The organism is Bacteroidales bacterium (assembly GCA_035647615.1).
Lineage (GTDB): Bacteria > Bacteroidota > Bacteroidia > Bacteroidales > 4484-276 > SABY01.
Genome location: DASRND010000013.1, coordinates 57672 through 108860 on the forward strand (window position 1 = coordinate 57672; position 51189 = coordinate 108860).

Here is a 51189-nt window from a genome sequence, read left to right on the forward strand (position 1 = left end):
AATTGAGAAACTTCGTTGATGTTGGCGAGTGCTTTTTCCTTCAAAGTGGGAAAATCACCTACAAGCTTTGAAATTTCAGAACCAAAAAATATGGATAACCCCGTCATGACCGCAATCATTAAAATGATGGTGATAAAGATGGAAAGCCCTTTGGGCACGCCCAGCTTACAAACCCAGTGGCAGATCGGAAAAATCAATGAGCTGATCAACAGCCCGAAAACCAGCGTCACCAGGAAGTCTTTGGCAATGATGACAATGAATGCAAAGGCGATGATAAAAACGAGGAGATAGGTACTCCTGACGATGAAAGAAGATCTGCCTGACATATTTTTATTTTTTTAATTGATAACTAAAACAAGAGCTTGAAAGGAACGGCTGTAAACTTATAACTATAACAGGCAATGCGTAGATTTGCCAACAAATTTTAACGAATGACACTCCAACAAGCACAGCAAACCGTGGATGCGTGGATCACCACCACGGGCGTTCGCTATTTCAGCGAACTGACCAACATGGCCATCCTCACCGAAGAGGTGGGCGAGGTGGCGCGCATCATGGCGCGTCGCTATGGCGACCAATCCGAAAAACCAACCGACACGCAGCACGACCTTGCCGATGAGCTGGCCGACGTGCTTTGGGTGGTAATTTGTCTGGCCAACCAAACCGGCATCGACCTCACCGAAGCTTTCGCAAAAAACCTTGAGAAGAAAAACCTCCGCGATGCGGATAGGCACCGGAATAATCCAAAGCTGAAAGGATAGGAAGGCGGCAGGCTTGAGGCAGCAGATATTGAAATTTGGAACCTGACGGAAGAAGCTAAAAAAGGTTTTAAAGATCAGCACTATTTTATTCATTCTCCCAGCTTCGCAACAGGAAGTTTTGTTTTTTTGCATTACAGAACTTTGTCATTTTTTAAAAAAAATACTTTGGCTTTCCGACGTAAAATATTGCTTTTTGCTTTTTGCCTGTTCGTGATGGCTTTTGGCTACAGCCAATCCCACACCATCAGCGGGCGGGTGTTCGATAGCCAGAGTGGCCAAACGCTGGCATTTGTAAATATTGTGGCCAACAACAGCCGTGCGGGCACCTCCACCGACATCGACGGGCGCTTCACGCTCACCGCCAGCCAAGAGATTGAGTTTTTGCGACTTTCGTATGTTGGCTATGCACCGGCAACTTTTTATCCGCAAGGCAAGGCAAAGGTGGAAATAATGATGGAGCCGCTGCCCGTGACGCTTGACATCGTGGAGATCGTGGCTGGCGAAAATCCGGCAAACCGTATCATCCGAAACGTAATTGCTAACCGCGACGCCAACGATCCTGAAAAGCTCGCTTCGTTTTCATATACTTCCTACGACAAGATGGTGTTTACGGTTGACACGCTCGAAATGCCGGCGCCTGACAGCATAGCAAAAGATTCGTCTGCTTTCCGTTTGCGGCATTTCCTGAAAGACAAAGATTTTTTTATGATGGAAACGGTGTCGGAGCGCAAGTTTATGGCACCCGACAAAAGTTACGAAAAGGTGATCGCCTCACGTATCTCCGGCATGCGCGATCCGGTGCTGCTGTTTCTTAGCTCGCAGTTGCAGTCGTCAACTTTTTATCAGGATTTTATTAGAATTGGCGACAAGAATTACATCAACCCTATTTCTTTGGGCAGCTTGCGCAAATATTATTTCCAGCTCATGGACACCACCTACACCGCCGCCGGCGACACGGTATTTATGATTTATTACCGTCCGCGGAAAGATACCAACTTCGACGGCCTGAGCGGCGTGCTCTCCATCAACACGCACGGCTGGGCCATACAAAGTGTGCAGGCCGAGCCAGCGCGAAACGAAAGCGGAATGACCATCCGCATCCAGCATCTCTACACCCTCATCGACGGCAAACATTGGTTTCCATCCCAACTGAATACCGATATTATTTTTAAAAATGTAATAGTTAATAATGTGGCGCCTATTGGACGTGGCAAAAGCTACATCCGCGATGTGGTGCTGGAACCGGAACTGGTGCGGCGACAGTTTAATCATATCGCCATCGATTACGACCCGCGCGCCGGAAGCCGCAGCGAAGAGTTCTGGCAGCAATTTCGTACCGACAGCCTCTCGCAACGCGAGCAACGCACCTACATTTTTATGGATAGCGTGGGAAAAGAGATAGATCTCGACGCCAAAGCTGCCACTCTGAAAGCGTTGTTTAACAACCGTCTGCCAATTGGAGTTGTGGATATTGACCTGAGCAAGATTATCAAATACAACGATTACCAGGGATTGTACCTGGGACTGGGGCTGATCACCAACGCAAAACTGTCGCAGACTTTCGATGCCGAAGCTTTCTGGGGCTATGGCTTTGGCAACAAGCGTTCTCAATATGGCGGACGCCTCGGCGTAGTCATCGACAAATACCGCGACTTACGGTTTGATGCAATGTATTACGACTTTGTAACCGAAACCGGCGCCACCGAGCCCAACGACGACGACCGACAGAACCTGCTCAACCCGGCCAACTTCCGCTACTTTCTGATACGCCGCATGAATCCTACCCAACGCATCAGAGCAGCAGTGGGCTTCAGGGCGCTGCGCTATGCGTCCGTTAATCTTGCGATAAACAGAGATGTAAAACAGACCACGGGAGAGTACAGCTTTTTGCCGGAAGGCAATGCCGGCGATGCACAGCGTGAGTTTACCTTTACGGAATTACAAGCTTCGGTGCGGTATGCCTACAAAGAAAAGTTTATGCAGATGCCCGATAGTAAGATTTCGCTGGGCACACGCTATCCAATCATAAATCTAACCTACGCCCGCGGGCTGAACGATGTGCTGGAAGGCGATTATTTTTATAATAAAGTGGATTTAAAAATTGCGAAGAAGTTTTATTTCCGATATGTGGGCGAGTCGTCGCTTACGCTAATGGCCGGAGCCATCGACCGCCCGCTGCCCGAAAGCAACCTCTACAACGGACGCGGTTCCTTTCGCACATTCACACTCTATGCGCCGCAATCTTTTGCCACACAGCACATGAATGAATTTCTGAACGACCGCTATCTTTTCCTGTTTTATACGCACAACTTTGGCAAACTACTTTGGCGCACCAACAAGTTCAATCCCGAATTTGCCATAGCTACAAATGCGGGTGTGGGAAGCTTGCAACATCCCGAATATCATCAGGGAATAGTAGCACAACCGATGGATAATCTCTATCTGGAATCGGGTTTGCTGATTAACAACATGCTCAATGTGGTGGGCATTTACTCGCTTGGCATTGGCGTTTTTTATCGCTACGGCTATTATGAACTACCCGATACCTTTGATAACCTCGCTTTTAAATTATCGATGGTATTTTCATTTTGATCTTTTTTTTTATTTAACTTCGCTGCGTAATGATTTTCACACCACTTTTGTAGCGAAATATTTTTTATAAAAAAGGCTCCATGAACAGAGTTTTACGCATTCTCGGTGGTATTTTGATTGGCGTTTTAGCGCTTTACCTGATTTGGCGCTTTGCCAACATCATCACTTATCTGGCCATTGCCATCTTATTATCGTTGATTGGCAGGCCATTGGTGAAGCGTTTCAATGCCATGCGTATCGGACGATTTCATATTCCAAATGCCCTTAGCGCGTTGCTGGCTTTGTTGGTTATTATCCTGGTCGTACTTTCGTTTGTAGGGATTTTTGTGCCGCTGATTGCTTCACAGGCACGCCTGGTGAACGACATCGACTTTGATCTGATAGGAAGCTCCATGCAAAAACCCATCGCCGACGTGGAGATTTTTCTGCGGCAATACAACATCCTCACACGCGAGGAGACCATCCGCCAGCTTTTTGCGCAGCAGATTGACTCTATTCTTAATTTCGCTTCTTTTTCTAAAACACTCGCTTCCGTTGTCGGCGTCACCGGATCAATGTTTCTCGCTGTATTTGCAATTCTTTTTCTCACTTATTTCTTTATGAAAGATTCCTACCTAATTGACGAATTGGTAGATACTCTCACGCCTATCAATTATCAAAACGAAGTGCAGAGCGTGCTCACACAGTCGAAGCGATTGTTGAGCCGTTATTTTATTGGTTTGATGATAGAACTCACCACCATGATCACTTTGCTAAGCCTTGGACTCACCTTGTTTGGAATAGAAAACGCCTTGCTGATAGGGTTTTTTGGCGGGCTGATGAATGTGATTCCCTATCTGGGACCTATCATCGGAGCTGCGCTAGGCATAATACTTACAATATTTACAGCCCTAAGCACGGGGATGATAAGCGATCTTTTCTCGTCGATATTGATCGTTCTTGGGGTATTTGCTGTGAGCAATCTCCTCGACAATGTGGTGCTTCAGCCGCTCATTTATTCCAACAGTGTAAAGGCTCATCCGGTCGAAATTTTTCTGGTCATCCTCATTGCAGGAAGCATGGCCGGCATTCCCGGAATGATACTGGCCGTTCCTACCTACACGGTTTTGCGCGTGATTGCTAAAGAATTTTTAAGCCAGGTAAAAGTGGTGCAACAGCTCACCAAAAACATTTAACACCTTTTATAGTAGTGGATGTAAACGGATTAGTGTATATTTGTAAGCTTACATTTAAAAACTTAACAAAATGAAAAATTCAACAGGTAGTTTTATTTTTGGATTATTAAGCGGTGCAGCCCTGGGCGCAGCGCTCGGCATCTTGTATGCCCCCGACAAAGGCGACGTCACCAGAGACAAACTCACTAAAAAAGCCAACGATTTGAAAGAAGATTTCGACGACAAATTCGACGATTTGAAGGATTACGTCAACGAAGCTTTGGGCGATATGAAAGAGAGACTGGCCGACGTGAAGGAAAAAGTTTCGGACGTAAAAGAAAAAGTTCAGAAAAAAGAAGTCTAATCTATTAGCCCTCCAGCGTCCTGAAAAATTAACGGAATTGTCCGATAAATCCATCAGCGATTTGAGGACAATTCCTTTTTCATTTTTAACCCACCGGATATGAATAAGCAAACCTTCGATGCACACCTCAGGAAAATCACCCGAAGCATCAAACAATACCTTCAGCTCAAAACCGAACTTTACAGCCTGATCGTAGTGGAGCGTCTTGCCCGAATTTATTCCCATTTCATTGCGGCGCTCATATTTACATTTTTCATCTTTTTCTTCACCTTGTTTCTCTCGCTGGGTTTCGTTAGTTGGTTTACAGCAATGACAGGCAGAACATTTTTGGGATATCTCATCGTAGCTGCATTTTATTTGTTGATGGCGCTAATTGTACACGTTTTCAGACGCCGTATCTTTTTCGATCCGATGGTGAAAACGCTTACCAAAACGATCTTTGAAAAAGAGGATGAGCTTGGCAAAGAACAAATAATGGAGGATCCTTATGAAGAAGATTAAATGTCACTCCGATCTGCGTTATCGCAAGCTCTGGCTGCGCAGCGAGATAAGAATAAAAGAACACCAGATTGTCAGTCAAGTGAGTAATCTGCGCAACGACATCAGCACTGTCAATGTCCGACAGGATGTAGTTAATAATATTGTCAACAACCCGGCAACCCTTATCAATACGGCCAAAATCACCTTCGGGTTCATCACCGCTTTGCGCAAGCTTCGCCAGCGCAAGAAAGAAAAGAAACTGAAATCCAAATAAATTTAAACCAATTTCCCGAAAGACTTATGACTCCCATTACCAAAGAAATTTATATCGAAGAGCTGGTGAGTGATTACCCATTTTCAGTTCGTTTCCTCTCGGAGCGAGGCGTAAAATGCATTGCCTGTGGCGAGCCTATCTGGGGCACACTCGAAGAAGCAGCCCGCGAAAAAGGCTTCGACGACGCAGCCATCGACGAATTGGTTAATGATCTTCGTGCAATGGACGAAGCAGGAAAACAGGAAGATATGAGTGGTGAAAAAAAGTAGGTAGAAAGTAGCAGAAAAAAAAGCAGAGGCGACTGCCTGCAAAAGACTGAAGACTGCGAACTGAAAACTGAAGACTTTTTTCATTGAATGGGTTTGGACGAGGCTGCTCCTCGTCCTGTTTATTTTTACAGGCTCAGCCTGCAAAAATAGATTCAGGAACTGCTGTGAGAAAAACCTGAGAACTCCCTACCACCCGACATATCCTGTAAAATCCCCCTCCAGATGCCGCATTTGTCCATATTCGCGGTAGACTTTGCAACTAAAATTCGCGGTAAATTTCAACAGATTTTCTTCGATGTTCCCTGTATTAATCTCAATCATTTCGGTGATGATGAGGCTGCTTCCCTCCTGGCCGCGGGCCGTGTCGGAGGTGGTCCATGGAATGAAATAATAGTCAGGGTCGTGGATGATGATCTCGAAACCATCGGCGGCAAAGGGCGAAAAATGTTTTATGCCGGTGGCAAATATTTCGGGAATTTGTGCCGGTGCGGTGAGATGTCCGGCGCGTATCTCGATGACGGAGCTGATGCGGGTAGCAAACTCAGCCGCTGCTATCCAGCCCGTATCGGTGGCAATAGTTTGCGATTGTGGAAAGTAAAAGTTATAATCCTGTTTGTAATGCCAGGTTTTGTCTTCCAATGTAAAATGCAGCTTTGAAAGACCGTAAACGTCGGTACGGGAAGAATCGCTTACGCAAATAAAAGTTATGATTTCTGTCGGTTGTGCGCCGTAAACTATTTGCATAGAACCTTCGAGCATAGCAGTGTCGGCAAAGGTTCCTGAGACTTTGCTTTCGTCGGGCAGACTGAATGAAAAGTGCCGGTCGATGATTTCGCCGAGGCCATCAGCGTTGTGCAGGTCGCGGAGCTTCTCATTACCGTCGATCATGTAGCTGAGGCGGCAGCGTGTGATGTAGGCATGTTCCTCTATGTTTTGCACTTCAAACTCCGACAGCTTCATCTGCGAAGTGTTGCCGATCCAAACTCCTTCAAAACGCAAATCGGATGGATTGCCTGGCAGGCGTGGTATTTCTTCCGGCTCACAGGCAGTTAGCAGCAATGCCAATGATATGGCTATTGCGCAAAGCAGCAAAAAGAGTGAGTTACGGAATTGCATTTTTGACAGAAACTTTTATAATTTTATGGGATTTGATAATTATTCATCTTTTATCATCAGGCCACAATCACACCGCTGCCAAGGCAGATAGTAGCATCGGGGGTATAAATCACACCAAATTGGCCGGGGGCAACGCCCTGCAAGCGCTGTAGCGATTGGATAACATAGCGATCTCCTTCGCGTTGCAGTGTTCCTTCGTTAAATTCGGGCTGGTGACGGATTTTAAATTTCACCTCTTGCGCAATGTCGTAGGTGCGGTCGGCGTAGCCATTAATAAATTCGAAATGAGCCAGGCTTACAACTTTTTTATATTGCCCGTCGGGGTCGTAGCCATTGGAAACCAGCACACGATTTCCCTCTATATCTTTATCGACGACAAACCAGGGGCCGCCGCTCATGCCCAGCCCGCGACGCTGGCCGATGGTGTGAAACCACAGCCCTTCGTGCCGGCCCAGCACCTTGCCGGTTTCGGCTTCTACGATATTGCCGGGATTGGTGCCGACATATCTTTTTATAAAGTCGTTGTAGTTGATTTTTCCCAGGAAGCAAATTCCCTGGCTATCTTTGCGCTGCGCCGAGGGAAGCCGGGCTTCTTCAGCTATCCTGCGCACATCGCCTTTTACCAGATCGCCCAGTGGGAAAACCATTTTGGCAAGTTGCTGCCGATTAATTTGGCCTAAAAAATAAGTCTGATCTTTGAAATGATCGCGGGCTGTGGCCAGATATTTTTCGCCATCTATATTTAGCGTGGAGGCATAATGCCCGGTGGAGATGAGATCGAAGTCGTTGCCATATTTCTCATCAAAAGCACCAAACTTGATCATCTTGTTGCACATCATGTCGGGATTTGGCGTAAGCCCCTTCTTCACCGATTCGATGGTATAGCTGATCACCCGGTCCCAATATTCTTCCTGCAGCGAAATCACTTCCAAACGGCAGCCATATTTCCTAGCGAGCCAGGTTACAATTTCGATGTCTTCTTCGGCAGGACAATCCACCCATGCAGGGTCGTCCTGCAATCCTATTTTTATATAAAAAATATGTGGGTCGTACCCCTGTTCTTTCAACAGATGAACCGTTACAGAGCTATCGACACCACCAGATACCAATGAAGCTATTTTCATCTTTATAAATTATTACCAAACAATTACAACGAATAACGGCACCGGGAATTACATGAGCTTTTGGTAGGCTTTCCACCAGCGGTCGGGAATTTCGTTGGCGGCAGCCAGCTGATAATCGGCGTAAGTGCAGGGCACCATGATGTGACGACAGTGATCTTTTTCCTTTTTCTCACTCACGGGCAACTGCATCCACCAGCGGGAAGTTTGTTTGCTTTTGTAAAAAATCATATCGCTGCCGGCCCTGCTGGAATCCACAATGTATTTTACGAAATCATCATGCTTGTCATCAGGATATTCGTCAATACGCACTGCCAAGCCATCCAAAAAGTACCAGATCATTTGTGCCACCAGCAGGGCTGTCTGTCCGTGCTGGTCGAGCAGTGGATTGGCTTCGTAAAAACCGATGCACGAAAGTTTGGATGAAATACCGGCATACCGCACCAACTGGCAGGCTTCGTCACCCATAAATCCATTGGGCGAAGCGTTGCCGTTACCGGGTGCGTCGCTAAAGCGCACGGCAGAAATATCAAAGCTCAGATAATCGGCGTTGCGAATCACCGGCTCGGCTTCTTCTATGTTTTGACGCACCACGCCCAACCGCCAGGTATCAAAAAACAGCTTGTTCATCACCTCCAGCGTAGCAGTTTCGGTGAAATAGCTTTGGTAGCCCAGATTGGCAAAGTTGAAAAGACAATTAGGCTTTTTAAAAATGATGGAGGAAAGGAAGTTGGCAGCGTTGGGAGATTGTATCTCAGTGCCGGCGTAGTTGAGGCGCGCATCCACGCTCACCAGATTGATGATGCGGCCGGCCTGCTCGTATCCCGAATAAACGGCATACGACAAATCTTCGCTGCCGCCAATAACGATGGGCACTACGCCCGAACGCAGCAGCCGGAAGATGGTATCGCGCAAAGCGAAATAGGTATCGCTGATATTTTCGCCGGAGCGGATATTTCCAAGGTCGCCAATTTTGAGTTTCCACCCGCCCATGCTCAGGCTGTAGAGCGCCTGGCGGATGGCACTGGGAGCCTGGCTGCAGCCTTCATTGTTTACAGCGCCACGTTCTTCGTTAACACCTACAATGATGGCATCGAACTGCACAAGATCTTCTTCGTCAAAAGTATCGTCCAGCGCTACTATCTGATCACCAAGCCAGGCGCTGCTGCCTGGTGTCTCAGCTCGAAGAGTGTCGGTATCTACCGGATCGAAATAAAGGGAGATCTCCATCTGAAGTGTTTTGTGACGCTATTTCTTTGCTTTTGAGCTCGGTTTTTTTGTTACCGTTTTAGCTTTCGGTTTAGCAGCACTCTTGCGCGAAGCTTTTTTGGGAGCTGCGCTCTTGCTGCTTGCCGCAATTATTTTTTTAGCATCGTCAAAAGTCAACGATGCCGGGTCGGTATCTTTTGGAATACGATAGTTGGTTTTGCCTTCGGCGATGTAGGGTCCCCAGCGGCCATTGAGCACTTTAATGTTTTCGTCCTGATCAAAAATTTTAATGGTTTTTTCGCGCTCTTTTTTAATTTTTTCTTCAATGAGTTCGATGGCCCGCTCAAGGTTTACGTCTGCCGGATCGTCTTGTTTTGGCAACGAAACAAACAACGACTTGTGTTTGACATAAGGTCCAAAACGCCCGATGCCGATGGTTACTTCAGCATCCTGCCAGCTGCCGATGGAGCGTGGAAATTTAAACATTTCCAGCGCCTCTTCCAGGGTGACACTATCGAGTGATTGCCCTTTTTTGATGGAGGCAAAGCGCGGCTTTTCTTCGCTCTCGGCGTCACCAATCTGAATCATGGGGCCAAAGCGACCAATTTTGGCATATACATTTTTGCCTGTACCCGGCTCCTGACCCAGCAGTATTTCGCCGCTAAACTTTTCGCTGTGCTCTAAAGTATCTTCAATGCGCTTGTGGAAAGGCCCGTAGAAATCAGCAATCATTTCGTTCCAAACCTTTTGCCCCATCGCTATCTCGTCAAACTCCTTTTCCACTTTTGCAGTAAAATTGTAATCCATGATATTCATAAAATGCTGCATCAGGAATTTATTCACCACATTACCGATGTCGGTGGGTAGCAATCTACCTTTGGTCTGGCCGGTTTTTTCCGATTTTTTTTCTGTTTTAATGTGAGCGTTTTTTAACGAAATAATCTCATAAGAGCGCGCAGTTCCATTGCTGTCGCCCCTTACCACATATTCGCGTTTTTGTATGGTAGAGATAATGGGCGCATAGGTAGAAGGGCGCCCGATGCCAAGCTCTTCGAGTTTCTTTACCAAACTGGCTTCGGTATAGCGTGTAGGTGGTTGGGTATAGCGCTGTGTGGCATCCATTTGAAGCAGCGGCAGTTTCTCACCTTTTTTTACAGGGGGCAACATGCCGGCAGCTTCGTCGGTAGCATCGTCGTCGCTCGATTCGAAATAGACTTTAAGAAAACCTTCGAAAAGGATTACTTCGCCGCGCGCAACAAATTTCTCAGTAGCAGTAGAAATATCGATGTTTATGGTGGTACGTTCCAGCTGAGCATCGCTCATTTGCGAGGCGATGGTTCTTTTCCAGATGAGACTGTAAAGCTTTTTCTGATCGTTGGTACCATCAATATTTTCCTGATTTAGATAGGTAGGCCGGATGGCTTCATGCGCTTCCTGAGCTCCTTTTGTTTTGGTAGCAAAACGGCGAAATTTATAAAAGTCGTCACCGAATGAACTGATGATTTGTTCCTTGGCCAATCCCAACGCCAGATCAGAAAGATTCACAGAGTCGGTACGCATGTAGGTGATCTTTCCCGATTCGTAAAGTTGTTGTGCTACCTGCATGGTTTTGCCGACGCTAAAGCTGAGCTTGCGACTTGCTTCCTGCTGAAGTGTAGATGTGGTAAAGGGGGGCGCGGGCGAACGTTTGGCTGGTTTTTTTTCGACGGAAGCTACGGTAAAATCGGCACCGATGCATTTCTCAAGAAAAGCAAGCGCTTGCTCACGCGTAGCAAAGCGTGTGGGCACCTCAGCGCGAAGCAGGGTTTCGTTTCCATCTTTCTGAAAAAGTGCAGTTACACGATAATAGGAAACAATTTCAAAATTTTTGATTTCATCTTCGCGCTCCACAACCAAACGCACAGCCACCGACTGCACACGGCCTGCCGAGAGGGAAGGCTTCACTTTGCGCCACAGCACGGGCGAAAGCTCAAATCCTACAAGGCGATCCAGAACGCGCCGTGCCTGCTGGGCGTCGACCAGATTAAGATCGATGCTGCGTGGCTGCTCTATCGCGCGTGTTATGGCCGTTTTTGTAATCTCATGAAAAGCAATGCGCCGCGTACGCTCCTTATCGAGTTTCAGGGTTTCAAAAAGATGCCACGAAATGGCCTCCCCCTCACGATCCTCGTCCGTTGCAAGCCAGACGATTTCGGCGGTTTTGGCCAGCTTTTTCAATTCATTAATAACGCTCTTTTTGTCGTCAGATTCTACGTAATCAGGTTTAAAATCATTTTCGATATCCACGCCCAACTGTTTTTTCGACAGATCACGAACGTGGCCGAAGCTGGATTTGACAGTAAAATCCTTTCCAAGAAACTTTTCGATGGTTTTGGCTTTGGCGGGTGACTCAACTATGACCAGATTTTTAGACATATTTTAAAAAAAATTTGGCGGCAAAGGTAGTACATTTAATTTTTCAGCCTCTCCAACAACGCTCTTCTGCTTATGATGTTGGTGATAATTTTCAACTGATTTGGTTTTTTTATTTGATATTCAACAGTCTGCTGTTCAGATTATAAAATATAACAACAAGGATTCGCTCCACCCAAAGGCGAATAGGTTAACTATTTATTTACCAGGATAATTTCCCGACAAAAAAAAGCGCTCCCTTTCGGAAGCGCTTTTTCGTTTAAGAAAAAAATTATGGTTGGATTATTTAACAAAGATTTTCTGTACGGATGATTGATCAGCAGATTTGGCCTGAAGTAGATAAATTCCAGCCGACAGATGGCTAATATCGATCTGCACGTTGTCACCGTTTGTGGCATTGCTGGTAAGCACCACCTGACCTTGCGTGTTGGTAAGTGTGATTTGTGTTTCGGCAGCAAAACCCGTTACGTTAACCATGTTGGCGGCAGGATTGGGATAAACCTGAATCTGTGTAGCCTGTACGTCGCCAATGTCAGTAGCAGTGGCTTTGAAAGCATTTATTCCTGAAGCTCCAAACTCGACGTAGTTGCCACTATTGGGCATCTGCATGTTGTAGGTAGCTGCAAGTTCGGCGATGGTTCCCTGTGACTGATCAAAAACTTTAAAACTGATGCTTTCACCTTCCGTCAGGCCATCGATGGCTTCGGTGGTGATATCGTCGCCATAAGCAGCCAGCAACAGGTTTTCGTTGGCACCTGTGTATTGTGCCATGCCTACGCACAACTGTTCGCTATTGAAAGCAGCGATGATATCGCCGGCTTCAAAATTTTGCAAAGCTGCGGCAGCAATGGAAATAAGATGCGCTGATCCGGTGTTGGCAACAGTCCAGGGTGCTCCGCTGATAGCAGGAATTGGCTGGTTGTTGTTGCTTGCTGTGGCCTCAGGAAAGTCATAATAAACTACTGCTGCTGAGGATAAGTTAACAAGGTAGCCTTCGCCGGGAACAAGCGTTTGAAGTGTAAAAATGCCACCTGCCGGCCAGAAAACGGGTCCGTTATAAATATCAAAAGCATACACCAGATTGCCGTCTAATTGTGCAAAGAAACTGGCAGCATCTACATTTTCATCTACCAGCACGGGCAGATAATCAATTCCTGACGCCAGAGTTACCGATAAGTCGGCAAGTGGTACTTCGCTGAAAAGAGCACAGCCTGGTTCGTTCATTTTTACTTTGTAAGCGTTGTTGGTATTCCATACGCCCAAAAGGTTTACGTTTTGCCCCGGCCAGTAGAAACCACCACGGTTGAGCAAAAGCTCGAGTTTTCCATCGTCAGACAACTGTCCGAATATTGCATCCAAATCAGCACCGAAAGGCGCGTAGGGTGATGAAATGATGCTCCATCCTTTGGGAATGCATACCGGATATCCTGACAACTGACCTGTCCATTGGAAGTTGAGAACATTAGAACACTGTACTTCAGCAAGACTGTTTTCGAAGCAAGCCTGGATCTGATCTACACCAGGCTCGCTGCCAACATACGAATACATGGCCTGGCCATCGGAGTCGGTAAGTGCAGTGAATATGTTGCCAGCATTGGGACCAGCTATCACTTCAAAGTCAACGGATACGCCTTCCAGCGGATTGTGATCTTCATCTTGCACAGTGGCCGTAACGGTATGGGTTTCTCCTATTGGCTGGTTATTAACAGCTTGCGATAGCACAATAGATTCTCCTTCTGACAGGATCCAGTTTACACTAAGTGCATTGGAACATTGAGTAATACTCTGGCTGTTCTCGAAACAAGCCGTTACGATATCCACACCTGGCTCAGAGCTGCTGTACACAAAAAAGGCTTCACCATCTTCGTTGGTAGCTGTTGAGAACGACAAACCGCTGTTAGGACCTGAGGTTACTTCAAAATCTACTATTTTGTCAGCTACTGGGTTCCCTTCGCTATTCTGAATCAGTGCTTTGATGGTATGGTCGGTGCCTACATCAGGGTTATTGGTGGTCTGGCTCAGCAAGATGCCTTCGCCGATGATGGCAGCACCTGTTATTTCAAAATAAGCCAAGAAGATGTTGTCGTCGTTGGACGGATTGGAGGTGAACGCAGTGATGGTTGTGGTTGTTATGTCGATAAATGGCAGCAAACTATAAAGTTCGTCATCACTATATTGGTTCACAGGTGTAGCAAATGGAAACTCCGGATTGTCGTTAGAATCGCCCAGACCGCCTACCGTTATTAGTGCACCATTCTGTTGGTAACCGTCGTCTTCGCCACCTGCTGAAGTAGTAAGGCGCTCTCCATTGATATCGATAATGCAATATTGCTGTATGCCACCTTCTTGAGCCGAAAAAGAAATGCCCAAGCCCATGTTGAGAATGGAATTTGGATCATTAGGATCAATTGATTCAGCCAATGCAAGAGAGAAGGTGTCGCCGGCAAAAGCCTGAGCTCCAAAGAGAATAACAATGGTCTCTTCGTAAGCTGATGGATCCGCAAATATTACCAATAGTGCTACCCCATCAATATTGTTAGTATTGCATTCTGTAACGGGAAGGCTTGTGATACCAGGAGCGGCAGGGTTCAATGCTGAAGCTACGAGTGATGTGACATCGGCATAATAATTTTTGCTGTATAGCGCATTTGCGATTGATCCATCCCAGTTGATGGGTGTGCCGTTAAGGGAGATACAGCCATCGGAAATGACAGATCCACCATAAACAACAGCCGACATCAGATATGCCTTGTGCACAGTAGCCAAAACACTGGGTTTGTTAACATCCACAGTATAATCATTGTTGGATCCTGCACCATCGGCCGAAAGATAATACTGCCCGGTAACGCTGTACAGCGGCGTGAGACCATTGGCCTCGGGAGCATCCATAGTTTGCACATCAGCATTTTGCTGAATAGTGCCGGGAATTTGATCCTGTGCTATGACAGCACCAAAAAACATCATTAATAATGACAATGAAAGTAAAAATTGCTTTTTCATAAGATTTAAAAAGTTTAATTAATAGATTTTTTTCGTTCTTTATTCTTAATACTTAACTTTCAAAACTACATCTTTGCTATTTGGAATGGTTATATTTGAGATACTTTAACGCCCAAAAGCCTTATCTGTCTGGCTTTACGTCTATTGAAATTTTAACAGTTTTTATTTTGGGGTTGCCCAAATGTTAATTCTTAACCATTTATTAACAGTTATAACTTTCGATTTAAAATATTCCAGACACACCCGGTTACATTTGCAAATTTGAAACGCATAAAAAACGCCTATTTTCGCAATTTAAAATGCAGAAACCAATGGATGCAATAGCAGAAATTACGAAATTGCTGATTGACTTTCGCGATGCGCGCAACTGGCAGCAGTTTCACAACCCGAAGGACCTGGCGCTGGCACTTTCGATAGAAGCCGCCGAACTTAACGAACTTTTTTTGTGGAAAACCCAGGAGGAGCTTTCGCAAATCGACACAGCACGCATCGCCGAAGAGCTTGCCGATGTGCTGGCATACGCTTTTATGCTGGCCGAAAAATACCATTTCGACATTCCCGCCATCATGCGCGACAAAATTGGAAAGAATGCCCTGAAGTATCCCGTAGAAAAATCGCGGAACCTGGCGCTAAAATATACCGAGCTGGGGAAGGAAAAAAGAGATGAAAGGTGAGAGAGGAGAAAGGAGAAAGGAGAAAGGAGAAAGAAGTAAGTAGTATATAGTAGGTAGTAGCAAGCAGAGGGGAGGAAGTGTCAGATCTTGAGTTGGAAATTGGTTGCAAAATCCAATTCTCCACTAGCGGGCACAAACATTACTAAAATACCAAAACGGCTTTTGTTGTTGGATTTTTTATAATTGGAGTTTATTTGTCTTTTTTGTGATTTGAAATTTGTTACTGATATTTCAGCATCTTCACCTTCCCTTTGCTGATGCTGTAGGGCACCTCTAAGATATTCCAGAGGTAAAAATCCATTTTGTGTGCATCGTTGGGTAGCGGAACGATGATATTGCTGAGCAAATGCCCTTCGGCTCCGGTATAAGCAGGACGCATCCAGTCGAGGGCATAATATTCGTAACGCACATTTTCACCAACGGCGTTATCTATCGAAGCCACTATCCAGCTTTTAAATGGCTGGTCGGGAGCGTCAATCTGCAGATCAAAAATAAGCTCCAGGGTTTTACCTGCCAAAGTATCTATTTCGATATTGATCAAACCAAGGTACAGCAAGGTCACAAGCCCGTTTGTAGAAATAGAATCTCTTTGAAGTATCAACTGGCGAGGCAACGGCGCTTTGCGTTTGAGCAGATGAAACCTGCTTTGCGGCCAATAATCCACTGTATCGTAGAGGTCATATTTGTTCATTTTGTACATGGTATCCACAATCTGATAATCGCATAGTGTATCAGGAAAAAGTGAGCCATGAAACTTTCCTAATTTACCTCCGTGCTCAAAATTCAAAAAAGCCCAGCGTAACTCACGCGCTTTATAGCCACCAACCGTTGGTGGTACTTCGCCGGGCGTGTAGCTTTCATAAATTTCATCATAGAACCGTTCGGGAATTTTGTGATTCTCAAACGAATTGTGCGACAGGTTCATCACAAAAAGAAAATGCACTGGAATATAGGCAAGCGGTACCAGGAACAGCGGCACAATACAACGAGGATATTGCTGGAACAATTCGTCCACAAGAAACAGCAGGCTGGCCAGGAAATACAACACAAAATAAAGCCCCGTGCGATCCTCGGGGTAATTAACATCTAACAATAATCGCAGCAGCAACACTGCCACAATGTTTCCTATGAATAAATAGAAAAACAGCAGCCGTTTGTCAAAAAGCCTTTCCCACGAAAATTGTTTCAGAATCATCCAAACTCCACCGGCCAGAATAAAAATCAGATAAAAGGCTATAAGTATTTCAAACAACAGCCACTCAGGATCAACCATTGCGTATAGGATGGTGCGCACAGTAATCTGCCAGATGCCGGTGGTGAGACCATAATACAATTCGCCCATTTCCTGCAGCTTAAACAGGAAAACGGCAAAATATACCGCCGACCCCATTCCGACAATAATTATCAGCAGCCACCGCCGCCAGGTGTGTGACAGGGATGGTTTGGGCAGAGTGACCAATCGCAAGGCCAACAAACCGATAATGATAAGCGACGTGTTGAGCAAAGTGAGATTGGCCGCCACAGCAAGCGCCAGCAACAGCAGCGTGCGCAGATAATCGGCAGCTTTGGCCTGCTCCAGGGCGCGGGTGAGATACCACATTGCTGGCAGCAGCAATCCCATGGATAGACCGTAGCCCCGGGAGAGCGCGAAAAATTCCATGAAATTGTGCAGACAGGTGAGCGTCACCACACCGGTTATCCGAAGCCAGGGTCGGCGTAGTAAACCTGCAAATTTTACTACATAAATAAAATAAAGCGGGAAAGCCAGCAGATTGGCCAGACGCAAGACCATCGGCGACACGCCAAACACCGAGTAGAAAAAATAACTCAGGATGGAATTGAGAATATGGTTATTGGCAGAGAGTTCGTGGGCATAAGGCATAAAAAGTCCCGGCTGGATGTACCGGAAAAAAGTAGCCGTTTCGTCGTGTGTCAACTGCGTGTAGATGGCGCGCAGCCAAAGGTAGCCCCACAAAAAAACAAACAACCCCACATAAAAAATCACCTCGCCAGGGAGCTTTTTTTGCAATGGCAGTTTTGCTGTGTAATTCTCCATCAATACCTTTTTAAAAATTAAACCCTGTCCCCTGTTTCAGATGTGCGCAGGAAGTGGCAAAAATAGTTTTTTGTTGTAATTATTCAGTGCGTGTCCACCAAGGAGGTGCTTTTGATTAAACCCATGGGTCGCAATCCGATTGTAGCCATAAAACTTACCCTGCTCGATTTCTTGTTCTAATTTCTCCACTCCTTGTAAATCCTTACTTTTGCCTCCTGAACTTTTAACCAGCAAAAGTATTGATGAACATTCCTTTAAACTATTTACAACGGCAGTCGCCCTTCAGTCAGTTGATGATACTGGTGGCGCTCATTATAGCCACTACGTTTCTTACCCTTTTTTTGGGCATTCTGCTGGCAATTCCGTTTTTTGGCAGCGACATTTTTGTACTGATAGCAAAAGCCCCCGAAATGAATACGCCGCAGGACATAGCTTTGCTCAAATACCTGCAGGTGGTGAGCCAGGCGGGGATTTTTATCCTACCGGCTTTTGTCTTTGCAGCGCTCATGTCCAACCGGTTGTGGAGCTATCTTCAAATGAACTCTCTGCCGGACGGACGCCAGGTGTTGGCTGTATTTTTTCTTTTATTTGCCATACTTCCGGGCATCAACTGGCTCATGGAAATCAATGCCGCAATGAGCTTGCCGTCGTGGCTGCAGGGCGTCGAATCGTGGATGCGCACCAGTGAGGACGAAGCGGCGCGACTCACCGAAGCCTTTCTTGCTACCACCACACCACGCGGGCTTATCGCAAATTTGTTTGTCGTCGCGCTGATGGCTGCTGTAGGTGAAGAATTGCTTTTTAGAGGAATTTTGCAAAAGCTCTTTACGCGTTGGTTTGGCAATGTGCACCTGGGCGTGCTGGTCACCAGCATATTGTTCAGCATGTTTCATCTGCAATTCTTCGGTTTCCTGCCGCGTCTGCTGCTGGGCATCCTTTTCGGATATATGCTTGTATGGTCCGGATCGCTCTGGCTGCCAATTCTGGCACATTTTATCAATAACGCGTCGGCGGTTTTGGTGTATTACTTTTACAATCGCGGAGCAATTGCCACGCCTGCCGAAGATTTCGGAACCATTCACAACCTGCCACTACTGATGCTTAGCCTGCTGGCCTCGGCCGCGCTGATGTATATTATTTATTACTACCGCAAAAAACCTTTTCATGAAGAATCTTAACCCTACCCATTTTTGTTATCGCTTGGCTTTCGCCAAATATATGTTCGTGTTCCTCGCTCTGCTGATGCTTGCCCTCACGAGCAACGCACAAATTCTAAATGATGAACCTGCTGCTCTTCGCAGCCCCAATGGGTTTCCTCCCGGATGGGAATACAGTCAGGCGTCGCCGAATGTCCATGGCATCATCGTGTTTCTGGAAGCCATCCCGCGCATCAACCAAATCCCATTGCAGCCTGGCGATTACATAGGCGCTTTTTACACCGACGACAACCAGCAACTTCGTTGCGCCGGTGCCGATTATTGGCTGGGCGACGAAAACATCATCTTTTCGGTTTTTGGCAACGACCCTGATACGCCCGAGAAAGATGGCTTCAACTCGGGTGAAACCATGCACTTCAAGGTTTTTTACCAAGCCAACCAAAAAGAATATGATGTGGATTATCTGGCGTGGGATCCTTTTTATACGAGCAACTACAAGTGGTATTCTATGTCTATCTCCGGCATCATCGATCTGCAATGTTATGAGGGTTTTGATGCATTCGCCAGCGCTACTCCCAATCCCTTATGTCTGGGCGATGCCACACAACTGAATGCCAATATTTTTATAAATGGCAGTGGAAACTATTCCTACACCTGGACCAGCGATCCGCCGGGCTTCAGCTCTTCGTTGCCCAATCCGGTGGATACTCCTGAAGCCAATACAAATTATCATTTGGCGGTGTGGGATGGACAAACACTCTCAGAACATACCCTGCCTGTGAAGGTGAACGAAAACCCGGTGACCTGGGCTGGCAACGATCAGAGCATCTGCCAAAATCAATTCGCACAACTTGCAGGTACCGCTGTAAATGCTTCGGCAATGATGTGGAGCACCTCCGGCGATGGTACTTTCGACGCACCCACAGCGCTCACACCAAAATACTTTCCCGGCACTGCCGATATTGCCAACGGACAAGCTATTCTCACCCTTACCGCTCAGCCACTCGTCGCCTGCACTTTTGTAAGCACCGACAATCTGGTGGTGACGATACAACCGTTGCCGGCTATCAGTGCGCCATCCAACAGGGTATTTTGTGAAAATCAAACATTCCTTTTTTCGGCTGCAGCCGAAAGTTACGCTTCCATCAGCTGGATCACTTCCGGTGATGGCACCTTTGCCAATACGCAGGGCGACACAGTGCAATATTTCCCCGGCAACAACGACTTTCTGCTCAAAGCATTTACCGTAACCGCCTGTGCTCAGCCCGTTTCACCTTGCAGTGACGTTGCCTGCACAATGATCCACAGCACCATCCAGGACCCACCGGTGCTCAATGCGCCGCCTTCGCGCAATGGATGCGAATTTGCTCCCATTACCGTCAATAGCGCCTCCAGCAATTACGACCATGTGCTGTGGAGCACGCAAGGCGATGGCACTTTTGAAAATGCTGCCGTGCTCAACACAAAATATTATCCGGGCACCGCTGATGTAGCTGCAAGCGGAACTACACTCACCATAGCGGCTTTTGGCAGCGGCGCTTGCGGCAACTGGCCTGTCACCAAAGATGTAATTATCAATATCCGCCTTCAGCCTATTGCAAATGCCGGCAACGATATTACCCAATGTGCCGGAAATCCGGTGGCCTTGCAGGCCACTGCCAGCAATGCCGCCTCAATTATTTGGAGCACCAGCGGCGACGGCACTTTTAGCAACACCAGTCAAATGGCTACAAATTATTTTCCCGGAGCAGTAGATGCTTCCTCCGGCGGATGTCGGATCCACTTGCTGGCCAATCCCACACAGCCATGCACCCTCGCCGATATCGATACGCTACAACTGGTTTTGATGCCACCCGCTCAGGTTGAAATCGGATACAATAATGCAAGGATTTGCCATGATCAAAATTTCCACCTCGATCTGACCACCGCAGAACATTATGCTTCTTTGCAATGGTCTACGGTGAATGGCGGTGGCACCTTCGATGACCCGTCGCTGCTGCATCCCGTTTATTATCCCAATGCTGCTGTCGATTACCCAAAAGGCTGCATCGTCCTGGGCGTTACTGCACAATCCATCAATCCCTGCACCGTGGCTGCCGCCGATTTTATGACTTTGTGTTTCCAGGCACCGCCAACCGCTTTTGCCGGAACAGACGCAACCATTGCTGTTGGTGAAATTTACACCCCTGATGCCGCCGCTACAAATCATTCTGGGTTGCAATGGCAAACTACCGGCGATGGCACCTTTAATTATGCGCAACTTCTGAGGCCTCAGTATTTTCATGGCGTGCAGGATAAAACCACAGGCCATGTGTCGCTGATATTAACGGCAAGCCCTATGAGCGGATGCCAGATTTCCGCTGTCGACACCGTGCTCATTACATTTACAGGTGGGGGTCAGCTCATAGAACTATATGCGGGAAACAATGCAATGTCGACCTACATTAATACCGAAGGCAAAACTTTTGAAGAGGTGATTGCACCATTGCAGGATAAACTTTTGTTTGCCAAAGTTTTCAATAAAGTTTACTGGCCGAAATATGGGATCAATACCATCGGGAATTACGACATTAGTAGCGGCTATGAGTTGCTGCTCAGCAGCGACACCGAATTGTTGATCGGTGGAGTTAATCTCTCTGCAACCGGTTTCACTTTGCATGCAGGCTGGAATCTGATGCCGGTGCTTTCGCCCTTCTCTATCTCAGGGCAGGCTATTGTCGATCTTTTGGGCGATGCGCTGGTGATAATTGCAACTATTGATGGGGAGCAACGCGTCTTTCCTGCCCAAAACATCAACACGCTTCCACAATTAGAACCAGGAAAAGCCTATATGATAAAGATGAATGAAGAGGCTACTTTTGATTTTCCGATGTGTCCGTAAAAAAGGGATACCAGGGTGACGATGTGATTTTTAATCCCGAAGGGATTGTATATTTATAGAAAGACATCGAGTGGAGGAAAATGCGACCCCTGCGGGGTCGAAGACACAATTGCTGATCACGGTGCTATAAACATTTGAACCCTTCGCTTTCTTTTCAATGCTATTTTTGGATGTTTCGATTCGTCTAGGTTTCATGTTTTTAATCCCGAAGGGATTGTATGTTTATAGAAAAGATTGTTAGCCAAGATGATGCGACCCCGAAGGGGTCGAACACACAATTGCTGATCATTGTGCTATAAACATTCGAACCCTTTGGGTTCAATATCAATCCATTCAAATAAATATTCATTTTTAAACTCGAATTGAAACCGCTTTAATAACTCTATGTATTCCTCCATAAAAAGCGCTAAAACATTGGAACTTTTCGCGTTCTTTTCAATGCTATTTTTGGATGTTTCGGTTCGTTCATGTGTTGGGTTGTTTAATCTTGACGGGATTGTATGTTTATATATCTATTCTGTTTGTTGGAAAGTGCGACTCCTGCGGGGTCAAACACATCTGTGCTGATCATTGAGCTATTAACATTTAAACACCTCGGGTTCATCATCAATCCATTCAAATAAGTATTCGTCTTTAAACTCGATTTGAAACCGCTTTAAAAACTCCACGTATTCTTCCTTGAAGGTTTTCTTTTTGTGATGCTGCTTTTGTTTTGCAATGTAATTTATCACTGCATCCAAATTTGAATGACTATACGAAAATGCCCCATATCCTTCCTGCCATTGAAATTTAAACCTGACAAATCTCTTTTCTTTGATAAACTCATTAGATGATTTCTTTATTTCCCTAACCAAATCGGATAAACAACAGGAGGGCTTCATTCCTATGAAAAAATGTATATGGTCGGGCATCCCATTGATGGCAAGCATTTTTTGTCCTTTATTTTTCACAATACCTGAGATGTATTTGTAAAGCTCTTCCTCCCAACTAACATTAATTAGGCTTTCTCTACCTTTTACAGCAAATACCACTTGTATGTAAATTTGCGAAAATGTTCCGGACATGCTTTATTCGTTTAGTTTAAAAATTGTGATTACATAATTACGTTAGCAAACATAATGCAACCCTCCCAGGGTCGAACACATCTCCATTGATCATTGTACTATAAACATTAGAATCCTTCGCGTTCTTTTCAATGCTATTTTTGGATGTTTCGGTTCGTTCATGTGTTGTGTTGTTTAATCCCGACGGGATTGTATGTTTATATATCTCTTCTGTTTGTTGGAAAGTGCGATTCCTGCGGGGTCAAACACATCTCCGCTATTTATTGTGTTATAAACATTTGAACCCTTCAGGTTCATCATCAATCCATTCAAATAAATATTCCCAATTTTCATAAACCCTACTTCAAAACCAGCCCGCTGCTCATGCGTACTTTCCCATCTGTAACCACCACCTGATAGGCTCCTGCCGGAAGCTGCGAAAGATTTATGGAAGGTTTCACTTCCGTGACTTTAGCACGATACACTTCCACACCGGCTGTATTGGTAATGGTAACGAGGCTGCTCTTGAGATCAAAACCATTTAAATCTAAATGAATGATGTCGGTAGCCGGATTGGGATAAATGCGCAAAGCTTTGTTTATCGAGGCTTCCGGAATACCAATACTGGGATCGAGCGGAAATTCCGTCGTAAACAAACCACGACCATGGGTGGCTGCCAGCACGGTGTTATCTGCCGGGCGGATGGCGAGCATGTCACAGCGCACATTGGCCATTCCATCGGAGTTGGGTTGCCATACCACCGGATCGGCGTTTATGTTATTCGTAGTCCAGATTCCAAGCTCGGTAGCCAGCATCACCTGCGCATCGTTCTCCGGATGATATTCGGCCCAGCGGACGGGCATATCCGGAAGGTTGTATTCCACATCACGCCAGCTCTCGCCGCCATCTTTGCTTTGCCACACCGACGGAACGCCGTAATTGCTGAAGGTTGCCAACAGCTCATCTTCGGTTTGGCCAACCGCAACACACGACAGATAGGCAATTGGCATGTCGTCACCGGTAATTTCGGTGACCTGCGGCACAGGAATCTGCGCATTTTCCACACGGTACAACCGTCCGGTTTGCGAACCCACAAAAAGTACCGTCGTACCGGAGGGCGCATAAGGCGAAACACGGAGGTGCGAGAAATAGCCTTCCTCATTGGTTTGCAGCGGCACCACCTTCCGATTGATATTGTATGGGATACCATCGAAGCGTATTATTTGATTGGCATGGGTGCCGACAAAATCTACCCTGTTTGCATAAAGGATATTGTTTTCGGTGTCGTAGTCAGCCGGATTAATAAATACCCCGCTGTTGTCGTTGTAGCTATTCAGGTAATTCCAGTTGAGATAAAAAGTATAGCTGTTGTAATACACCGAAGTGATGAGCAGTTGCGGGTCATCGTCGAAGAAGCAAAAAGCGCCATCGCCGCCATCAATCATGTTGTTGATGGTGAGGGGCGCGTCCTGATAAAGCAGCGTGCCGTTGTCCTGCAAGCCGCCGCAATAGAGCGTTCCGCCCGGTTGCGGGATGATGTCGCAGGTATAAAATTGCAGCGTGTTATAGTTGTGATTTTTCTCCTGGAATTTGGGATAAGTGCTCAAGGCCGTGTTGGTATAAAAAACGCCGCCGTCGCTGCCACAAATAAGCTCGGAAGGATTTCCTGGATTGAATTCGATGGCGTGTTGGTCGGCATGCACATATTCGTCGCCGCCACCATAGTACATCAGCGCCCAGTCGGTGATATGCTGCCAGGTGCTGCCGCTGTTGTTAGTTTTCCATTGATCGAGGCCACCGGTATAGATCATATCAGGATTGTTGGGTGCCACTTTGATGATGAAGGCGTGCCATGACAAGGTAGCCCATTCGGAGCTGGGAATAGGAATGGTAGTCCAGCTTTCTCCAGCGTCGGTGGATTTGATGATGTAGCGACCGTAGTAGTAATTGAAGTTGTTGGTGTTGTTGAGAAAACCGGCTCCGATGGCAGCATAAATGACGTTGGGATCAGAAGGAGCTGCAGCCATCATTACCCTTCCGGGGATGTAGTAGTTCGGGCTGTTAAGGATTTGTTGTGCGATATCGTCAAAAACCGTCCATGATCCGGCCATGCCAAGATCGGAATGCAGAATTACGGCGCCGCCCTCGATTTCCACATTTTGAACAGTGCCGGCAAATATTCGTCCATCGGCGGTAATCTCCAGATCAGAAACGGTGTAAGGCTGCTGCGTTCCCGGAATATTTGGTAAAACCTGATCCCACGTCATTCCCTGATCAGAGGAGCGAAAAACTCCATCGGAAGGTTCGCTTTGGTGGGTGGTGCCGTGATAAATTCCTGAAGCTACTGCTGCGTAAATGACGCTGGTTCCGTCTTCGTCGCGCACCACAATGTCGTTGATGTATTCAAAAGGCAAGGTGCTTTCTATCAGATTCCAGGTGGTTCCGGCATCCGCAGAACGCCAGATGCCCTGCCCCACTCCCGACGATTCCCGGTAGGTAATCAGTGCCGTCTGCGACTCGCCGGTTCCTACATAAAAAATATCCGGATTGTTGGGATCGCTGGTGATGCAGCTAATGCTGAGGGTACTCCAAAAGTCATCAACCGGTTGCCAAAGGCTATTGTTGTCGGTAATATCATCGCGAAACCAAAGCCCTCCGGTTACGCCACCCGCCCACACTTTTTTGTGCTGCTGGTCGGTAGGATCCCACATGATGGCGCGGGTTCTTCCTCCCATTTCCACAGGCGTTCCCTCCCACAAGAGATGTACGTCGTTTCGGTTTTTGGCAGCAGCGCGGGTATAGCAATAAGCGTCTGTCAGCCTTTCGCGGGGAACCGTCCCGGTAGCAGGGTCAACGGTCATAAAGTAATCCTGCAAAGCGGCCTTGTCGGGATGTGCCGGTTTAGGAATTTCGGCTGTTTGTTCTTCTTTAGCCAGTGGCATTGCTGCCGCTTTGGAGTGCATCAAAGTTGCATATTCATGGCGCTGAAGTGCTTTGCTGTCATCGTTATCATTTAGCAAAATTGTAAAAATGACGCCTGCCGAAAGCACAACTAAAATTAAAATTGCAAAAAACCGAAGTGTAGATTTTCGTAACATGGTGATGATGGATTATTATTAATAAAAAATTACTATTCGCCAAAATTAAAGAAATACGCTGATGGGCAAGATAAAAAGGACAAAAGACAAATCACAAATAAATTTCAAAGATCAAATAATGAAATTCCAAAAAGAAGAATAGGATATTCCATAGCAAAAAAAATGAGCCCTCTTCCCCAACTTTGCCGTTCTGCGGTTCATGGCTACAGTCTGTTGATAGTAATATGTGGTGAAATCTAAACAAACCTATACTTTTGCCGGCAAAATTTAAAGATGTCATCAAACCCACTCAAGCGGCTGGCAAGCCAAACTGCCGTTTACGGACTCAGCAGCATCGTTGGCCGGTTGCTCAATTATCTGCTGGTGCCGCTCTACACGCGCGTGCTGGTAACCGGCGATTACGGCATCTACACCGAGATGTACGCCTGGGTTTCCATTCTCTGGGTAGTTTTGACCTACGGCATGGAAACGACATTTTTCCGCTTTGCGCAAAGCGAAAGTGATTCTCCCAAAGTTTTCAGCACCGCCTTTACCTCGCTCCTGTTTACCTCGTTACTGTTTCTGTTGGTGGCCGGTGGCAATGCCGGATCCATTGCGCGAAGCATGGGTTATGGCGATCATATCGATTACATCGTTTACTTTGCTTTTATCCTATCACTCGACGCGCTGGCGGCCATTCCGTTTGCCCGTTTGCGACAGCAAAACCGACCCATCCGTTTCGCAGTGATCAAGCTCATCAACATCGGACTAAATATTGGTTTCAACCTGTTTTTTATTCTGCTTTGTCCTTATCTTCTCTCACATTATCCTGATACGTCGGTGGCTCGCTTCGTCTTGCTTTTCTTCGATCCTACAGATCTGGTGAGTTACATCTTCATAAGCAATCTTATTTCTACAGTAGTAACGCTGCTGCTGCTTTTGCCTGACGTGCGTTTTCGGTGGTCTGATTTCGATTTTTCGCTGCTCAAACGCATGCTTGTTTACACCTGGCCGCTGCTCATCGTGGCCATTGCAGGGTCTATCAATTTGTCGATTGATAAGATTTTGCTGGCCTGGCTGCTGCCCGGCGATCCGGATTGGGTGATGTCGCAAGTAGGTATTTATGGCGCCTGCTACAAGGTGTCGATTATCATGACGCTGTTTGTGCAAACCTTCAGATATGCCGCCGATCCTTTTTTCTTTGCCGAATCGGCGCACAACGATTCGCTAAAGATTTATGCCGAGGTGCTGAAGATCTTCACCGTGATTGTTTCACTGATATTTTTGGTAACAACCCTCTATCTCGATTTGGTGATTCTCTTTATCGGTGAGCCCTACCGGGCAGGACGTGATGTAATTCCTATTTTGCTGATGGGGAATCTTTTCCTGGGAATTTTTTACAACCTCTCATTTTGGTACAAGCTCACCAATCGCACCATTTACGGCGCTTTGCTATCGATAATCGGCTCCGGGATTACCATCACGCTCAACCTTACCCTGATTCCCTCTTTTGGATATTATGGCTCAGCCTGGGCAGCATTTTTCGCCTATCTCACCATGATGGTACTTTCGTATGTGCTGAGTCGTCGCTCTTTCCCGGTGCCCTACGAAAACAAACGTATTCTGCTTTACTTGCTCTTGCCGGTGGCGATTTATTTGCTAAGCCGTTACCTTCCGCTGGAACCGGGGCTGTTGAAATATTTCATCAATACACTGCTGCTATTCGTATTTGTGGCAACGGTATTTTATTTGGAAAGAAAATCACTTCTGAAGCTGATTCACCAGCGAAAGGGCTGATGGCTTAAGACATGAGGCCAATGAAGCTTTGCACAATTTTTGATAAATTTGCCGCCAGTCAAAAAAACCGATAAACTGATGAAAATTAAAATTGTAAATAAATCGAAACATCCGCTACCTTCCTACCAAACGGTAGCTTCGGCAGGCATGGATCTGCGCGCCAACCTGGTAGAGCCGCTGATGCTCCAACCTTTGCAACGTGAGCTGGTAAACACGGGCCTCTTTATCGAACTCCCCGAGGGTTACGAAGCGCAGATTCGTCCCCGCAGCGGGCTGGCCATCAAAAGCGGTATCTCGCTGGCAAATGCTCCGGGCACCATCGATGCCGATTATCGTGGCGAGATAAAAGTGATTCTTATCAACCTCTCAAACGACGACTTTGTGCTCAACGACGGCGAGCGTATCGCTCAAATGGTGATCAGCAAAGTAGAGAAAGCCGAATGGGTGATTTCAGAAACCCTGAACGAAACGACCCGCGGAGACGGAGGTTTTGGCCATACCGGAAAATAATCAGCCTTCGCTTAGTTGTAGCATTTGCCGAAAAGTGGTGTTAATTATTCCCACTAACACAATGAATTGCACGGGAGGATGTTTATTTTTTCAATAACAGATTTTACTATATGAATTTTAAATCCCTGATCATATCGCTGTCGATCCTGTTTTTTGCCGTGGGCATGGCTCCACCGGCACAAGCTCAGCGCAAAAACAAGCATGACGACAAGCCCAAAGAACTTTCAGAATTTCAGTTGCGTGAGCGCAAGGAGGCTTTTCTGGAAGGCAACAAACAAAAAGTGCTTGACAACTTTGATGCTGCCCAGACTGCTTTTTCCAAAGCCTTGCGCATCGATCCCAACCACGACGCTTCACTCTTCGAAATGGCACAGCTCTATTTTATTCAGGGACGCACAGATGATGCCCTTGCTGCTGCCAACAAGGCTGCCGAACTCGATCCCCAAAATATCTGGTATCAGCTCCTACTCGCCGATCTTTACAAAAATACAGGACAGTTAGACAAGATAAAAGGCGTTTTTGAAAAGCTGGTCGAAATACAACCCGGTCATATCGAATATCGCCAGGACCTGGCGCTGCTATACACTTTGAACGACGATTACCGCGGCGCCATCAACATCTACAATCAGATAGAAGAAATCGTTGGTGTGACCGAAGAAACGGCACTAAAAAAGCGCAACTTGTGGAACAATCTTAAAAAGCCCCAAAAGGGACTGGCTGAGATAGAGCAGCTGGTTGCATTGCATCCACACAACAGCCGCTACCAACAGATTTTGGCCGAGAGCTACATAGAAACGGGCAATCCCGACAAGGCGCTCGCTACTTACCTGAAAGTTGCTATGTTGGATCCCACAGACCCGTACATCAATATTTCGCTATCGGATTTGTACCGGAAGCAGGGCAAGGATGAAAAGGCTTTCGAAGCGCTGCTCATAGGTTTTGAAAATCCTGAACTGGAGGTTGATGCTAAAATTCAAATCCTGCTGACTTACTATTCCATCGATCAGATTTTTAATGAGAAAAAAGAGCAGGCGTTGGAGCTGGCGGAAATACTTGCAAGCACGCATCCCGCCGACCCACGAGTTTTGTCGCTTTACAGCGAAATGTTGTTTCGCACCGGCCAATACGATGAAGCGCTCGCGATTCTGGATCAGGTGTTGCAGGCCGACAGCAGTCGCTATGGCGTGTGGGAACAGAAGATGATTATAGAAAGTCAGCTCAACAAAAACGAGCAACTGGCTGCAACCAGCACGCTGGCATCGGAGTTTTTCCCGATGCAGCCGCTGCCTTATCTGCTCAATGGTTTTGCTAATTACCAGCTAAAAAATTATGATGACGCACGGCGGTCGCTCGAAAGCGGTGCCAGCCTGGTAGTGGATAATGATAATCTGCTGGCGCAATTTTACACTACGCTGGGCGACATTTACAATCAATTGAAAAATCACCAGAAGTCGGATGGCTATTACGACAAGGCGCTGAAAATAGATATGTCGAATGCGCTGGTGCTGAATAATTACAGCTATTTCCTATCGCTTCGCAACGAGCGGCTGCAGGAGGCACGCGCCATGGCTTCCCGCGCCAACGATCTGGAGCCCAACACTCCTTCGTACATGGACACTTACGGATGGGTGCTTTATAAACTGGGCGAAACAAAGGAAGCTGAAAAATGGGTGAAGAAATCGCTCGACGCTACACCAGAACCCGACGCCACAGTTCTGGAACATTACGGGGACATCCTTTACAAATTAGGAAAGAAAGAAGAAGCTTTAAAATATTGGCAACAAGCCAAAGATACCGGACAGGAAGCCTCCGAATGGCTCGACCGGAAAATCAACGAAAAATCGCTCATCGAATAGCAAGTTTTTTTTGACAAAAAAATAGCAGTAAATGATGAAAAGAAACCGGATCATTTTTTCAATAACACTATTGTTGATGATGATGGCTATAGCCGGATGTAAGAGCCATCGCGCCGTTATCAAAGCTCCCATCAAAGAAGAAGGCGCCGATTACCTGATGGCTCGCCTGAATGAAAAAGAATTTATGTTCGATAGCTTCGAGGCCCGCGCCAACATCTCTTTCCGGCAAAACCGAAAATATCTCGACTTCAAAGCACAGATTCGCATCATCAAAGACAGCCTGATATGGATAAGTTTCAACCAGGATCTGGGCATTGAGGTGGCGCGAATCATGATTACTGAGGATTCGGTGAAATTTGTCGACCGGCTGAACAAACAATACCTCCTGACAGATTATAATTTCGTAGACAAATTTCTAAATACCAGTGTCGATTTCGGGATGTTGCAATCGATCATTTTGGGCAATGATTTTGAATATTATGAGATGGCCGAATTTAAGGCCACAATAGATGGAGGCCAATACCGCCTCAACACCGCCGGGCGCAGCAAGCTCAAGAAACACGTACGCAATACCAGCGATGCACAGCGGGTGCTCCTGCAGTCGATTTGGCTGAATCCTGAGAACTTCAAAATTACGCAGGTCAGACTTAAAGAACTCACGCGCGAAAGCAAGAAGCTCGAAGCTACATATTCTGAATTTAAAGAACTTGAAGGCCAGCTGTTTCCTACCAAAATAGATTATTCCATTGATGCCGAACAGCCCATGGAGGTAATCGTTGAATACAGCAAGATGTCGCTGAACAAAGAGATGAGCTTCCCCTTTAAGATACCCTCCAAATACACGCTGGCGCACTAAGTAATGTTTGTCTTTTAACTAACCAGGCGGCTGTGCGTTGGAACTTTCTTTTATCGGAGATAAAATAGATAAACGTATCTTTGGTGCATGTCCGGCTCAAAGATTTTATGGTTTGTTAATGCTTCGTTATGGCTGTTTTGCCAGACATTGTCTGCGCAAAATGCTTCGGCACAAACCTCCGCCACTGAGCTACAACAAAAAAAAGAGCTGCTTGAAAAGTCGATAGAATATGCCGGTGTTTTGATAAACGATACTCGCCTAAAAAAAACTGTCGGGCTGGAAGAGTTGACTTTGCTGCAAAAGAAAATTGATGCCCCTAGCCAGATCGTTGACACCTGGCGCACGCTCCACGATCGACTCTTCGACACCATTGCCAAAAACCTGATGGCCATCGATAGCCTCGACACCCAAATCGACCATCTTAAAAAAGCATACACCACAATGATTCGCCAGGCATATCTGAATCACAACAAGCACCAGCGTGCGCTCTATCTTCTGGCTGCTGATGGGTTTAGTCAGGCCATCAACCGGATGAACTACTATCGCATCTATGCCGCCAAACGCCACAAACAAGCCAACGAAATTGCGCTTACGCAACACCTTTTTATCGAAAAAGCCATACAAACGGAAGATCAGATAAACGATAATACGCAGGTGCTTAAACAGCTCGAAAAAGAGTTTGCTCTGATGGAACAGGAACTAATGGAGAAGAAAACCATGGTAGCACAGTTGCAACGCGGCGAGCAACAACTCATCAGCCGACAGCGTCAAAACCAGAGCGATGCAGCTTCATTGCACCGAAGTATTTTGGAAACATTTGCCACCAGTCCGCAAAATCGTGATTCACAATCAGAGCAACTGCTGCATACACCAACCCCTGCCACCGAGCTGTTGCCTGAATCTTTTTCCTGTCAGCGCGGAAAACTGCCCTGGCCGGTAGCGACCGGATTTATCATTCAACCTTTTGGCGAGCATCAGCATCCTGACCTAAAAAACGTAAGGATAAAAAATGACGGGGTCGATTTTCTCACGCAAAGTAATTCCACTGCCCGCGCCGTATTCGATGGCCAGGTGACGAGGGTGATGCAGGCTACTGCCAAAACTTGGTGTGTGATCGTACGCCACGACGGATTTCTGACGGTCTATGCCAATCTTGAGCGGGTTTTCGTAAGCGCAGGCCAAACTGTAACCACGTTGCAGAATCTGGGTTTAATACACACAGATAAAGAAGTTGCCCACACGCTGCTGCACTTTGAAGTCTGGGAAGGAAAAACGCTGACCGACCCGATGCAGTGGCTTGTCCCTGATCAAAAAATCACCATTTCAGGCATGTAAACAGTGTAGGAATTATCGCACGCCAACATTTCAAATTATAACCTTACGGCTGTGAACATTACACAAAAAATATGTGTTAAGGTATCCTAATCCAAACATCGTCATGAAAAGACTCCGATCGTTGCGCTATGATCTCAAAAATTTCAGATGCCCGTTGCCTGCATTTCGCGTTACAAGAATGCTTCTTACATTAGTTGACCAGCCGCCTGTACAGAGCGCAAAAACTTGACTTTCGGCGCTTTTGATGCTATCTTTGCACCCCTTTTTTTGTTACGATTCTGCTTAATTTAATCTATGAAAATGAAACTATCGCAATTCAGATTTCATCTGCCCGCTGAACTAATTTCCCTGGAACCCGCTCTCAACCGTGACGAATGCCGGCTGATGGTGCTTGATCGCAAAAAACAAACCATCAAACACAAATCCTTTACCGATCTTCTCGACTATTTCGACGAAGGCGATGTGATGGTGTTGAATAATACCAAAGTGTTTCCAGCCCGACTCTATGGTACCAAAGAAAAAACCGGCGCCAAAATAGAAGTGTTCCTGCTTCGGGAACTTAACCAGGAAACACGTCTGTGGGATGTGCTGGTAGATCCGGCGCGAAAAATCCGAATCGGCAACAAGCTTTATTTTGGCGAAGACGAGGCACTGGTAGCCGAGGTAATCGACAACACCACCTCCCGTGGCCGTACACTGCGATTTTTGTACGACGGCCCTTACAGCGAGTTCAAAAAAACTATACAGAAACTTGGCAAAACCCCCTTGCCTAAAACCATACAACGCGAAATAAAACCCGAAGACGAAGAGTGGTACCAAACCATTTTTGCCAAACACGAAGGCGCCGTGGTTGCTCCCACAGCCGGTCTGCATTTTAGCCGTGAGCTGATGAAGCGTCTGGAGCTTAAAGGCATCGGTTTTGCCGAAATTACTTTGCATGCCGGCCTTGGCAACTTCCGCCAAATAGAAGTGGAAGACCTCTCCAAGCATAAAATGGACAGCGAAGAGCTTATCATCGACGAACGTGCTTGTAGCATCGTCAACGAAGCTATCGACAATCGTAAGCGCCTGTGTGCCGTCGGTACCACTTCTATGAAAGCAATCGAGTCGTCGCTCACCATCTCCGGCCACCTGAAACCATTTGAAGGATGGACTAACAAATTCATCTTCCCGCCCTACGAGACAAAACTCGCCGATACCATGATCTCGAATTTCCACCTTCCCATGTCGAGCATGATGATGCTGGTGGCCTCCTTTTCGGGATATGAATTCCTGATGCGTGCATACAAAGAAGCTATCAAGGAAAAATACCAGTTCTTTACCTACGGCGACGCCATGCTTATCATTTAGTCGATAGAAAAAGTAATTTACAAAATACTATTTTTGAAGGGCTGTTTTTACAAAGATAAAGCAGCCTTTTTTTTATGGAACCTTCACATCAAAAATATGCGATCATTGTGGCGGGCGGAAGCGGAGCACGCATGGGCTCTGCCGTTCCAAAGCAGTTTTTGCTGTTGGCAGGCAAGCCTTTGCTAATGCACACTCTCATCCGTTTTAGAGATGCCATTCCTGACCTGCAGCTCATCGTGGTACTGCCTTTCGATCACATCGAAACCTGGCAACGACTCTGTTCGGAGCACCGTTTCATCATCCCACATCAAATAGTAGCAGGCGGCAAAGAGCGTTTTTTATCGGTAAGCAATGGGTTAAAAAAAATTACCACTCCAGGTTGGGTAGCCGTGCATGACGGTGTGCGGCCATTGGTTTCGGCAAAACTGATACAATCAGCTTTTGAAGCAGCGGCCACCTATGGCAGCGCCATCCCGGTGATAACACCCACCGAATCGTTGCGCCACATTACCAGCGGCGGAAGCCATTCTGTAGACCGGGCAGAATATCGACTGGTGCAGACTCCGCAGGTTTTCGATGTGCAACGGCTTACAGAAGCCTACCGGAAGCCTTTCCAGCCCGACTTTACCGATGATGCTACGGTTTGGGAAGCTGCCAACAACAAGCTGCATCTAATCGAAGGAGAACTTAATAATATTAAAATTACACGCCCTTTCGATCTCTTGCTTGCCGAACAATATCTGAAATTATAAATTGCCCTTTGGTAATTGTTATTCGTTAATTGTTAATCGTTCTTTAAATTGTAAATCTTTTCTTTTGGCAACAAACTCAACTTTTTCCTCCAACCAAATTATTTTGGGCATCGATCCGGGCACCGTCATCATGGGCTACGGATTGATAGCCATCGACAACAAGAAAATTTCGCTGTTGACTATGGGCATTCTGCGGCTGAATAAATACGATGGCCATGCCCTGCGTCTAAAAAAGATTTTTGAACGAACACTGTCGCTGGTAGAGGAATACAAACCAGATGCACTGGCCATCGAGGCGCCGTTTTATGGTAAAAATGTACAGAGTATGCTCAAGCTGGGACGCGCGCAGGGAGTGGCTATGGCTGCTGCGCTTTACCGCGACATCCCCATAACTGAATACACGCCACGCGAGATTAAGAAATCCATCACCGGAAACGGCACCGCCAGCAAAGAGCAGGTAGCTGCCATGCTTACCCACCTCACCAATTACGACCTTTCGCCCGAAACCCTCGACGCCACCGATGGCCTGGCTGCAGCGGTTTGTCACCATCTCAAAAGCGGAAATCTGCCTACCGGCAAAAGTTACAACAGTTGGAAAAGCTTTTTAAAAGATAATCCCGAACGGCTTAAATAAAATTTGGGGACAAGAGAAAAGTCCACGAATTCACTCGAATTTAGCAAATGAACACGAATTAAAAAAATAGCGAAAATTCGCATCATTGGTGAAAATTCGTGGACAAGAAAACGATCAAAAATAATTCACGATAATTCGCGGAGAGTTTTTTTGAGAAATATTACTTTTGACGTTATTCATCAAAAACTATCAGCTATGAAAACACAATACTATATTGGATGGTGGAATGTCGAAAATTTGTTCGACACCTTCGATTCGACAAGCCGTCCGGAATGGCTGCAACGCCCACTCAACAGCGAATTGAAAGGCTGGACGCGAACGGTGTTGCAACGAAAAATCTCTAATCTGGTAAAGATTATCAGCCAGATGAACAATGGCAGAGGCCCCGATATATTAGGAGTATGCGAAGTGGAAAACCTGTCGGTGCTGGAGCAGCTTGTTGAGGCGATGCAACCTATTGGCCGCAAGTATAAAATTGAACACCACGACAGCTCCGACCAGCGTGGCATCGACGTGGCGTTCATCTACGACAAGAACCTTTTTGAAGCAAAAGAGCAATTTTCGTATACCGTGCTCAAGCGCTCCTCCACCCGCGATTTGTTTCAGGTCAACTTTGTTACTCCAAAGCAAAACGAGCTGATCCTCATCGGCAATCACTGGCCGGCGCGCTCGGCAGGCGTTTACGAATCGGAGCCTTACCGCATCATCGCTGCCGAAACCCTCAGCTATTGGATGCAACGCATCACCGAGATAAAAGGTAAAGATATTGCGGTGGTTTGCGTGGGCGACTTCAACGATGAGCCACTGAGCCGCTCGATAAACGATTACGCGCTGGGCACCAACAGCATTACCAAAGTAAAATACGCAATTACTCCGCGGCTCTTCAACCTGATGTGGCCCTGCCATGGCGATGGAACCGGTACGTTTTATTTCAACAATTTCCCATACGTCCTCGATCAGTTTTTGGTTTCGAAAGAGCTGGTGCAAACGGGTGGCAAACCACGCATAGCCAAAGATGTGAATGGAAAATTCATGGCTGGAATCGAACACTTTGCTGAGATGGTTACCGGTGGGCGCTATCCCACGCCAAAGCGGTTTGGTCGTCCATCCGAGAAAAGCTCTTACGATCCGGAGGGTTTCAGCGACCACTTCCCGGTGTGGACGGTGGTGGAAGAATAAAGCAAGAGAACACGGATGCTTCGACGTTGCTCAGCACAAGTGATACGGATTTAAAGGATAGTCACAGATAAATTATCAGGAGTTTTTTTAATAAAGAAACCTGTGGGCACCTCCCCATCTTCAAATCTCTACCCTCTACTTCTTCCATTTAATATTACAACCCACGCTGGGTTGCTGTCTGGGCGGTACCGGCTGTCCGCTGAGCATCAGACGGAGCGTGCGGCGCAAATCTTCGCCGGTAACGGGTTTGTCGTTGGAGGGGCGTGAGTCGTCGAACTGGCCGCGGTAAACGCATTTCATATCGGCATCGAAAACGTTGAAATCGGGCGTGCAGGCTGCGTCGTATTTGAGGGCTACCTGCTGGGTTTCGTCGTAAAGATACGGGAAAGGGAATTTATGTTCATGAGCAAATTCTTTCATTTTTTCGGGTGCATCCTGCGGATAACTCTCCACATCGTTGGAGCTGATCATCACAAATGAAATTCCTTTGGGTTGAAACTCGTTGCCCACCTTCACCAGCTCATCGATAATGTGCAGCACATACGGGCAGTGGTTGCAGATAAATACAATAACCGTAGCATTGTGCCCACGCAGATCGGCGAGTGAGCGGTTCGTATCGGTGGTAACATCCGGAAGTTCGAAATCAGGCGCTGTAAAGCCTAAGGGGATTTGGTTGGTTGGTGTTTCGGCCATAATAGTTGTAATATTTTTTAGCAACAACCTACAGGTCTATCTTTTTGTTCATAAAATTCATTTCGTCAGCAGGCAGGAAAAAGATCCATATTACAACCTAAACCCATAGCCGATGTTAATAGCGATAAGTTTTCAGCGTACAGGAATGGAAATTACAAAACTTTGAAACCCTTCAATACCATACAAAACACCAGGTAGTTTCAAATTTAATGAACCTAATGTTTTGGTTATCACAATTAAATTTCTAATTTTGCCGCCCAAATTTTTGGGAGGAAAGAAATGATGGATTATTTAAAAAAATATGTAATCTCTTTCCGCGGGCTCCAGATTGATGTTTATCACTATCATTATGTGATCGACAGAAAGTTCTTTGAATCAATGGAATATGCTGACATTGTCGATGGCAATGTAGAAGTGGATGTAACGCTTGACCGACATGAGCGGATGCTGCTTTTTAACTTCGACATCCGGGGAACTGTTGTAGTTCCCTGCGACCGCTGCCTCGACGATTTCGACCTGCCCATTGCAGGCACCGAAAACTTGATCGTCAAGTTCGGTGAGGATTTCGAAGAGACTTCGGAGGATGTGGTTATCATCCCGGAAACGTCTTCGGAATTTGACATTAGCAGCTATCTTTACGAATACATCGTACTGATGCTACCCATGCAGCATATCCATCCTGACGACGAAAACGGCCGCAGCACCTGCAACAGCGAGATGCTCGAACGTTTGAGACGCAAGGAAACACCCAAAGAGCACGACCCGCGATGGGACGCTTTGAAAAACCTAAACATAGAATAAGTTATTAACGAATTTTTTAAAACAGAGATAAAATGGCACATCCAAAACGGAAAACCTCTAAGACTCGCAGAGACAAACGCAGAACGCATTACAAAACCGATGCTCCCACCCTGGCCACCTGCCCCATCACCGGAGCAATACATTTGTACCACCGAGCCTACTGGGTTGACGGCGACCTCTACTACAAAGGAAAAGTGGTAATGCAGAAAGCGGAAGCAGAATAAGCGAAATATCAAACGCAAACAAATCATCAGATTTTAATTAAAGCATGAAGATTGGCTTGGACGTAATGGGCGGAGACTTCGCACCCGATGCAACCATCGGCGGCGCAATCCTCGCCCGTGAATTATTGGATGCACGCGACGAGATATTGCTGATAGGCCAGACTGCTGTCATCAAAGAATACTTCGCGAAAAACAACATTCCCGCCAATGAGTTTAGGATTGTAAATGCCGAAGAAGTGGTTGGTATGGCTGAAAAGCCGCTAAAAGCGCTTACGCAAAAGCCCGACTCAAGTATCTCTGCTGGGTTTCGCATGCTCAAGTCGCGGCAGATAGAGGGCTTTTGCAGTGCAGGCAACTCCGGCGCAATGGTGATAGGCGCCATGTATAGCGTTGGAACTATTGCCGGCGTAATTCGTCCCACCACCATGGCCCACGTTCCGCAAGAAAATGGCACCGAAAGCATCATCCTCGACATTGGCACCAGCCCCGACACCAAAGCCGACGTGCTCTATCAGTTTGCAATGCTCGGCTCTGTTTATTGTCAGGAGATTCTTAAAATCGATAACCCGCGAGTGGGTCTGCTCAATATTGGTGTGGAAGAAGGGAAAGGAAATTTGTTGTGTCAGTCGGCTTACCAGATGATGAAAGACTCCACAGATTTTAATTTTGCCGGCAACATCGAAAGCCGCGACCTTTTCAAAGACAAAGCCGACGTAATAGTATGCGATGGCTTCACCGGCAACATTGTGCTGAAGCAGGTAGAAGCCATGTACAGGCTGCTGCAAAAGCGCAATCTGGTAGATGATTTTTTCAGCCGTTTCAATTACGAAAACTATGGCGGCAGCCCTGTGCTGGGCATTAATGGCAACGTAGTAATTGGCCACGGCATCTCAAATGCCATCGCCATCAAAAACATGATTATGCTTACTCGCCAAATCTATTGTGGTAAGGTTACTAACAAAATAAGAAGAGCACTGCACGACTTTTCTCGCTAACTTTTTTATCTAATAATCTATACATGAACAAACTAAGAGCTGCAATAACAGGCATCCATGCGTTTGCCCCCGACTATCTCCTCACCAACCAGGAGCTGGCAAAAATGGTGGATACCACCGACGAGTGGATAACCACGCGGACCGGGATAAAAACGCGCCACATTCTTAAAGGCGAAGGTAAAGGAACCTCCGACATGGGCACTGAGGCAGTGAAAGGTCTGCTCAAAAAAACCAACACCAACCCCGACGAAATCGACCTGGTGATCTGCGCCACCGTTACACCCGACATGCAGTTTCCGGCTACAGCCAATATTATTGCCGACAAGGCCGGCATCAAAAACGCCTTTCATTTTGATATAAATGCCGCTTGCTCAGGTCAGATTTACGCCCTCACCACCGCTTCAATGTACATCGAATCGGGAAAATACAAGAAAGTAATTGTGGTAGGTGCCGATAAAATGTCGTCGATAGTGGATTACACCGATCGCGCTACCTGCGTAATCTTTGGCGACGCTGCCGGAGCAATGCTGCTCGAACCCACCACCGAAGATGTGGGCATCATCGATTCCATTCATCAATCCGACGGTTCAGGACGTGTCCATTTGCACCAAAAAGCCGGCGGTTCTGTCAAACCCGCTTCTCACGAAACTGTGGATGCACGCGAGCACTACATTTATCAAGAAGGCCAGGCGGTTTTTAAATTTGCTGTATCGAGGATGGCCGACACGTCAGTGGAGATGATGAAGAAGCACAACATCATGCCGGAAGACCTGGCCTGGCTGGTTCCGCATCAGGCCAACCTGCGCATCATCGAAGCCACCGCCCGTCGCATGGGCATCAACCGTGAACAGGTGATGATCAACATAGAAAGATACGGTAACACTACCTCGGCTACCATCCCGCTTTGCTTGTGGGAGTGGGAAAACCAACTCAAAAAGGGTGACAAAATCATCCTCTCTGCCTTTGGCGGTGGGTTTACCTGGGGCGCCATATACTTGAAATGGGCTTACGACGGGAAGAAAGAATAATATACTTTTTTTAAAATAAAGAAAAGAAGCAACTTCAGCGTTTCGGCGGGAAGTTGCTTTTTTTTTAATAAAAAATCCTGCCATCTCAGGTTGTTAGTAAATTTGCAGCACGTTAAATCCTCATTCAGCTATGACGCAAATTATCGGTTTTGATATTTCTGACAAAAAACATTACCTGCAGGCGCTGGCCATCCGCGAGCAGGTTTTTATACATGAGCAAAAAGTGGAGCGGGTGCTGGAGGTAGAAAATGAGGAGGAGGCTAATTATTATCTGCTGCTGCTCGACCAACTTCCCATTGCCACCGGGCGCTGGCGCAAAACCAGCCGCGGCATCAAGCTCGAACGTTTTGCAGTGTTGCCGCAGTATCGAAACCAGAACTATGGCTCCGTTCTGCTACAACACATCTTGCAGCAGTTGGATTCACGGCCTGAAGAGCTATACCTTCATGCCCAGCTCAAAGCCATTCCATATTATGAGCGTCAGGGATTCCGCAAACAGGGCGATATGTTTATCGAAGCCAACATCCGGCACTATCTGATGGCCAAACTAAAAATAGTGTAACTATGTAAAGAAAGGCACTGCATGCAGGAATAAATGTGACCTAAACATAGCCTAAGCCAAAACCTCGTCTGTTCTCTTTTTAAAAGTCAGGATTTGAGAACTGGGGACTTTGAGCTGAATTAAGAGACATTGTCGACCGCAATTATGGTAGGACAACCAATAACTATTAACTGACTGCCTGCCGCCAGCCTTCTTTCACATCCAATTCTTCATCTTGAAGTACAGCAACATCAAAACTACCAATGTTGCCATCACACCCATCACACCCCAAAAAGCATATGGGTTATCCTGTATTGGCAGCATAACGTTCATGCCGTAGAGCCCGGTAATAAACGAAAGTGGAAGAACAATAGAGGAGATAAGTGTGAGAATTTTCATGATCTGATTGGTGCGGTTGGCTTGAAGAGAATCGAAGGTTTTTGACAGCCCCTCAATAAGTTCGGCGTAATCCTCGGTCATATCCCACAACTTTTGATAATAGTCGAGAATGTTGCCCCAATAGTCTTCCATATTCTCGGCATAGCCTTCGACGGCGCCACTTTCAAACTTATGAAATAAAGGCACCTGTGGCTTAAAGATGGTGTTGAGCAGGATGATATTTTTGCGCGTCACGGAGATGCGCTCGATGGTCTTCTGAGAATTTTTATTAAATAAATCACGGTTGAGAAACTCCACATCGCTTCCGATTTTGCGTATCATCGAAAGCGTTTCGGTCATCAGCCGTTCCAGGATGTGATACAGCAAGGCGTCGCTGGTGCCTATCTGAAATTCCTCTTTGCGCTGGTATTGATCCATAGCTTCGTCAAACAGGTCTTTGACCACCCAATGCGTATTGCCAATGGTAATCACATAATCCTCGCCCCAGAAAATCTTTACCTCTTTGGTTTTCAGAAACCGGTTGATGCGGTCGAACTTCGGGAAATGGAGGATGATAAAATAATAATCATCGTAAATGTCAATTTTTGGTCGTTGGTTGAGTTTGCTGCGGCAGTCGTCGATATCGAGGGGGTGGAAATAGAAATTGTCTTTCAAATATTGCAGGTCTTCCTCTTTAGGGTCGATAATGTGGTACCATTTGATGGTTCCGATTTTAATAGTCTCTATCATTGAGTCCCCCTGTTTTAGGATATCGTTATGTGTTGATGGCTACATTCTGTGAATTTTTTGAGCGGTGAAATTAATAAATTCCACTAAAAAACAATTACACACAATAACATATTCACAGGGATGGCAACCCTGTCGATTTCAAATTCTCAACAAATCTGCTAAACCTACTTTTTGCTTACTTTTACACCCAAAACACAACTGTTATGAAAACAAAGGAAAAACACATCAACATGCTTCGCGAGCAAATCGAGAAGCTCGACCAGAAGCCCTTCGACCTGGAATCCTGGAAAAAGTACACCATCGTGTTGCTGAGCTCTATCTTTGGTGACGAGAGTCAGAAAATAAAGCAGGTTGAAAAGATAGAATACGAATACACCAGCTGGTCGCTGCGCGATACCACCGGGCACTCGTCCTATCTGGAATCGTGCAAAAAACTGGGTCGCGAAATCCTTCAGGTGGCCATTATGGAGCTCGAAGATTTTGGCGATGAGTTGCAGCATCGCACGCGGCAGGGACAAATCGACGTGAATCTCATCATCGATGCGCTTAACGATGAGCTTACAGGCACGCAATACAAAGCGTTGATGAAACTCCTAAAATCAGAACAGCTGCCTGAAGAAAAATCCAGGCAGCTGCACGATGTTTTTAAAACTCTTGGGCCGGAAACTATTGCCGCCATCCTTCAGGGCATTTTGCTCCATCAGGATTTTGCAGAGGCACTGCCCGACTAAAGGCATTATTCCATCTCGTCGATAACACTAAACTCGTGGCAGGTGCACAGCAAGTTGCGGTCGCCCCATGCTTCGTCGATTTTGGTTACCGGAGGCCAGTATTTATCAGCTTTGCTGCATTCGATCGGGAAAGCTGCCTGCTGACGCGAGTAAGGTTTTTCCCAGGTTTCGCCGGTGAGCATACACAGGGTGTGCGGCGCATTTTTAATCACGTTGTCTTCCTTCGAGAATTTGCCCTCTTCTATTTCAGCTATCTCTTTACGGATGCTGATCATAGCTTCGACAAACCGCTTTAATTCACCCAGTGGTTCACTTTCGGTGGGTTCAACCATGAGCGTGCCGTGTACCGGGAAAGCTACCGTCGGAGCATGGAAACCATAATCCATCAGTCGCTTGGCAATTTCGCCTACAGTAACGTTTGCAGATTTGTTAAAGGCATTGCAGTCGAGGATAAACTCGTGTGCCACGCGGTTGTTGCGGCCGGTATAGAGGATTTTATAATGATCGCTCAATGCATCTTTCAGATAATTAGCTGTCAGAATAGCCATCTCAGTAGCCAGCTTCAGGCCGTTGCCACCCAGCAGTTTGATGTAACCATAAGAAATAGGCAAAATGAGCGCGCTGCCATAAGGCGCCGAGGAGATAGCCCGGATGGCCTGCTCTCCACCGGTCTTGATGTATGCATTTGTGGGCAGGAAAGGCGCCAGATGTTTGGCTACGCCGATAGGTCCTACGCCGGGGCCGCCGCCACCGTGAGGGATAGCAAAAGTTTTATGAAGGTTCAGATGACAAACGTCAGCGCCGACAAGGCCGGGATTGGTAAGCCCCACCTGTGCGTTCATGTTGGCACCATCCATATACACCTGGCCACCATTTTTGTGGATGGTATCGATAATGTGGATGATTTCCTGTTCGAACACGCCGTGAGTGGAAGGATAGGTGATCATGAGCGCTGCCAGATTCTCGCGGTGTTTTTCAGCTTTGGCCTTCAAATCGACGAGATCAACATTTCCGTTATCATCCGATTTTACAACCACTACCGTCATGCCTGCCATTACCGAGCTTGCCGGATTGGTGCCATGCGCCGAGGCAGGTATCAAACTGATGTTGCGATGTCCCTGGCCGATGCTCTTCAAATATTCGCGAATCACCATCAACCCGGCGTACTCGCCCGAAGCGCCCGAGTTGGGCTGGAACGACATCGCTGCAAAGCCGGTAATTTCGCAAAGGTCTTTTTCAAGATTTTTTATCAGCTCCTGGAATCCTGCTGCCTGGTCCACCGGAACGAAGGGGTGCAGACTGCCAAACTCCGGCCAGGAGAGCGAGAACATCTCTGCTGCTGCGTTGAGCTTCATGGTACAGGAGCCGAGTGGTATCATGGTACGGTTGAGCGCCAGGTCACGGTTTTCGAGCTTTTTCAAATACCGCATCATCTCTGTTTCTGACTGGTAGGTATTAAAAACTTCGCCCGTCATGAAGTCAGAAGTACGTTGCAGCGATTTGGGAAACTGTAAGTTTTGATCTTGTTTCACAGCTTCAGAATTCTTGCCAGCGGCTTTGGCAAGCACCTTCAGTATTTCATTTACATCTTCCAGGCTGGTAGCCTCGTCGAGGCTGATGCCGATGGCATCCTTTTCATATCTGAAATTGATCTCTGCCGCAAGCGCAGTGGCACGTACTTTATCAACAGAAACTCCATTTGGAAGTGCCAGATAAAGCGTATCGAAATAATATTCGTTTTGCTGCTGATAGCCAAGCTTTTTCAGGCTATCATTTAATGCCGCTGTCAGTTGGTGAACGTCGAGCGCCATAGCTTTGAGACCTGCGGGGCCGTGATAAACGGCAAACATGCCGGCCATGACAGCCAACAGCGCTTGCGCCGTACAAATATTGGAAGTAGCGCGTTCGCGTTTGATATGTTGCTCGCGCGTTTGTAGTGCCATGCGCAGCGCTGCATTGCCGGCAGCGTCCTTGCTGATGCCGATGATACGGCCTGGAATGTTGCGCTTGTATTCTTCTTTGGTTGCAAAAAAGGCGGCGTGTGGTCCGCCATATCCCATGGGCACACCAAATCGCTGGCTGTTGCCTAGCACGATGTCGGCGCCCCACTCGCCCGGAGGGGTGAGCAAAGTCAGGCTCAGCAGGTCGGTAGCCACCGCTACAACTGCACCTACAGCATGCACTTTTTCGGTAAAACTTTTATAATCAACGATGGCTCCCCGCTCGTCGGGATATTGCACCAAAGCGCCAAAATATGTTTCGTCGATGGTGGCTGTTTCGTAATTGCCAACAACCACCTCGATTTCGAGTGGTTCGGAACGTGTTTTCATCACGCTGATGGTTTGTGCATACGTACGTTCCGAAACAAAGAACCGGTTAGCTCCAGCCTTTACAGAAGCCCGTGAACGGCTGTTGAAAGCCATGATCATGGCTTCGGCAGCAGCGGTGCCTTCGTCGAGCAACGAGGCGTTGGCCAACGGCAGTCCGGTAAGGTCGGCAACCATGGTCTGAAAAACCAGCAGAGCTTCCAGACGTCCCTGCGAAATCTCAGCCTGGTATGGTGTGTAAGAAGTGTACCAGCCCGGGTTTTCGAGAACATTGCGTTGAATTACTCCGGGAACGATGGTATTGTAATAGCCCAGCCCGATGTAGGTTTTGAAAATCTTATTCTTTTGCGCCAGCCCACGCAGGTGCTGGATGTATTCGTATTCGTTGATGCCGTCCGGCAAATTCAGCTTCTTCATGCGGATAGCTGCCGGCAGCGTTTCAGCGATTAGTTGTTCAAGATTTTTAACACCTACAACCTGCAGCATCTCGGGCAAGTCGCCATCTTTGGGTCCATTGTGCCTTCTGGCAAAATTGTTAGTCAGCATTTTACAGAAATATTTTTTGTTGATAAATTAATACACAAACCTAAGAAAGGTACAAAAGTAGAATACTTTGCACGAAAAAACGAGGGTTGGACCTTTTTAGATATGCCGCCAACGGGCGTTGTGGGCTTTGCAGGCGCTTTGTGAGATATTGTCAAATTAGCGGTGAGTGCAGTGAGGTTTTTCGACATCAAAACATTCAACTAGGAATTATGCAACATAGACAAAATAACACGAAAAGTTAATTGTGCTAATTCGCTCAATTGACGAAATTTCATGGGCAACATTAATCAATGGATCCATGCAAAATGATGCATCAACCTTTAAATACTTTCGGGATTGAAGGTCAGGCATCAAGCCGCCAGGTTTAACAAATTATAACAGCAAAAGAGTACCTAAAAGAGATATTCGCACCAACAAAATCAAAATCACTCTGTTTTAATAGCTTATCCCAAGTCATTTTTTTAATAAAGTATTCATTCAAACCTATTCATTATGCGAAGAATTTACATCTTTTCAATCATTCTGGTCATTGCAGCTCTAATGGCAGCATCAGGTGACTTAAATGCCGCCACCAGAACAACCGCACAAGCCGGAAATTGGAACGTAACCACCACTTGGGTAGGAGGTAACATACCTACCAGCGCCGACAGTGTTGTAGTGAAACATCTGGTGAATGTAAGCGATGGCGACATTTGCAAACACCTGTACGTGGCTCCCGTCGGCACCATCCAAAACCTGTCATACGGTACGCGAACATTGGTTGTTACCGGAAACCTTTGGGTGGATGGCACGATGACAAAATCCAATTATAGCTTTTATGTAAAATTAGGGGGCAATCTGCATCTTAACGGTGTATGGTCTGACCCGTATTTAAATTTCACCGGAACAACCACACAGTCTGTTTCGGCTACGCCAGGGAAAATCTTCAAAGCCCCGGGGGGTGCTGTTATCTTTCAGGATGACGACCCCACCAGTTCTGTTAAGTTTGCCACTAACCTGACCTTTGACAATATCGAATTTATTGGCAATTCAAATACTGTTGATTTTGCCCCGGGTATTGAGGTAGCCTTTTACACCAAGCCCATGCGAAACGCAAACATCATCGGTCACAGCGCTTCTCTGCTGATGCGCGCCGGCGCCTATTTAGAGGGTTCAAATTTTAGCAACCTCACCCTAAAAGGGCTTTTTAACGTGGGTAATAATAATGTGGCATCCGGCGAATTGATCGTTGCCGATACGTTGCAAAACCTCTCCTACGGAACACGTACCTTAACGGTGGAAGGCAATTTTACTAACAACGGCCTGATCAGGATAACCAATTATAATTTTAATTTTTCTTTTAAAGGAATAGTTACAAATAATGGGAAGTGGGACTGCTCCAATATCTATTTTGACGGAACGACTGATCAACACGTTGCATCGCTGGCTGGAAAATATTTCAATTGCGACGGGTTTGAAGACCGCAATGCCGATTCCAAAATAATCCTGGATAATGATTTGGAAATCCGCAAGGCAGCAGTTAATCTGGGGGCAGCTACTATGAAAGCTAACGGACACAAAATTGCTTTAAGACAAAATGCTTATTTAACAAATGCAACGATAGACAATGCAAAGTTGGGTGGGATATTCATCTGCTACTATAATTGCATCTTTTCTTCCACAACAACAGTTGTAGATACACTGCAGAATCATAGTACTAATGCCTACATGCCCGTTAGTGTGACCGGCAACCTGATCAACAATGGCATTATCAGAAAAAGCAACGGTTATGGCATTACATTAAGTAGTTCAGCGAATTTTACCATCAATGGCCCGGTGGATATTGCATCCCTAACCTTTGCCGGAGCCAGCGACCAAACCCTTTCCGGAAATGCCAATGGAAGCGTCATTAATGTAACCAACGTGAATGACACCGATGCCGCAAGCGCTATTATTTTCAATTCTGACATTACCTTTATCGGGTCAACATGGGCGCTCAATGGAGCAACCATCAGCCTTAACACAGGAAATTTTAAGATGCAGGGTGGAACGCTGGAAGGCGGCCAACTCACATCCAATGGAAAATACATCCACCAGCGCGGAAACGCAAGGTTTATCAACATGCACGTAACGGGCACCCGGCTCAAAGGGATTTGCCAGATTTATGCTGATGCCAACAAATTCACCAACGTAACTGTAGAAGACACATTACAAAATTATAATTACTACTATACTCCCTCTTTATCAGTGGATGGCTTGTTCACCAACAATGGATTAGTGACACGAAGCAATAGCTATGGCCTGAGAATCTATTTGAACAATGATTTTAAAAACAATGGCCCGGTGGATATCCAATATCTAACCTTTGCCGGAGCAACAGACCAAACCCTTTTCAGCACAGCAAAAAGTGGCACCATCACAGTACCTTATGTTAATGATACTGTGGCTGCAAGTGCTGTAATATTTGGCTCAGACTTTACCTTTATCAACTCCGCCTGGAGTCTTGCCGGGGCTGCCATCGATCTTCAGAGTGGAAACTTTACCATGCAAAATGGAGACCTGCAAAATGGCTCCCTCCACTCTACCGATAAATATCTCTACCAAAGTGGAGATGCAAGGCTTACGAATATGCAGATAACAGGCACAAAACTCAAAGGATACTGCCAGATTTACGGTAATGGAAGTCATTTCACCGACGTAACAGTAGAAGATACCCTGAGGAATTATAACACCTACTATAGCCCGACAGTAACTACGTCAGGTGATTTTATTAATAATGGCTACATCACATCATGGGGCAGCTACAGCATCTATTTTGATGTTCAGGATGTGGTAATCAACAACGGCTATTGGCTATCGCAAAAAATAATTTTTAGAGGCGATGACATGCATTTTATCGAATCGCAGAATTCTAATCAATTTAATATTGCAAACATAACAGCCAACGTGGACGCAGGAGATGTCACCATCCTAAGCGATCTTTATCTGCTTAACGCCAATTTGAACCTGGGAGGCAAAACTATTTTTATCCCGACTGATGGAAAAATCGATCTCGAGGGTGGCTCAATCATAAACACACTGGTAGCAGGCGATGAGCCAGCTACTCTGCATTGTTCCAATGATCCATTATTCGAATCATCCACATTTACCAGTGTTATAATCACCGGAGCTGTTAATACCAAGTTTAACACCTTTACAGATTGTGTATTGGAGGGTCTGATGCAAAATTTTAAATACTATGCCAATCCCACCATTAGTTTTAACGGTGATTTTAACAATACCGGAACATTAAAGAATGTACCTTCCTGGGGTTACCAAATTTACAACGATGTGCTGGGTGATGTGCATAATTCGGGAACATGGGAAATTGCCGAAAGCAATTGGAAGGGCCTGCTCGACCAGGATATATACCTGATTGATAACAGCCAGATCAACACCCCGTCGAAGTTTCTGGCAATGAAAGGAACAGGGAGTTACCAGTGGTACAAAGATAATGTTGCAATAAGTGGAGCTACTTTAAATCACCTCGACTTCGCCGCTCTTACCGTGGCAGAGAGAGGTTATTATCATTGTACTACCAACGAAGGAACCTCGCGTACAGTGCGGATTTGTACTCCCGTAGAAATCAACCTGGTTGATGAAGCCTTTTTCTGCCAGGACGAATCTGTGATGATTGAAGCAACGCCTACCTCAGGCGAAGGGCCATACACTTACAGTTGGACTCCCACCGAAGGGCTGAGCGACCCAACCATCAGCAATCCCTTGGCCAACCCTGCCACAGCTACAGTTTATACCTGCATTATTACCGATGCCATTGGCTGCTCTGGCGAAGCCTCTGTTTTGGTTCAGCAATATCCACAGCTTTATGCTAATGCTGGTGCAGATAATGAGATTTGTGCCGGTAGTTCAGCCACACTTGCCGGAAGCGCTTCGGGTGGTGTGTTGGCTTATAGCTATGCATGGTCGCCGGTGAGCGGACTGAGCAACCCAAATATCGCAAATCCTATTGCTACGCCCGCGAATACAACCACCTACACGCTCACAGTCACCGATGGCCATGGCTGCCAGGAAACCGATCAGGTTAAAATTACTGTTAATCCGCTACCCATCGCCTACCAACTCACGTTGGGCGGCCATTTTTGCGCTGGTGTGCAGGCTCCTATTGTAAAAGTTGCAAGCTCTCAGGTTGGTGTAAATTATTCACTACTACGCAACAACCAGTTGACAGGGAATGTATTACCCGGTACCGGTGGTGCGCTCACGTTTACTACCATTCCGCAAGCGGGGACTTATACAGTAAAAGGAATCAAAGCCGCCACCGGTTGCGAAAAAATGATGACCGGATCAGTTACCGTTATAATTGACAATGCGCCGACTATTACTGCTCAGTCGGGTGACGACCATAAACCTGTGGGAGGCTCACATACATTCTCTGTAACCGCCGACGGCACGGCTCCTCTTAACTACAAGTGGTATTTTGAAGGGAGCCTGGTTCAGTCGGGCGCGCAGAGCAGCTATACCAAATCTAATCTTACGCTCAACGATTCCGGTGAATATTGGGTTATTGTAACAAACAATTGTGGCTTCGCGCAAAGTGCAAACATCACGCTCACCGTCTTAGAGACGCAATCCGTTTTGGTTCCCAAAGGCTGGAGCGGCATTTCGACTTATTTGGATATCTGGAACAAACAGGTGAGCGATATTTTCAGCAGCATCAACAACAATCTTATTTTGGTAAATGATTTTGAACACATGTACTGGCCTGGTCAAAATATCAACTCCTATCCAAACGGTGCATGGGATACCTACACCGGTGCACAAATCAAACTGTCGGCTGCGGCCACGGTGGATTTCGTAGGTGTTCCACTCGACGATGCAAGTGTCGATCTCAATGCAGGCTGGACTTATTTGCCAGTGCTGAATTCGTCGTCAGTTGCGACAGATGAATTATTTGCGCAAGCTCAGCCGCAGATAATTATTGCTAAAGATATTGCCGGCACAGGCGTTTACTGGCCAGCTTACGCGATTAACACTTTGAGTACGCTCAACCCCGGACGCGCCTATCTGGTAAAAGTTCCCGGAAACACCAGTGTTGATTTTCATCTTGTCGCCAAATCCGGCGTGATTTCGATCCATCAGAGTCAGCCTGAAAATGCGACGCCATGGAATGATCCTATTTATTCCAACAGTTCTCACACAATTGCTCTTCCGATGGAAGTAATTGCCTCTGTGTTAAGTCCCGGCGATTGGCTTGGCGTTTTCAATGCCGATGGAATTTGTTGCGGAATTGTGGAGTTTGATGGCAACAGCACAGCCATCAGCGCTTTTGGCGACGATGCCACATCCATTGAAACAGATGGATTGCTTGAAAATGATCTAATGTATTTCAAAGTTTACCGCGCAGCAACCGACGATGTGATCGAATTGCAGGTAGGTTTTGATGCTTCCGCAAATGCGTCAGGGTATTTTACAGCAAATGGAATGTCGGTTATTTCAGATTTGAAAGCCGGCGCTACCGGAATTGGCGATTCAGAACAAGATCAGATCAGGGTTTACCCAAATCCAACGAATGGCTTGCTCTACATTGATGGCATTTCGGCTGACAGCAAAATTGAAATCACCAACGCAACCGGTCAGTTGATTTATAAAACAAACGCCCACAGAAGCCAGACCATCAACCTGGGAGGCCAGGCCCGCGGCCTGTACAACATCCGCATCACCAACCAACAGTTTACCACCACCCGCAAAGTGATGGTCGAATAATCTTGCTTAATGTTTTTGATCTTAACCCCCGCATCATTCATTTGGTGCGGGGGTTTTTTTTAGGTAAGAATCCGCGAATGAAGGCGAAATAAATTAGCGACAATTCGCGGATAATTCCTGAAGTTCGCGGACGATTCCTGAAAGTTCGAGGAGTTACCGGCCACAGCAAATCCCGGGCTTCACTCGAAAACCCAGGATTCCTATTCCTTTTAAAAAAGTTCTGGGGACTACCTATTCCTTGTTTTGGTAGACCTGATACACCTTCTTTCCGCCATAGGCAGCACCCAGACTAAGTAGTATGGCAATGCCGCTACCAATGGGGGCACCGCCGCCCGGTGGTTGATTGCTTTGCTTACCATGCTCATCGGGAGGTGGCGGTGGCACCCCTCCCTGAGCCATGGCTGTATGATTCCAGCCGATAAACAATACAAGTATAGGTATGAATTTTATGAGCTTTGCTATATTTTTCATGATTTTTAATTTTATGGTTGATACAAGTTCCATTTAAAGTGCTGTTTTCTATT

At 46.5% G+C, this 51189-nt stretch carries 39 protein-coding genes (1 of these 39 cut by a window edge); 26 read left to right on the plus strand and 13 right to left on the minus strand.

Annotated features, from left to right (window positions below; all coding sequences use genetic code 11):
- Positions 1 to 326: the beginning of an AI-2E family transporter gene (locus VFC92_05545; GenBank protein ID HZK07645.1), read on the minus strand. It extends 826 nt beyond the left edge of the window; the window shows 326 of its 1152 coding nt (coding positions 1-326); it begins with the start codon at positions 324 to 326; its stop codon lies beyond the left edge, outside the window.
- A gap of 105 nt (positions 327 to 431) precedes the next feature.
- On the opposite strand from VFC92_05545, the gene VFC92_05550 reads away from it, so the two are divergent.
- The 7 genes from VFC92_05550 to VFC92_05580 all read left to right on the plus strand — a co-directional run bounded on the left by VFC92_05550 (position 432) and on the right by VFC92_05580 (position 5894).
- On the plus strand, positions 432 to 761 hold the full coding sequence (locus VFC92_05550; GenBank protein HZK07646.1) for a nucleotide pyrophosphohydrolase: 330 nt from the start codon (positions 432 to 434) through the stop codon (positions 759 to 761).
- A 165-nt stretch (positions 762 to 926) separates the two neighbouring features.
- Positions 927 to 3353: a DUF5686 family protein gene (locus VFC92_05555; protein ID HZK07647.1), complete on the plus strand. Its 2427-nt coding sequence runs from the start codon at positions 927 to 929 to the stop codon at positions 3351 to 3353.
- Positions 3354 to 3433: 80 nt separating this feature from the next.
- On the plus strand, positions 3434 to 4528 hold the full coding sequence (locus tag VFC92_05560; GenBank protein ID HZK07648.1) for an AI-2E family transporter: 1095 nt from the start codon (positions 3434 to 3436) through the stop codon (positions 4526 to 4528).
- A gap of 70 nt (positions 4529 to 4598) precedes the next feature.
- The gene (locus VFC92_05565; protein HZK07649.1) at positions 4599 to 4871 is read left to right on the plus strand and encodes a YtxH domain-containing protein; all 273 of its coding nucleotides are present in this window, start codon (positions 4599 to 4601) and stop codon (positions 4869 to 4871) included.
- Positions 4872 to 4970: 99 nt separating this feature from the next.
- Positions 4971 to 5372, plus strand: a complete 402-nt coding sequence (locus VFC92_05570; protein HZK07650.1) for a phage holin family protein — start codon at positions 4971 to 4973, stop codon at positions 5370 to 5372.
- On the plus strand, positions 5359 to 5625 hold the full coding sequence (locus tag VFC92_05575; GenBank protein ID HZK07651.1) for a hypothetical protein: 267 nt from the start codon (positions 5359 to 5361) through the stop codon (positions 5623 to 5625). Before VFC92_05570 ends, VFC92_05575 begins: the two co-directional genes overlap by 14 nt.
- 26 nt (positions 5626 to 5651) lie before the next feature.
- Complete coding sequence (locus VFC92_05580) at positions 5652 to 5894, plus strand: hypothetical protein (GenBank protein ID HZK07652.1); 243 nt, start codon at positions 5652 to 5654, stop codon at positions 5892 to 5894.
- Between the two features lie 186 nt (positions 5895 to 6080).
- Here the strand turns inward: VFC92_05580 and VFC92_05585 are convergent, their stop codons facing one another.
- The 5 genes from VFC92_05585 to VFC92_05605 all read right to left on the minus strand — a co-directional run bounded on the left by VFC92_05585 (position 6081) and on the right by VFC92_05605 (position 14752).
- Positions 6081 to 7010, minus strand: coding sequence for a hypothetical protein (locus VFC92_05585; protein ID HZK07653.1), 930 nt, complete (start codon positions 7008 to 7010; stop codon positions 6081 to 6083).
- Positions 7011 to 7066: 56 nt separating this feature from the next.
- Positions 7067 to 8134 carry a tRNA 2-thiouridine(34) synthase MnmA gene (gene mnmA / locus VFC92_05590; GenBank protein HZK07654.1) on the minus strand — a complete coding sequence of 356 codons (1068 nt, stop codon included), beginning with the start codon at positions 8132 to 8134 and terminating at the stop codon, positions 7067 to 7069.
- A 48-nt stretch (positions 8135 to 8182) separates the two neighbouring features.
- Entirely contained in the window at positions 8183 to 9361 is a 1179-nt protein-coding gene (locus tag VFC92_05595) for a formimidoylglutamase (protein ID HZK07655.1), read from the minus strand.
- A gap of 18 nt (positions 9362 to 9379) precedes the next feature.
- Entirely contained in the window at positions 9380 to 11755 is a 2376-nt protein-coding gene (gene topA, locus VFC92_05600) for a type I DNA topoisomerase (protein ID HZK07656.1), read from the minus strand.
- Positions 11756 to 12034: 279 nt separating this feature from the next.
- The gene (locus VFC92_05605) at positions 12035 to 14752 is read right to left on the minus strand and encodes a T9SS type A sorting domain-containing protein (protein ID HZK07657.1); all 2718 of its coding nucleotides are present in this window, start codon (positions 14750 to 14752) and stop codon (positions 12035 to 12037) included.
- Positions 14753 to 15063: 311 nt separating this feature from the next.
- Between VFC92_05605 and VFC92_05610 the strand changes: the two genes are divergently transcribed.
- Positions 15064 to 15426 (plus strand): nucleotide pyrophosphohydrolase, encoded by a 363-nt coding sequence (locus tag VFC92_05610; protein ID HZK07658.1) that lies wholly within the window; start codon positions 15064 to 15066, stop codon positions 15424 to 15426.
- Positions 15427 to 15646: 220 nt separating this feature from the next.
- Here VFC92_05610 and VFC92_05615 read toward each other — a convergent pair whose 3' ends face one another.
- Entirely contained in the window at positions 15647 to 17482 is a 1836-nt protein-coding gene (locus VFC92_05615; GenBank protein HZK07659.1) for a hypothetical protein, read from the minus strand.
- Positions 17483 to 17724: 242 nt separating this feature from the next.
- Between VFC92_05615 and VFC92_05620 the strand changes: the two genes are divergently transcribed.
- Together VFC92_05620 and VFC92_05625 are read left to right on the plus strand one after the other, a co-directional pair.
- Positions 17725 to 18660, plus strand: a complete 936-nt coding sequence (locus tag VFC92_05620) for a CPBP family intramembrane glutamic endopeptidase (protein ID HZK07660.1) — start codon at positions 17725 to 17727, stop codon at positions 18658 to 18660.
- The gene (locus VFC92_05625; protein HZK07661.1) at positions 18647 to 21520 is read left to right on the plus strand and encodes a hypothetical protein; all 2874 of its coding nucleotides are present in this window, start codon (positions 18647 to 18649) and stop codon (positions 21518 to 21520) included. The genes VFC92_05620 and VFC92_05625 overlap by 14 nt, the downstream gene beginning before the upstream one ends.
- Before the next feature lie 578 nt (positions 21521 to 22098).
- On the opposite strand, the gene tnpA is transcribed toward VFC92_05625, so the two are convergent.
- Positions 22099 to 22584 (minus strand): IS200/IS605 family transposase, encoded by a 486-nt coding sequence (gene tnpA / locus VFC92_05630; protein HZK07662.1) that lies wholly within the window; start codon positions 22582 to 22584, stop codon positions 22099 to 22101.
- Positions 22585 to 22922: 338 nt separating this feature from the next.
- Complete coding sequence (locus tag VFC92_05635; protein ID HZK07663.1) at positions 22923 to 25661, minus strand: T9SS type A sorting domain-containing protein; 2739 nt, start codon at positions 25659 to 25661, stop codon at positions 22923 to 22925.
- A gap of 273 nt (positions 25662 to 25934) precedes the next feature.
- Here VFC92_05635 and VFC92_05640 point away from each other — a divergent pair, with 273 nt between their 5' ends.
- From VFC92_05640 to VFC92_05680, 9 genes are all read left to right on the plus strand, one after another.
- Positions 25935 to 27437: an oligosaccharide flippase family protein gene (locus VFC92_05640; GenBank protein ID HZK07664.1), complete on the plus strand. Its 1503-nt coding sequence runs from the start codon at positions 25935 to 25937 to the stop codon at positions 27435 to 27437.
- A gap of 78 nt (positions 27438 to 27515) precedes the next feature.
- Positions 27516 to 27947 carry a dUTP diphosphatase gene (gene dut, locus VFC92_05645; protein HZK07665.1) on the plus strand — a complete coding sequence of 144 codons (432 nt, stop codon included), beginning with the start codon at positions 27516 to 27518 and terminating at the stop codon, positions 27945 to 27947.
- 110 nt (positions 27948 to 28057) lie between these two features.
- Positions 28058 to 29803, plus strand: a complete 1746-nt coding sequence (locus VFC92_05650) for a tetratricopeptide repeat protein (protein ID HZK07666.1) — start codon at positions 28058 to 28060, stop codon at positions 29801 to 29803.
- Positions 29804 to 29834: 31 nt separating this feature from the next.
- The gene (locus tag VFC92_05655; protein ID HZK07667.1) at positions 29835 to 30659 is read left to right on the plus strand and encodes a DUF4292 domain-containing protein; all 825 of its coding nucleotides are present in this window, start codon (positions 29835 to 29837) and stop codon (positions 30657 to 30659) included.
- Between the two features lie 87 nt (positions 30660 to 30746).
- Positions 30747 to 31994, plus strand: a complete 1248-nt coding sequence (locus VFC92_05660; GenBank protein HZK07668.1) for a peptidoglycan DD-metalloendopeptidase family protein — start codon at positions 30747 to 30749, stop codon at positions 31992 to 31994.
- Positions 31995 to 32294: 300 nt separating this feature from the next.
- Positions 32295 to 33344, plus strand: a complete 1050-nt coding sequence (gene queA / locus VFC92_05665; GenBank protein HZK07669.1) for a tRNA preQ1(34) S-adenosylmethionine ribosyltransferase-isomerase QueA — start codon at positions 32295 to 32297, stop codon at positions 33342 to 33344.
- Positions 33345 to 33418: 74 nt separating this feature from the next.
- Positions 33419 to 34096 (plus strand): 2-C-methyl-D-erythritol 4-phosphate cytidylyltransferase, encoded by a 678-nt coding sequence (locus VFC92_05670; protein HZK07670.1) that lies wholly within the window; start codon positions 33419 to 33421, stop codon positions 34094 to 34096.
- Positions 34097 to 34160: 64 nt separating this feature from the next.
- Positions 34161 to 34730 carry a crossover junction endodeoxyribonuclease RuvC gene (gene ruvC, locus VFC92_05675; GenBank protein HZK07671.1) on the plus strand — a complete coding sequence of 190 codons (570 nt, stop codon included), beginning with the start codon at positions 34161 to 34163 and terminating at the stop codon, positions 34728 to 34730.
- A 195-nt stretch (positions 34731 to 34925) separates the two neighbouring features.
- Entirely contained in the window at positions 34926 to 35909 is a 984-nt protein-coding gene (locus VFC92_05680; protein HZK07672.1) for an endonuclease/exonuclease/phosphatase family protein, read from the plus strand.
- A gap of 135 nt (positions 35910 to 36044) precedes the next feature.
- On the opposite strand, the gene VFC92_05685 is transcribed toward VFC92_05680, so the two are convergent.
- Positions 36045 to 36602, minus strand: a complete 558-nt coding sequence (locus tag VFC92_05685; protein HZK07673.1) for a thioredoxin family protein — start codon at positions 36600 to 36602, stop codon at positions 36045 to 36047.
- A 279-nt stretch (positions 36603 to 36881) separates the two neighbouring features.
- Here VFC92_05685 and VFC92_05690 point away from each other — a divergent pair, with 279 nt between their 5' ends.
- From VFC92_05690 to VFC92_05710, 5 genes are all read left to right on the plus strand, one after another.
- Positions 36882 to 37403 carry a DUF177 domain-containing protein gene (locus VFC92_05690; protein ID HZK07674.1) on the plus strand — a complete coding sequence of 174 codons (522 nt, stop codon included), beginning with the start codon at positions 36882 to 36884 and terminating at the stop codon, positions 37401 to 37403.
- 32 nt (positions 37404 to 37435) lie between these two features.
- The gene (gene rpmF / locus VFC92_05695) at positions 37436 to 37627 is read left to right on the plus strand and encodes a 50S ribosomal protein L32 (protein ID HZK07675.1); all 192 of its coding nucleotides are present in this window, start codon (positions 37436 to 37438) and stop codon (positions 37625 to 37627) included.
- Between the two features lie 44 nt (positions 37628 to 37671).
- The gene (locus tag VFC92_05700; GenBank protein ID HZK07676.1) at positions 37672 to 38622 is read left to right on the plus strand and encodes a phosphate--acyl-ACP acyltransferase; all 951 of its coding nucleotides are present in this window, start codon (positions 37672 to 37674) and stop codon (positions 38620 to 38622) included.
- A 23-nt stretch (positions 38623 to 38645) separates the two neighbouring features.
- Complete coding sequence (locus VFC92_05705) at positions 38646 to 39650, plus strand: beta-ketoacyl-ACP synthase III (GenBank protein ID HZK07677.1); 1005 nt, start codon at positions 38646 to 38648, stop codon at positions 39648 to 39650.
- Positions 39651 to 39780: 130 nt separating this feature from the next.
- Positions 39781 to 40212, plus strand: a complete 432-nt coding sequence (locus tag VFC92_05710) for a GNAT family N-acetyltransferase (GenBank protein HZK07678.1) — start codon at positions 39781 to 39783, stop codon at positions 40210 to 40212.
- A gap of 195 nt (positions 40213 to 40407) precedes the next feature.
- Here the strand turns inward: VFC92_05710 and VFC92_05715 are convergent, their stop codons facing one another.
- Positions 40408 to 41319, minus strand: a complete 912-nt coding sequence (locus VFC92_05715; GenBank protein ID HZK07679.1) for a magnesium transporter CorA family protein — start codon at positions 41317 to 41319, stop codon at positions 40408 to 40410.
- A gap of 203 nt (positions 41320 to 41522) precedes the next feature.
- On the opposite strand from VFC92_05715, the gene VFC92_05720 reads away from it, so the two are divergent.
- A complete protein-coding gene (locus tag VFC92_05720) occupies positions 41523 to 42050 on the plus strand; it encodes a hypothetical protein (GenBank protein HZK07680.1) in 528 nt (175 codons plus the stop codon).
- Between the two features lie 5 nt (positions 42051 to 42055).
- On the opposite strand, the gene gcvP is transcribed toward VFC92_05720, so the two are convergent.
- Entirely contained in the window at positions 42056 to 44923 is a 2868-nt protein-coding gene (gene gcvP / locus VFC92_05725; protein ID HZK07681.1) for an aminomethyl-transferring glycine dehydrogenase, read from the minus strand.
- A 492-nt stretch (positions 44924 to 45415) separates the two neighbouring features.
- Between gcvP and VFC92_05730 the strand changes: the two genes are divergently transcribed.
- Positions 45416 to 50665 carry a T9SS type A sorting domain-containing protein gene (locus tag VFC92_05730; protein HZK07682.1) on the plus strand — a complete coding sequence of 1750 codons (5250 nt, stop codon included), beginning with the start codon at positions 45416 to 45418 and terminating at the stop codon, positions 50663 to 50665.
- 231 nt (positions 50666 to 50896) lie between these two features.
- Here the strand turns inward: VFC92_05730 and VFC92_05735 are convergent, their stop codons facing one another.
- On the minus strand, positions 50897 to 51136 hold the full coding sequence (locus VFC92_05735; protein ID HZK07683.1) for a hypothetical protein: 240 nt from the start codon (positions 51134 to 51136) through the stop codon (positions 50897 to 50899).
- Between the last annotated feature and the right edge of the window lie 53 nt (positions 51137 to 51189).

What these genes read in the sequence shown, in the direction of transcription:
- VFC92_05550 (HZK07646.1), top strand. Translation starts at nt 432, where the DNA reads ATGACACTCCAACAAGCACAGCAAACCGTGGATGCGTGGATCACCACC.
- VFC92_05560 (HZK07648.1), top strand. Translation starts at nt 3,434, where the DNA reads ATGAACAGAGTTTTACGCATTCTCGGTGGTATTTTGATTGGCGTTTTA.
- VFC92_05565 (HZK07649.1), top strand. Translation starts at nt 4,599, where the DNA reads ATGAAAAATTCAACAGGTAGTTTTATTTTTGGATTATTAAGCGGTGCA.
- VFC92_05570 (HZK07650.1), top strand. Translation starts at nt 4,971, where the DNA reads ATGAATAAGCAAACCTTCGATGCACACCTCAGGAAAATCACCCGAAGC.
- VFC92_05575 (HZK07651.1), top strand. Translation starts at nt 5,359, where the DNA reads ATGAAGAAGATTAAATGTCACTCCGATCTGCGTTATCGCAAGCTCTGG.
- VFC92_05580 (HZK07652.1), top strand. Translation starts at nt 5,652, where the DNA reads ATGACTCCCATTACCAAAGAAATTTATATCGAAGAGCTGGTGAGTGAT.
- VFC92_05585 (HZK07653.1), bottom strand. Translation starts at nt 7,010, where the DNA reads ATGCAATTCCGTAACTCACTCTTTTTGCTGCTTTGCGCAATAGCCATA.
- mnmA (HZK07654.1), bottom strand. Translation starts at nt 8,134, where the DNA reads ATGAAAATAGCTTCATTGGTATCTGGTGGTGTCGATAGCTCTGTAACG.
- VFC92_05595 (HZK07655.1), bottom strand. Translation starts at nt 9,361, where the DNA reads ATGGAGATCTCCCTTTATTTCGATCCGGTAGATACCGACACTCTTCGA.
- topA (HZK07656.1), bottom strand. Translation starts at nt 11,755, where the DNA reads ATGTCTAAAAATCTGGTCATAGTTGAGTCACCCGCCAAAGCCAAAACC.
- VFC92_05605 (HZK07657.1), bottom strand. Translation starts at nt 14,752, where the DNA reads ATGAAAAAGCAATTTTTACTTTCATTGTCATTATTAATGATGTTTTTT.
- VFC92_05610 (HZK07658.1), top strand. Translation starts at nt 15,064, where the DNA reads ATGGATGCAATAGCAGAAATTACGAAATTGCTGATTGACTTTCGCGAT.
- VFC92_05615 (HZK07659.1), bottom strand. Translation starts at nt 17,482, where the DNA reads ATGGAGAATTACACAGCAAAACTGCCATTGCAAAAAAAGCTCCCTGGC.
- VFC92_05620 (HZK07660.1), top strand. Translation starts at nt 17,725, where the DNA reads ATGAACATTCCTTTAAACTATTTACAACGGCAGTCGCCCTTCAGTCAG.
- VFC92_05625 (HZK07661.1), top strand. Translation starts at nt 18,647, where the DNA reads ATGAAGAATCTTAACCCTACCCATTTTTGTTATCGCTTGGCTTTCGCC.
- tnpA (HZK07662.1), bottom strand. Translation starts at nt 22,584, where the DNA reads ATGTCCGGAACATTTTCGCAAATTTACATACAAGTGGTATTTGCTGTA.
- VFC92_05635 (HZK07663.1), bottom strand. Translation starts at nt 25,661, where the DNA reads ATGTTACGAAAATCTACACTTCGGTTTTTTGCAATTTTAATTTTAGTT.
- VFC92_05640 (HZK07664.1), top strand. Translation starts at nt 25,935, where the DNA reads ATGTCATCAAACCCACTCAAGCGGCTGGCAAGCCAAACTGCCGTTTAC.
- dut (HZK07665.1), top strand. Translation starts at nt 27,516, where the DNA reads ATGAAAATTAAAATTGTAAATAAATCGAAACATCCGCTACCTTCCTAC.
- VFC92_05650 (HZK07666.1), top strand. Translation starts at nt 28,058, where the DNA reads ATGAATTTTAAATCCCTGATCATATCGCTGTCGATCCTGTTTTTTGCC.
- VFC92_05655 (HZK07667.1), top strand. Translation starts at nt 29,835, where the DNA reads ATGATGAAAAGAAACCGGATCATTTTTTCAATAACACTATTGTTGATG.
- VFC92_05660 (HZK07668.1), top strand. Translation starts at nt 30,747, where the DNA reads ATGTCCGGCTCAAAGATTTTATGGTTTGTTAATGCTTCGTTATGGCTG.
- queA (HZK07669.1), top strand. Translation starts at nt 32,295, where the DNA reads ATGAAACTATCGCAATTCAGATTTCATCTGCCCGCTGAACTAATTTCC.
- VFC92_05670 (HZK07670.1), top strand. Translation starts at nt 33,419, where the DNA reads ATGGAACCTTCACATCAAAAATATGCGATCATTGTGGCGGGCGGAAGC.
- VFC92_05680 (HZK07672.1), top strand. Translation starts at nt 34,926, where the DNA reads ATGAAAACACAATACTATATTGGATGGTGGAATGTCGAAAATTTGTTC.
- VFC92_05685 (HZK07673.1), bottom strand. Translation starts at nt 36,602, where the DNA reads ATGGCCGAAACACCAACCAACCAAATCCCCTTAGGCTTTACAGCGCCT.
- VFC92_05690 (HZK07674.1), top strand. Translation starts at nt 36,882, where the DNA reads ATGATGGATTATTTAAAAAAATATGTAATCTCTTTCCGCGGGCTCCAG.
- rpmF (HZK07675.1), top strand. Translation starts at nt 37,436, where the DNA reads ATGGCACATCCAAAACGGAAAACCTCTAAGACTCGCAGAGACAAACGC.
- VFC92_05700 (HZK07676.1), top strand. Translation starts at nt 37,672, where the DNA reads ATGAAGATTGGCTTGGACGTAATGGGCGGAGACTTCGCACCCGATGCA.
- VFC92_05705 (HZK07677.1), top strand. Translation starts at nt 38,646, where the DNA reads ATGAACAAACTAAGAGCTGCAATAACAGGCATCCATGCGTTTGCCCCC.
- VFC92_05710 (HZK07678.1), top strand. Translation starts at nt 39,781, where the DNA reads ATGACGCAAATTATCGGTTTTGATATTTCTGACAAAAAACATTACCTG.
- VFC92_05715 (HZK07679.1), bottom strand. Translation starts at nt 41,319, where the DNA reads ATGATAGAGACTATTAAAATCGGAACCATCAAATGGTACCACATTATC.
- VFC92_05720 (HZK07680.1), top strand. Translation starts at nt 41,523, where the DNA reads ATGAAAACAAAGGAAAAACACATCAACATGCTTCGCGAGCAAATCGAG.
- gcvP (HZK07681.1), bottom strand. Translation starts at nt 44,923, where the DNA reads ATGCTGACTAACAATTTTGCCAGAAGGCACAATGGACCCAAAGATGGC.
- VFC92_05730 (HZK07682.1), top strand. Translation starts at nt 45,416, where the DNA reads ATGCGAAGAATTTACATCTTTTCAATCATTCTGGTCATTGCAGCTCTA.
- VFC92_05735 (HZK07683.1), bottom strand. Translation starts at nt 51,136, where the DNA reads ATGAAAAATATAGCAAAGCTCATAAAATTCATACCTATACTTGTATTG.